Source organism: Bacillus bingmayongensis (assembly GCF_000299035.1).
GTDB lineage: Bacteria > Bacillota > Bacilli > Bacillales > Bacillaceae_G > Bacillus_A > Bacillus_A bingmayongensis.
In genome coordinates this window covers 513,478-571,148 of sequence record NZ_JH921518.1, presented here as the reverse complement: position 1 = coordinate 571,148, position 57,671 = coordinate 513,478, and the positions used below count along the sequence as shown (strand labels likewise).

At 35.9% G+C, this 57,671-nt stretch carries 59 protein-coding genes, 2 pseudogenes and 1 riboswitch (2 of these 62 only partly in view); of the genes and pseudogenes, 54 read left to right on the top strand and 7 right to left on the bottom strand.

The genetic code is table 11. The features are described from left to right. Together Y7E_RS0117485 and deoD are read right to left on the bottom strand one after the other, a co-directional pair. On the bottom strand, nucleotides 1-329 hold the beginning of the coding sequence (locus Y7E_RS0117485; RefSeq protein ID WP_017152563.1) for a sensor histidine kinase. 1,486 nt of this gene lie to the left of the window's left edge; the window shows 329 of its 1,815 coding nt (coding positions 1-329); it begins with the start codon at nucleotides 327-329; the stop codon falls past the left edge of the window. Between the two features lie 188 nt (nucleotides 330-517). Then, the gene (gene deoD / locus Y7E_RS0117480; RefSeq protein ID WP_017152562.1) at nucleotides 518-1,225 is read right to left on the bottom strand and encodes a purine-nucleoside phosphorylase; all 708 of its coding nucleotides are present in this window, start codon (nucleotides 1,223-1,225) and stop codon (nucleotides 518-520) included. 328 nt (nucleotides 1,226-1,553) lie between these two features. Here deoD and Y7E_RS0117475 point away from each other — a divergent pair, with 328 nt between their 5' ends. Further along, nucleotides 1,554-2,321: a hypothetical protein gene (locus Y7E_RS0117475; RefSeq protein ID WP_017152561.1), complete on the top strand. Its 768-nt coding sequence runs from the start codon at nucleotides 1,554-1,556 to the stop codon at nucleotides 2,319-2,321. Between the two features lie 5 nt (nucleotides 2,322-2,326). On the opposite strand, the gene mprF is transcribed toward Y7E_RS0117475, so the two are convergent. Beyond that, nucleotides 2,327-4,903, bottom strand: coding sequence for a bifunctional lysylphosphatidylglycerol flippase/synthetase MprF (gene mprF / locus Y7E_RS0117470; protein ID WP_017152560.1), 2,577 nt, complete (start codon nucleotides 4,901-4,903; stop codon nucleotides 2,327-2,329). 214 nt (nucleotides 4,904-5,117) lie between these two features. Between mprF and Y7E_RS30045 the strand changes: the two are divergent. The 14 genes and pseudogenes from Y7E_RS30045 (at nucleotide 5,118) to Y7E_RS0117400 (ending at nucleotide 18,836) form a co-directional block, all read left to right on the top strand. After that, nucleotides 5,118-5,506: pseudogene (locus tag Y7E_RS30045) on the top strand (hypothetical protein). A gap of 23 nt (nucleotides 5,507-5,529) precedes the next feature. After that, on the top strand, nucleotides 5,530-6,021 hold the full coding sequence (locus Y7E_RS0117460; protein ID WP_017152559.1) for a DUF3907 family protein: 492 nt from the start codon (nucleotides 5,530-5,532) through the stop codon (nucleotides 6,019-6,021). Between the two features lie 364 nt (nucleotides 6,022-6,385). Next, nucleotides 6,386-7,300, top strand: coding sequence for a superoxide dismutase (locus Y7E_RS0117455; protein WP_017152558.1), 915 nt, complete (start codon nucleotides 6,386-6,388; stop codon nucleotides 7,298-7,300). 109 nt (nucleotides 7,301-7,409) lie between these two features. Beyond that, nucleotides 7,410-8,531 carry a D-alanyl-D-alanine carboxypeptidase family protein gene (locus Y7E_RS0117450; protein WP_017152557.1) on the top strand — a complete coding sequence of 374 codons (1,122 nt, stop codon included), beginning with the start codon at nucleotides 7,410-7,412 and terminating at the stop codon, nucleotides 8,529-8,531. Beyond that, a complete protein-coding gene (spmA, locus tag Y7E_RS0117445; RefSeq protein WP_000247813.1) occupies nucleotides 8,524-9,120 on the top strand; it encodes a spore maturation protein SpmA in 597 nt (198 codons plus the stop codon). The genes Y7E_RS0117450 and spmA overlap by 8 nt, the downstream gene beginning before the upstream one ends. Further along, on the top strand, nucleotides 9,117-9,647 hold the full coding sequence (gene spmB / locus Y7E_RS0117440; protein WP_017152556.1) for a spore maturation protein SpmB: 531 nt from the start codon (nucleotides 9,117-9,119) through the stop codon (nucleotides 9,645-9,647). Before spmA ends, spmB begins: the two co-directional genes overlap by 4 nt. Before the next feature lie 288 nt (nucleotides 9,648-9,935). Then, a complete protein-coding gene (gene rluB / locus Y7E_RS0117435; RefSeq protein ID WP_017152555.1) occupies nucleotides 9,936-10,664 on the top strand; it encodes a 23S rRNA pseudouridine(2605) synthase RluB in 729 nt (242 codons plus the stop codon). Nucleotides 10,665-10,849: 185 nt separating this feature from the next. Beyond that, on the top strand, nucleotides 10,850-11,371 hold the full coding sequence (gene resA, locus Y7E_RS0117430) for a thiol-disulfide oxidoreductase ResA (RefSeq protein ID WP_017152554.1): 522 nt from the start codon (nucleotides 10,850-10,852) through the stop codon (nucleotides 11,369-11,371). A gap of 150 nt (nucleotides 11,372-11,521) precedes the next feature. Further along, on the top strand, nucleotides 11,522-13,147 hold the full coding sequence (locus Y7E_RS0117425) for a cytochrome c biogenesis ResB family protein (protein ID WP_026049255.1): 1,626 nt from the start codon (nucleotides 11,522-11,524) through the stop codon (nucleotides 13,145-13,147). A 14-nt stretch (nucleotides 13,148-13,161) separates the two neighbouring features. Further along, the gene (ccsB, locus tag Y7E_RS0117420) at nucleotides 13,162-14,319 is read left to right on the top strand and encodes a c-type cytochrome biogenesis protein CcsB (RefSeq protein WP_017152552.1); all 1,158 of its coding nucleotides are present in this window, start codon (nucleotides 13,162-13,164) and stop codon (nucleotides 14,317-14,319) included. A 354-nt stretch (nucleotides 14,320-14,673) separates the two neighbouring features. Continuing rightward, nucleotides 14,674-15,390: a DNA-binding response regulator ResD gene (gene resD / locus Y7E_RS0117415; protein ID WP_026049254.1), complete on the top strand. Its 717-nt coding sequence runs from the start codon at nucleotides 14,674-14,676 to the stop codon at nucleotides 15,388-15,390. Next, nucleotides 15,390-17,165 (top strand): ATP-binding protein, encoded by a 1,776-nt coding sequence (locus tag Y7E_RS0117410; RefSeq protein WP_017152550.1) that lies wholly within the window; start codon nucleotides 15,390-15,392, stop codon nucleotides 17,163-17,165. The genes resD and Y7E_RS0117410 overlap by 1 nt, the downstream gene beginning before the upstream one ends. A gap of 391 nt (nucleotides 17,166-17,556) precedes the next feature. Continuing rightward, entirely contained in the window at nucleotides 17,557-18,138 is a 582-nt protein-coding gene (locus Y7E_RS0117405; protein ID WP_017152549.1) for a cob(I)yrinic acid a,c-diamide adenosyltransferase, read from the top strand. A gap of 83 nt (nucleotides 18,139-18,221) precedes the next feature. Continuing rightward, nucleotides 18,222-18,836 carry a peptidoglycan DD-metalloendopeptidase family protein gene (locus Y7E_RS0117400; RefSeq protein WP_017152548.1) on the top strand — a complete coding sequence of 205 codons (615 nt, stop codon included), beginning with the start codon at nucleotides 18,222-18,224 and terminating at the stop codon, nucleotides 18,834-18,836. Between the two features lie 28 nt (nucleotides 18,837-18,864). Here Y7E_RS0117400 and Y7E_RS0117395 read toward each other — a convergent pair whose 3' ends face one another. After that, nucleotides 18,865-19,551, bottom strand: coding sequence for a hypothetical protein (locus tag Y7E_RS0117395; RefSeq protein WP_017152547.1), 687 nt, complete (start codon nucleotides 19,549-19,551; stop codon nucleotides 18,865-18,867). A gap of 357 nt (nucleotides 19,552-19,908) precedes the next feature. After that, a riboswitch (FMN riboswitch) is annotated at nucleotides 19,909-20,046 on the top strand. 164 nt (nucleotides 20,047-20,210) lie between these two features. On the opposite strand from Y7E_RS0117395, the gene Y7E_RS0117385 reads away from it, so the two are divergent. Continuing rightward, on the top strand, nucleotides 20,211-20,789 hold the full coding sequence (locus Y7E_RS0117385; RefSeq protein WP_017152545.1) for an ECF transporter S component: 579 nt from the start codon (nucleotides 20,211-20,213) through the stop codon (nucleotides 20,787-20,789). Between the two features lie 118 nt (nucleotides 20,790-20,907). Here the strand turns inward: Y7E_RS0117385 and Y7E_RS0117380 are convergent, their stop codons facing one another. Beyond that, the gene (locus Y7E_RS0117380) at nucleotides 20,908-21,156 is read right to left on the bottom strand and encodes a ferredoxin (RefSeq protein ID WP_017152544.1); all 249 of its coding nucleotides are present in this window, start codon (nucleotides 21,154-21,156) and stop codon (nucleotides 20,908-20,910) included. Nucleotides 21,157-21,384: 228 nt separating this feature from the next. On the opposite strand from Y7E_RS0117380, the gene Y7E_RS0117375 reads away from it, so the two are divergent. The 11 genes from Y7E_RS0117375 to Y7E_RS0117325 all read left to right on the top strand — a co-directional run bounded on the left by Y7E_RS0117375 (nucleotide 21,385) and on the right by Y7E_RS0117325 (nucleotide 31,477). Further along, entirely contained in the window at nucleotides 21,385-22,446 is a 1,062-nt protein-coding gene (locus tag Y7E_RS0117375) for a YpbB family protein (protein WP_017152543.1), read from the top strand. Then, the gene (locus tag Y7E_RS0117370) at nucleotides 22,436-23,983 is read left to right on the top strand and encodes a RecQ family ATP-dependent DNA helicase (RefSeq protein WP_017152542.1); all 1,548 of its coding nucleotides are present in this window, start codon (nucleotides 22,436-22,438) and stop codon (nucleotides 23,981-23,983) included. Before Y7E_RS0117375 ends, Y7E_RS0117370 begins: the two co-directional genes overlap by 11 nt. Further along, a complete protein-coding gene (locus Y7E_RS0117365) occupies nucleotides 23,964-24,527 on the top strand; it encodes a CPBP family intramembrane glutamic endopeptidase (protein WP_026049253.1) in 564 nt (187 codons plus the stop codon). The genes Y7E_RS0117370 and Y7E_RS0117365 overlap by 20 nt, the downstream gene beginning before the upstream one ends. Before the next feature lie 22 nt (nucleotides 24,528-24,549). Continuing rightward, on the top strand, nucleotides 24,550-25,044 hold the full coding sequence (locus tag Y7E_RS0117360; RefSeq protein WP_017152540.1) for a LysM peptidoglycan-binding domain-containing protein: 495 nt from the start codon (nucleotides 24,550-24,552) through the stop codon (nucleotides 25,042-25,044). A gap of 139 nt (nucleotides 25,045-25,183) precedes the next feature. Beyond that, on the top strand, nucleotides 25,184-25,960 hold the full coding sequence (locus Y7E_RS0117355) for a metallophosphoesterase (protein WP_017152539.1): 777 nt from the start codon (nucleotides 25,184-25,186) through the stop codon (nucleotides 25,958-25,960). 29 nt (nucleotides 25,961-25,989) lie between these two features. After that, the gene (locus Y7E_RS0117350; protein ID WP_017152538.1) at nucleotides 25,990-26,889 is read left to right on the top strand and encodes a MerR family transcriptional regulator; all 900 of its coding nucleotides are present in this window, start codon (nucleotides 25,990-25,992) and stop codon (nucleotides 26,887-26,889) included. A gap of 77 nt (nucleotides 26,890-26,966) precedes the next feature. Beyond that, nucleotides 26,967-27,569 (top strand): genetic competence negative regulator, encoded by a 603-nt coding sequence (locus Y7E_RS0117345; RefSeq protein WP_017152537.1) that lies wholly within the window; start codon nucleotides 26,967-26,969, stop codon nucleotides 27,567-27,569. 258 nt (nucleotides 27,570-27,827) lie between these two features. After that, nucleotides 27,828-29,111 (top strand): NAD-specific glutamate dehydrogenase, encoded by a 1,284-nt coding sequence (gudB, locus tag Y7E_RS0117340; RefSeq protein ID WP_017152536.1) that lies wholly within the window; start codon nucleotides 27,828-27,830, stop codon nucleotides 29,109-29,111. A 425-nt stretch (nucleotides 29,112-29,536) separates the two neighbouring features. Further along, nucleotides 29,537-29,773, top strand: coding sequence for a DUF3961 domain-containing protein (locus tag Y7E_RS0117335; protein ID WP_026049252.1), 237 nt, complete (start codon nucleotides 29,537-29,539; stop codon nucleotides 29,771-29,773). Nucleotides 29,774-29,850: 77 nt separating this feature from the next. Beyond that, complete coding sequence (locus Y7E_RS0117330; RefSeq protein ID WP_017152534.1) at nucleotides 29,851-30,381, top strand: peptidoglycan recognition protein family protein; 531 nt, start codon at nucleotides 29,851-29,853, stop codon at nucleotides 30,379-30,381. A gap of 112 nt (nucleotides 30,382-30,493) precedes the next feature. Continuing rightward, a complete protein-coding gene (locus Y7E_RS0117325; protein WP_017152533.1) occupies nucleotides 30,494-31,477 on the top strand; it encodes a YpdA family putative bacillithiol disulfide reductase in 984 nt (327 codons plus the stop codon). Nucleotides 31,478-31,503: 26 nt separating this feature from the next. Here the strand turns inward: Y7E_RS0117325 and Y7E_RS0117320 are convergent, their stop codons facing one another. Next, nucleotides 31,504-32,478: an asparaginase gene (locus Y7E_RS0117320; protein ID WP_017152532.1), complete on the bottom strand. Its 975-nt coding sequence runs from the start codon at nucleotides 32,476-32,478 to the stop codon at nucleotides 31,504-31,506. A gap of 209 nt (nucleotides 32,479-32,687) precedes the next feature. On the opposite strand from Y7E_RS0117320, the gene Y7E_RS33440 reads away from it, so the two are divergent. The 4 genes from Y7E_RS33440 to fni all read left to right on the top strand — a co-directional run bounded on the left by Y7E_RS33440 (nucleotide 32,688) and on the right by fni (nucleotide 36,237). After that, complete coding sequence (locus Y7E_RS33440; protein WP_017152531.1) at nucleotides 32,688-32,861, top strand: DUF5359 family protein; 174 nt, start codon at nucleotides 32,688-32,690, stop codon at nucleotides 32,859-32,861. 133 nt (nucleotides 32,862-32,994) lie between these two features. Further along, entirely contained in the window at nucleotides 32,995-33,672 is a 678-nt protein-coding gene (cmk, locus tag Y7E_RS0117310) for a (d)CMP kinase (protein ID WP_017152530.1), read from the top strand. Between the two features lie 354 nt (nucleotides 33,673-34,026). Next, nucleotides 34,027-35,175: a 30S ribosomal protein S1 gene (gene rpsA, locus Y7E_RS0117305; RefSeq protein ID WP_017152529.1), complete on the top strand. Its 1,149-nt coding sequence runs from the start codon at nucleotides 34,027-34,029 to the stop codon at nucleotides 35,173-35,175. A 12-nt stretch (nucleotides 35,176-35,187) separates the two neighbouring features. Further along, the gene (gene fni, locus Y7E_RS0117300) at nucleotides 35,188-36,237 is read left to right on the top strand and encodes a type 2 isopentenyl-diphosphate Delta-isomerase (RefSeq protein WP_017152528.1); all 1,050 of its coding nucleotides are present in this window, start codon (nucleotides 35,188-35,190) and stop codon (nucleotides 36,235-36,237) included. Between the two features lie 499 nt (nucleotides 36,238-36,736). On the opposite strand, the gene Y7E_RS31005 is transcribed toward fni, so the two are convergent. Beyond that, nucleotides 36,737-36,871, bottom strand: a complete 135-nt coding sequence (locus tag Y7E_RS31005) for a YpzI family protein (protein ID WP_017152527.1) — start codon at nucleotides 36,869-36,871, stop codon at nucleotides 36,737-36,739. 119 nt (nucleotides 36,872-36,990) lie between these two features. Between Y7E_RS31005 and Y7E_RS0117290 the strand changes: the two are divergent. From Y7E_RS0117290 to Y7E_RS0117180, 23 genes and pseudogenes are all read left to right on the top strand, one after another. Continuing rightward, nucleotides 36,991-37,601 (top strand): annotated as a pseudogene (locus Y7E_RS0117290) (YphA family membrane protein). Next, nucleotides 37,594-38,487, top strand: a complete 894-nt coding sequence (locus Y7E_RS0117285; RefSeq protein ID WP_017152526.1) for a YIEGIA family protein — start codon at nucleotides 37,594-37,596, stop codon at nucleotides 38,485-38,487. The pseudogene Y7E_RS0117290 and the gene Y7E_RS0117285 overlap by 8 nt, the downstream one beginning before the upstream one ends. Further along, nucleotides 38,484-38,669 (top strand): capping complex subunit for YIEGIA, encoded by a 186-nt coding sequence (locus Y7E_RS0117280; RefSeq protein ID WP_017152525.1) that lies wholly within the window; start codon nucleotides 38,484-38,486, stop codon nucleotides 38,667-38,669. Before Y7E_RS0117285 ends, Y7E_RS0117280 begins: the two co-directional genes overlap by 4 nt. Nucleotides 38,670-38,793: 124 nt before the next feature. After that, nucleotides 38,794-40,104: a ribosome biogenesis GTPase Der gene (gene der, locus Y7E_RS0117275; RefSeq protein WP_017152524.1), complete on the top strand. Its 1,311-nt coding sequence runs from the start codon at nucleotides 38,794-38,796 to the stop codon at nucleotides 40,102-40,104. Nucleotides 40,105-40,122: 18 nt separating this feature from the next. Next, the gene (locus Y7E_RS0117270) at nucleotides 40,123-41,145 is read left to right on the top strand and encodes an NAD(P)H-dependent glycerol-3-phosphate dehydrogenase (protein WP_017152523.1); all 1,023 of its coding nucleotides are present in this window, start codon (nucleotides 40,123-40,125) and stop codon (nucleotides 41,143-41,145) included. A gap of 119 nt (nucleotides 41,146-41,264) precedes the next feature. Then, entirely contained in the window at nucleotides 41,265-41,516 is a 252-nt protein-coding gene (locus tag Y7E_RS0117265) for a stage VI sporulation protein F (protein ID WP_000369751.1), read from the top strand. A 483-nt stretch (nucleotides 41,517-41,999) separates the two neighbouring features. Further along, nucleotides 42,000-42,203, top strand: a complete 204-nt coding sequence (locus Y7E_RS0117260) for a DUF2768 domain-containing protein (RefSeq protein WP_017152522.1) — start codon at nucleotides 42,000-42,002, stop codon at nucleotides 42,201-42,203. Nucleotides 42,204-42,312: 109 nt separating this feature from the next. Next, on the top strand, nucleotides 42,313-43,023 hold the full coding sequence (locus Y7E_RS0117255) for a hypothetical protein (protein ID WP_026049249.1): 711 nt from the start codon (nucleotides 42,313-42,315) through the stop codon (nucleotides 43,021-43,023). A gap of 237 nt (nucleotides 43,024-43,260) precedes the next feature. Further along, the gene (gene spoIVA / locus Y7E_RS0117250; RefSeq protein ID WP_017152520.1) at nucleotides 43,261-44,739 is read left to right on the top strand and encodes a stage IV sporulation protein A; all 1,479 of its coding nucleotides are present in this window, start codon (nucleotides 43,261-43,263) and stop codon (nucleotides 44,737-44,739) included. A 413-nt stretch (nucleotides 44,740-45,152) separates the two neighbouring features. Continuing rightward, entirely contained in the window at nucleotides 45,153-45,425 is a 273-nt protein-coding gene (locus Y7E_RS0117245) for an HU family DNA-binding protein (RefSeq protein ID WP_001043860.1), read from the top strand. 121 nt (nucleotides 45,426-45,546) lie between these two features. Continuing rightward, nucleotides 45,547-46,116, top strand: a complete 570-nt coding sequence (gene folE, locus Y7E_RS0117240; RefSeq protein ID WP_017152519.1) for a GTP cyclohydrolase I FolE — start codon at nucleotides 45,547-45,549, stop codon at nucleotides 46,114-46,116. A 549-nt stretch (nucleotides 46,117-46,665) separates the two neighbouring features. Continuing rightward, complete coding sequence (locus tag Y7E_RS0117235) at nucleotides 46,666-47,421, top strand: heptaprenyl diphosphate synthase component 1 (protein ID WP_017152518.1); 756 nt, start codon at nucleotides 46,666-46,668, stop codon at nucleotides 47,419-47,421. Nucleotides 47,422-47,451: 30 nt separating this feature from the next. After that, on the top strand, nucleotides 47,452-48,165 hold the full coding sequence (locus tag Y7E_RS0117230) for a demethylmenaquinone methyltransferase (protein WP_017152517.1): 714 nt from the start codon (nucleotides 47,452-47,454) through the stop codon (nucleotides 48,163-48,165). A gap of 31 nt (nucleotides 48,166-48,196) precedes the next feature. After that, nucleotides 48,197-49,159, top strand: a complete 963-nt coding sequence (gene hepT, locus Y7E_RS0117225) for a heptaprenyl diphosphate synthase component II (RefSeq protein ID WP_017152516.1) — start codon at nucleotides 48,197-48,199, stop codon at nucleotides 49,157-49,159. A 125-nt stretch (nucleotides 49,160-49,284) separates the two neighbouring features. After that, on the top strand, nucleotides 49,285-49,731 hold the full coding sequence (ndk, locus tag Y7E_RS0117220) for a nucleoside-diphosphate kinase (RefSeq protein WP_017152515.1): 447 nt from the start codon (nucleotides 49,285-49,287) through the stop codon (nucleotides 49,729-49,731). 295 nt (nucleotides 49,732-50,026) lie between these two features. Further along, entirely contained in the window at nucleotides 50,027-51,199 is a 1,173-nt protein-coding gene (aroC, locus tag Y7E_RS0117215; protein WP_017152514.1) for a chorismate synthase, read from the top strand. Beyond that, nucleotides 51,199-52,290, top strand: a complete 1,092-nt coding sequence (aroB, locus tag Y7E_RS0117210) for a 3-dehydroquinate synthase (protein ID WP_017152513.1) — start codon at nucleotides 51,199-51,201, stop codon at nucleotides 52,288-52,290. The genes aroC and aroB overlap by 1 nt, the downstream gene beginning before the upstream one ends. Next, nucleotides 52,287-52,457 (top strand): chorismate mutase, encoded by a 171-nt coding sequence (locus Y7E_RS30040; RefSeq protein ID WP_017152512.1) that lies wholly within the window; start codon nucleotides 52,287-52,289, stop codon nucleotides 52,455-52,457. Before aroB ends, Y7E_RS30040 begins: the two co-directional genes overlap by 4 nt. Before the next feature lie 104 nt (nucleotides 52,458-52,561). Continuing rightward, nucleotides 52,562-53,674: a histidinol-phosphate transaminase gene (hisC, locus tag Y7E_RS0117200; protein ID WP_017152511.1), complete on the top strand. Its 1,113-nt coding sequence runs from the start codon at nucleotides 52,562-52,564 to the stop codon at nucleotides 53,672-53,674. 383 nt (nucleotides 53,675-54,057) lie between these two features. Then, on the top strand, nucleotides 54,058-55,335 hold the full coding sequence (gene aroA / locus Y7E_RS0117195) for a 3-phosphoshikimate 1-carboxyvinyltransferase (protein WP_034278680.1): 1,278 nt from the start codon (nucleotides 54,058-54,060) through the stop codon (nucleotides 55,333-55,335). Nucleotides 55,336-55,457: 122 nt separating this feature from the next. Beyond that, nucleotides 55,458-56,720, top strand: a complete 1,263-nt coding sequence (locus Y7E_RS0117190; protein ID WP_017152509.1) for a tetratricopeptide repeat protein — start codon at nucleotides 55,458-55,460, stop codon at nucleotides 56,718-56,720. A 73-nt stretch (nucleotides 56,721-56,793) separates the two neighbouring features. After that, nucleotides 56,794-57,330 carry a ReoY family proteolytic degradation factor gene (locus Y7E_RS0117185; RefSeq protein ID WP_017152508.1) on the top strand — a complete coding sequence of 179 codons (537 nt, stop codon included), beginning with the start codon at nucleotides 56,794-56,796 and terminating at the stop codon, nucleotides 57,328-57,330. 161 nt (nucleotides 57,331-57,491) lie between these two features. After that, a protein-coding gene (locus Y7E_RS0117180; RefSeq protein WP_017152507.1) for a YpiF family protein crosses the window boundary here: on the top strand, nucleotides 57,492-57,671 show its 5' portion. 285 nt of this gene lie beyond the right edge of the window; the window shows 180 of its 465 coding nt (coding positions 1-180); it begins with the start codon at nucleotides 57,492-57,494; the stop codon falls past the right edge of the window.

Genomic DNA, 57,671 nt, shown 5'->3' with positions numbered 1-57,671 from the left:
ATGGAATACGATTTATTGGATTCATCTACAATTTCAATATAGTAATTATTTTCATCTTTTATAATTCCATTTGGATCTAATAAAACGACCTCAGCATTTGTTTTTTCGTGAAATTCTTGTTTGAGTTTTCTTATTTCCTCAAATGTCCCGTTACTCTTTTCATAACTTGATATAAACTTTTCAAAAGCAGTTTGGACGGTTTGAACTTTTTTATTGATATAAAATTTTTCTAAAAACAATGATTGTCCAAGGAAAAAAAGGAGGAAGGTAACAGTAAATAATGTTGATGTTAATAAAAATAGTTTAAAGACAATACTTCTTTTTTTCACTTCTTCACCTCACAAAAGAATACTAGCATAAATATTTTCTTTATTATAACAAACGATAAAAGAAAGTAGAGACTGAAAATCTGTCTCTATCTGGAGGAGTTTTTTATAAAAAGTCATATAAGGTAATTATTTAATTTAGAAAACAATAGAAAAGAACTCGCCAGACGTATGACAAGTCCTTTTATGTATTATTGTTGAATTGCCGCGTCTAAAGCGATTTCAATCATTTCGTTAAATGTAGTTTGACGTTCTTCAGATGTTGTCTCTTCTCCAGTGAAGATGTGATCACTTACTGTTAATACAGATAATGCATTTACACCGTATTTCGCTGCTAATGTGTAAAGAGCAGTTGTTTCCATTTCTACAGCTAAAACACCGTATTCGCCAAGTTTTTTCACCATGTCCATGCTTTCACGATAGAATACATCTGCCGTTAAAACATTACCAACACGAACGTGTAGTCCTTTTGCTGTTCCTGCATCATATGCTTTCTTTAAAAGATCAAAGTTTGCAGCTGGTGCAAAATCAAATCCAGGGAATGTTAAACGGTTCATGTTAGAGTCTGTACAAGCCGTCATTGCAATAATTACGTCACGTACTTTTACATCTTTTTGAATTGCGCCACATGTACCTACGCGAATTAAATTTTTCACTCCATAGCTTTGGATTAATTCGTTGACATAAATAGAAATAGAAGGAACACCCATGCCTGTCCCTTGAACAGAGACGCGTTTTCCTTTATAAGTTCCAGTGAACCCTAACATACCCCGTACATTGTTATAGCAAGTTACATCCTCTAAAAATGTTTCTGCAATATATTTTGCGCGTAGTGGATCGCCAGGTAGTAAGATAGATTCAGCAATTTCACCTTGTTTTGCTTCAATATGAACGCTCATAAAAATCCTCCTTGTTATGTATAGATATAAATCAACATCATTTGCATTATACACTAGGAATCCTACCAAGTGAACTACTCACCACCTAAGTTAATCCAAAGTTAGTTAAAATCTTTTTCTTGTTTGTAGTATATACAGGATATACTGTTTTCAATAGTTTGTTATTTAATTCACTATTTATGGTGAATTTTTCTTTTGGTGAACGTTTTCCTTTATTTTATAGAGGATTCTTATACAAAACATAGAATGGATTCATAACAATATTCCGTTTACAGGGATAGGTGTAATAATTGTCTCATGATTTATAAAAAGTACGGCAGGTGATTGTTTGAAAAATCTTGTCATTGGGCTAATTGCTTTACTACTTATTGTAGCTGGTGGTTTTTACATGCAAAAGTATAAAGGAACGACAGAAACAGCAGGGAACATTCAAGAAGTAAAATGGGATATAAAAAATAGAAAGGGAAATGAAAAAACAGATATTACATTTCAACTGTTTAATAAGAATAACAACGAAATTCGTGGAGTTAATGATCGTATTAGAGCTATTATTGTGGACGAGCAGTTAAAGGGAATTCAGCAAATCACCCCTGCATTTGCTGGAAAGGGTTCTTATAAGCTGTCTTCAAGCGGAACGAAAGATAAAGCTTATACAGTTTTCTTATATGAGGATCATGGTAAAACAGAACGGTCTTTTTCTAAGAAGAATTTTGGGGGAGAGGAAAAAGAGAAGAAGCAAAAGAATTTAATAGAAGACACAGTGCTTACAAAAAAAATTGGCGATTACCAAATGTCGTTATTATTTGGAGCGTTACATCCAAATGAAGCAGCTACACTGACATTTCACCTGCAAATGAAGAAAGGAGAAAGTGTGAAATTTAGCTCGGGCACTGGAGAACAGGGGTCACTTTATATAGTCGATGAAAAACGAGAACATTTTTTATATGCAGTCCCTGTAAATGAAGAAGAGGAACTGCAATATCGTATTACATTCCCAGAAGAAGGGACGTATAAAATATGGGGCACATTTTATATAAACGGAAAAAAGTATGGAAAAGAGTTTATACTCCAAGTTCAGAAACGAAAAAGCAGCTAGTGATGCTAACTGCTTTTTCGTTTTCCTATTAATTTTGTTACGGCAAGCATTGTAATTGGCAAGGAATGATTTTTTCGGAATGCTAAATATTTCCCGCTCCAAGTTGGTTTATATTTTTCTTTAAAATGCCGTAAACCGCTAAAACTATACGTATAACGAACATTATTGAAAATTGCTGCAGCGACGCGCTCAGACCAGAAGGATTGTGTGGATAAACCAACATTAGAGAGCGGAGCCATACCGATATTGAAAGAATGATAATCGTTTTCTTTTGCCCATTGGAATAAATGGATGAAAATCGCATCCATAATCCCACCGGGTGCACCCGGGTAATAGCGCATTAAATCAACAGAAAGTTCACCAGTTTGGTAAACGGGCATAAATGTGGTAAATGCGATGATTTTTCCTTCAGCATCAGATAAAGTTGCAATAGGGGCACGATTTATATAGTTACAATCAAAGTATCCAAGAGAAAAGCTTTTTTCTTTTTTTCCTCCAAGCCAAGCATCTGAAACTTTTTTTAATTCCTCATATAACTCGTCTGAAAATGGTGGTTGATGAATGGAAAATGTATAACCTTCACGCTCAAAACGGTTAAAAGTTGCACGTAATCCAGCACGTTTTTTACCTGATATAGTAAACGTATTTAAATCAACAACAGCCTCTTCACCCAGTTTAAAGAAGTTATAGCCAAAATCATGATATAAGCTCATCCATTTGCTTTCAATTTGATAGAAAACGCAAATATATCCGAATCGATCTGCTTCAGCTAAAAATTCTTGTAGTACTATGCGGAAAGAAGACGGATCTCCAATTGGATCGCCAAGTACCACAAGTCGTTTTCCTGTTGTTGAAAATAAAAGAAGTGCTTTTCCATCACTACTGAAGAAGAATTGTTTATCTCCTAAAAAACCTAAATGACTTAGTACATTTCCACCATATTCATCTAAGAAGTTTTGCAAACGTTTATCGTTTGCTGGTTGCCCAGGAAATACGCTACGGTAGCGATTCGCAATAAGGGAACCGATAAGTAAAAAGGTTGGGACAAAGAAAGCAGCTGCAAGTGCACTGCGTTTTACTTGTGTAATGTTACGAACAACAAAGTCCGGTTTAAAAGCTTCTTTTGCTCCTGCGAATAGGATGCCTAAGTTTTTGTACAAGTATAATGTTAATAGTAAAAATATAAATACTTTGACTACATCAGAGAGTGACACTTCCATTTTCTCACGCACAAATCTTTTGCGAAGCATATATAATACTGCAAGTACAATTAATAAAATAAAAGTCTCTTCAATATCAATTCCTTTTAATGTGTTAAAGATTGCTGCTCCACTTAAAGAAATAATTGTCATATAGTAGGAGCGTTTCGTTCCGTAGTAAATCCCTCTTGATAGAATAAGAAGAAGGATACCAAATGTTAAAGATAAACTAAAAGAAAATTGAATGAGATGTTTTGGAGCTAAAATATGTAACGCGTGAGCACGGTTTATACTTGTCGGTAAAATGGTGGATAAGATAACCATTAAGCCGGCAAAAACAGTTAATGCAGCGGATGCCCATGATCCTAGTTTTCCTAAAAAATCACGTTGCAATGTCCAAATGACACCTGTTGTTTCTAAAGCAGGTGCGATAAATGGCTTATCTTCAATCTTTTTAAGAGCGGCTCCTGTCATTTCAAAAGCTGCAAAAATTAAACCGAGGCAAAATGGTAAAATATAGTATACAAGGCGGTATAGTAACATAGCGGGTAGTAATACGCCTGTATCAATACCGTATTGTCCTAAACCAGTCAAAAAGACAAGATCAAATGAACCAAGGCCACCTGGTACAAGACTAACAACGCCAGCTAAAGCCGCAATGACATAAACCCCTAAAAACTTCCGGAAATCAATCTCAATTCCAAATAACATTAAAATAACATACATGACGATACCGGCAGATAGCCATTCCACTAAAGAAACAATGGAGTATAAAACGGTTGGGTTTTTCTCTTCCTCTTGTCCTTCTACGGTTTTTTGTTTTCGATTTTTCAGTTTAGAAAACCCGATATATATCGGTACAAAAAGAGCGAAGAAGACGAGTACAGGCCATAGCCAAGGCTTTTCATGCAGAATAAAACGTGTATCTAGTATTCCGATAAGACCGAGGAATGAGAGAAGAGCTAATCCATTAATAAAGGCGGTTGTCATCCAAGCGATACTTTTGATAAGTTTACCATTCTCTTTTACGTGGGGCCGATATAACATTGTTCGTACACCCGCTCCAACAAGGCCACCAAAGCCAAGAAATCCATTTAAAGTGTTGGCAGTCCATGAAACACGAAAAATCTTTTGAACAGGTACATCTGCTTTTAAATAGCGGAGCATAACAAAGTCATAAAAGAACATTGTTGAAACAGCAAATGCACCGAGCGTAATAGATAAAAAGACTCCTCCAGTCGGAATGTTTTTAATTGTTTCAATTGCTTCTCGAAATGAAATACCTGACAATTCTTTCCGAGCTTGAAAGAATACAATTGTCAAGACAACAAATGGGAAAATAATTTTTCCAACTTGTAAGAAACGTTTCCACGAAAACGACATAAATACAACTCTCCTTGCATAAGAAAACTGAGACAATATTCTTATTATGACAAACTTCATGAAAAATAAAAAGGTAAATCGCAGGATATAAAAACTATTTTTTATATAAATATGGAAATATCATATTTTGTTAAGAATTAATGAAGGATTAAAGTTTTGTTTATTCAGAAAAATGCGTTAAAATAAAACAAAATAAGGAAGAGAGGGAAAGTGGATGGTTATAATAGGTTACGCAGGCTATGAGCTAGAAAAAGCACAACCTAATACATCAGAAGATTTCTTTAATCGATCTGAAGTAACTTATATTTTGGGTGAACAAAAAAAACATTTTCTGTATTATATGTCCGTTATTTTGAAGAAATTTTACAAGAAATTACTCTGTTTGAAGGAAATCCAGTTTTTAAAATAGAAGAACAAGACATATATTTACGTGATATCGTTGCATTAGCTTGTTTTGTTAAAAATAAAGAACTTCGTGGACAAAAACGTGTATATATTAATGTAATAGAGGATTTTCAAAAATATTTTGATGATAAAACAGTGGTAAAAGTACAAAACATAATGGCTGAGTTACATAAAAATAAAAAAGTAGAAATAGCGTAAAATGGCAAAGGAGAGAAAAGGATATGTCTAATTCAATGGTTGAAAATCAAACCCATCAAGTTTCTGAATTTTTAGAAGGAGTTATTGCTTTAATGACTGATTTTGTAAATTATCATACATTACCTTCTTTATTAGAAGAGTCACCAGGAGGTAATAAATATTATTATGAAGGTTTATTATCATCTTTAAGACGATTACTTGTATTTTGCGAAGAAGGATTGGATGCGTGCCTTGTTTTATTGAGTAGTCAACCATTTCGAAAAACGGCTGCCGAAAAAACATTATATAAAATCTATCATCAAGTAATTGCTGAATTTTTCTCACCAAAAAGTGATCAGTGGTATGAAAATAGTCGCTCGGCATATACAGGGAAAAATTCCATTGCTTTTCAACAAGTACCACCTCGCTCAATTGAAAAAGTAATGCAAGAATTAGAAGGTAAGTTTCAAACAATGCGTGAGGAGCTGGAGTATTACGAAACGGACTATCAAACAAAGATGTTACACAAATATTAATATAAGATTGGAAGAAAACTATTTTTTAGGAGGGAGAGAGGATCCGGTCGTGGATAGAAGCGGTCAGATCTTTTTTGAGCCCCATGCCAAGTGAAACCAAAAGGAGAAAATGAGTGGGGGTCTTCTTTTGATTTCATAGCAGTGACTTGTATGTTGAAAAATCAGAAAGGATATATAATAAGATGAGGATACTACTGTCCTTGCATGTAAGGATGAATAGTTCCAGTATATGTTTTATATAAGTGTTAGAGAATACTCAAAGAAGCTAGAGAAAGACTAGCTTCTTTTGCTTTTTTGTACGGTATATACGATGCGAGTGCTGAATATAGTTAAAGTGGATAGCATCAAGGAGGTGTCGCGTTGTATGAACCAGCAAAGCGTATTTACAGATTACTTTCATGAAGTAGAAAGTTGGTGTGAAAGTGTTCTTCAAGTATTAGATAGTCGTGCAACTGAAGTTTATGACGTCCATATGCTTGCTTATAAAATTCAAATGCTACTAGACCGTATGAAAGAAAATGAGTATGAAACAGATGCTGAATTACTGTATGAGATAAGTGATGATGTGGAACACATTCAGAACCACTTACAAGAAGTATTTATGCAAGAAAATGAACAATATGAATTGTATGAAAGAGCGTATACTGAGCGATCTGTTCCAATTGGGGGCCACACGCTTCCTCCGTTACCCTATCCATACAATGCGCTGGAACCATATATTTCTCGAGAAATTATGATGCTACATCATGATAAACATCATCATAGTTATGTGGAAGGGCTGAATAAAGCAGAAAAAATGATGGAAGAAGCAAGGAAAACAAACAAATTTGATTTAATAAAGCATTGGGAAAGAGAAGCGGCTTTTCATGGTTCAGGCCATTATTTACACACGATATTTTGGAATAACATGAAAAAGGATGGGGGCGGAAGTCCAAGAGGTGCATTATCTCGAGAAATCGAGAAAGATTTTGGAAGTTTTTTACGTTTTCAAAAACATTTCACAGAAGCTGCATCGAAGGTAGAAGGATCTGGCTGGGCGATTCTTGTGTGGGTACCTCGTTCGGGAAGGTTAGAAATTTTACAAAGTACCCTTCATCAATTATTTACACAGTGGGATACGATACCGTTACTTGTGCTTGATGTATGGGAACACGCATATTACTTGCAGTACCAAAATCGAAAAGATGAGTACATTAAAAATTGGTGGAATGTTGTGAATTGGCCCGATGTGGAAAAGCGATTTGAAAGAGCGAAACAACTTGAGTGGACACCGTATTAGACGCATATTTGTGCGTCTTTTTTGCTGGTATAGAAAAGAATATTTCGTTCATATTTTAAGGGGCCAAGCATACACTTGTACAAAAAGTGCCAAAAGGACGTGGGGGAATATGAGACGAAATTGGATTGTAATTGCACTTATTGTAATGTGTGCAAGTATTATACCGACTCATACATATGCACAAATGAATGATGTAAGCGCCCATAATGCCATAATGATGGAAGAACATTCAGGACGTGTGTTATATGGAAAGTTAGAACACGAATCACAAAAGATTGCTAGCATCACAAAAATTATGACCGCCTTACTCGCTGCTGAATCAGGGAGAATGAAAGAAGCTGTACCTATTAGTGATAAGGCTGTTCGAGTAGAGGGTTCGGCAATTTATTTAAAACCTGGAAAAAAAGTACCGCTAGAGGATTTAGTTTATGGTTTAATGCTTCGTTCAGGTAATGATGCAGCACAAGCAATTGCTGAAAATATTGGGGGAAGCATAGAGGGATTTGTTTATTTGATGAACGAAAAGGCAAAACAAATCGGAATGAAAGATACACATTTTTCAAATCCACATGGTTTAGATGGGGACGGTACGCATTATTCGTCTGCATATGATATGGCACTTTTAACACGCTATGCAATGGGAAATGAAACGTTTCGGAAAATTTTCGGAACAAAAACATATCAATCGACAGCATGGGATTATCCATGGAAAAACAAGCATAAACTTGTAACCTCTTATTATGAATTTGCAACAGGAGGAAAGACGGGATTTACAAAAAAAGCTGGGCGTACACTTGTTACAACAGCCTCGAAAGATGGCTTAGATTTAATTGTAGTGACACTGAATGCATCTAATGATTGGGACGACCATATGTATTTATTTGACCAAGGATTTAAACAATATAAGTTAACGAAGATTCTAGGGCAAGGAGCACTCTCTGGACTGCAGGAAAAAAAATATGCAAATCATGTTTATACAAAAAACGACTTCTCTATACCGCTAACGAAAGATGAGAAAAAGCAAGTTATGTTAAAGATTGAACTTGATAGGAGTGCAAAATTAGTAGATGGAGAAAAAGTGGGGAAGACAATTGTTTATATTAATGAAGAAAAAGTAGGGGAACGTAATTTGTTTTATAGCAAGCGAAAGTTAGTTGCTACAACTGGAGTATATTGGAATGATGTGAGAGAAATCTTTTCTCATATGTTAGGTGTTGGAACAAATGGTTAACCTCGTATGGGTGGCGATGGCGGTCATTGGAATTGTATATGCGATGGTGAACGGAACGATGGAGGAAGTGAATAAAGCAGTCTTTGAAGGGTCAAAAGATGCAGTAACAATTTGTATTGGGCTGATTAGTGTTTTAGTCTTTTGGCTCGGTTTAATGAAAATTGCTGAAGAAGCAGGCTTATTAAAGAAATTAGTCTCATTTTTTATGCCAGTTGTAAAAAGGTTGTTTCCAGAAGTACCAAAAGACCATCCTTCGATGGGATTTATTTTATCGAATATGATGGCAAACTTTTTTGGATTAGGAAATGCAGCGACGCCACTTGGGATTAAAGCTATGGAACAGCTTAAGGAACTGAATGGGGGAAAGGATTCGGCAAGTCGTTCTATGGTGACATTTTTGGCTTTGAATACATCTGCAATTACATTGATACCGACTACTGTAATTTCAATTCGGATGACGTATGAATCAGCGAATCCGACTGAAATTGTTGGTGTTACGTTTATTGCACAAGTATTATCGATGATTGGAGCTATTTGGATTGACCGCTATTTTTACCGGAGACGGAGTAGAAAGGGGCGGAAAAAGTGAGTATTGTTAATATGATTTCATTATGGGTAATTCCGTGTGTCATTGGCTTTATATTATTATATGGAACGATAAAAAAGGTGCCAACGTACGAATCATTTGTAGAAGGTGGGAAAGAAGGGATCCAAATTGCTATTTCTATTTTGCCATTTATGGTAGGGATGCTTGTATCCATTTCTATTTTTAGGGCATCGGGTGCGCTAGATGCTATGATTTCTGTCATGAAGCCAGTACTAGATATGATTCATGTTCCAGCAGAGATTGTGCCACTTGCGCTCATACGTCCCATTTCTGGTTCGGCAGGATTAAGTATTACTACAGATTTAATTGCTACATATGGACCGGATTCATTTATCGGTAGGCTTGCTTCCACGATGCAAGGAAGTACAGATACAACGTTTTATATTTTAACAGTGTACTTCGGAGCTGTTGGTATTCGTAAAATGGGAGATGCCTTAAAGGTAGGGTTATTTGCTGATTTGATTGGGATTATTTGTTCTATTGTGTTTGTTTCTTTATTGTTTCAGTAATCGGTATTCATTTTTTGAGTCAATTCGCTTATAATACGTATACGACCGCTATTAAGGGTAGGCTTAATAGTGGTTTTTTTGTGGAGTATTTTTGACAAAATAATGAACTTTTGTTGTGAACAACTATATGAGGGTAAACAATAATAAAGAATTGAAACCAAATTTGGCCTTTATAAGTTTAGAAACATAGCTATGTTGTTTACGATATGTTAGGCTGGCTGCCATATGCTCTGGCGGTTGCCAACTCCTTCTAATGAAGGTAAGATAAATTTGAGGTGAATAAAGGAAATGGAACGATTACAAAAAGTGATTGCACAAGCTGGAATTGCATCAAGAAGAAAAGCTGAAGAACTTATTCAGCAAGGTAAAGTGAAAGTTAACGGTAAAGTAGTGACTGAGTTAGGGACGAAGGTAACTCCTCAAGATAAAGTAGAAGTAAATAATATCCCTCTTGAAAAAGAAGAACCTGTTTATTTCTTGCTATATAAACCAACTGGCGTCATTTCCAGTGTGTCAGATGACAAAGGAAGAAAAGTTGTTACAGACTTTTTCCCTGAAATCACACAGCGTCTATTCCCAATTGGACGTTTAGACTATGATACGTCTGGTGTATTACTTATGACAAACGATGGTGATTTTGCAAATATATTAATGCATCCAAAATATAAAGTTGAGAAAACGTATGTTGCAAAAGTAAAAGGACCATTAACAGGGGAGAAAATTCGCATGTTAGAAAAAGGTGTTGTATTAGAAGATGGAAAGACAGCGCCAGCACGTGTGAAAATTATTTCTTGGGATAAACGCAAAGAGATGGCAATTGTACAATTAACGATTCATGAAGGACGTAACCGTCAAGTTCGTCGCATGTTTGAAGCACTTGGCTGTAAAGTAATGAAATTAAAACGTGAACGTTATGCGTTCTTAGAAGCAGGAAGCTTACGCCCTGGTGATGCGAGAGAGTTATCGCCTCATGAAGTAAAACAACTACGTGCGCTTGCTTCTACAAAACCGCGATAAGTGGTAAAGTGAAACTTCCATCCGTGGGGAGTGTTATCTCCGCACGGATGGTTAGTTAAACCAACCTTTTTGCGAGTAGTTAGGGAGACATATATACGAAAAGGAACGAATGCTTGAAGTAAGGGACAAGTTAGTAGTTGCAGAAATTGTTTACATATAAATTCATCAAAGAGAGGGGAGCAAGTATGAAGAAGAATCGCTTACTATTTCGCATTCTTATTTTGCTTATTTTAAGCGTGGCAGTAGGGTTTACACTTTATCAAGGTTTTTTTGTTGATAAGGAAAAAATGCAAATCGGGAAAAAAGCACCTAACTTTGTTGTTACAGATTTAGAAGGAAAGAAAATCGAGTTAAAGGATCTGAAAGGAAAAGGTGTATTTTTAAACTTTTGGGGAACGTGGTGCAAACCGTGTGAAAAAGAGATGCCTTACATGAATGAATTATATCCTAAATATAAAGAAAAAGGTGTTGAAATCATCGCGTTAGATGCAGATGAAACGAATATTGCGGTGAAAAATTTTGTGAATCAATACGGATTAAAGTTCCCAGTTGCAATTGATAAAGGGCAAGAAATAATCGGTACATATGGCGTTGGACCACTGCCAACAACATTTTTGATTGATAAAGAAGGAAATGTAATCGAGAAAATTACGGGTACACAAACGAAGGAGCAAATGGAGGAATATTTAAAGAAAATTACTCCTTAATAAAGAAAGCCTTTACATAACGTAATAGTAAAAGTGTTTGTTAGATGGAGGTGCTTTGCTTCGTCTTAGTACCTCTCTTGAAAATTCTGAGTATTGCGGTAACTTGTGCTTGGAAGATACAATGATATATAGAAACAAGAGGCGGTGAGAATATTGGAACAGATAAAGTGTGAATGTGGACATGTAAATCCAATAGGCACAATTTTTTGTGAAGCTTGCGGGAAACCTTTTGAAAATAAGGAAGGTACGAGATTATTAGATATGCGATATGAGGGGAGTGCCCGGCGCTCTCTAACTCATACGAAAACAATCGTAGATAAGGTTTGGAGTTTTTTTTCTTCTGTAAAGGTAGGGGTATGGCTCATTGTCATTACTCTATTAGCATCAGCAGTTGGAACCATATTTCCGCAAGAAATGTACATACCTCCAGGTGTTACACCAAGTGAATATTATGAACAGGAATATGGTTTTCTTGGACAACTATATTACCAATTAGGTTTTAATAATTTATATAGCTCATGGTGGTATATGATTTTAATTGCGTCGATTGGTGTATCGCTTGTGATATGTAGTTTAGATCGTGTAATACCACTTTATAAAGCTTTAAAAAAGCAGGGGGTAAAAAGACACCCAAGTTTTTTAAAGAGACAACGGTTGTATGGGACAGGCTCTCCGAAAGAGGGGGATCTAGAGCAGATTCAAGCCAATTTAAAGAAAAAAAATTACAATGTAAGAGTAGAGGGCGAAAATATTTTAGCAGAAAAAGGTAGATTCTCTCGCTGGGGTCCATATGTGAATCATATTGGTCTTATTATTTTTCTATTTGGAGCAATGCTACGGTTTCTTCCAAGCATGTATGTGGATGAAACACTATGGATACGTGATGGAGAAGTGAAAGAAATACCAGGAACAGATGGAAAATATTATTTGAAGAATGAAAAGTTTATAAAAGAAGTTTATGACAAAAGTAAAGATGATAAAGTATTTAATGATGCAATTGATCGTGTGGGCGATAAAATGATTGCCAAAAACTATCAAACGAACGCCGTATTATACAAAACTATAGGAGAAAATGTTGCGGGACAAAAACCAAAGTTAGAGAAGGTAAAGGAAAGTGAAATTAGAGTAAATGAACCGCTTAAATTTGATCAGTTTGCTCTATATCAACTAGATTTTAAAGAAAATGAATTTAAGAGTATGTCTTTTTCTTTACAGAAAAAAGACAATCAGCAAAAATGGAAACCTATTAAAGTCAACTTAGAAAATCCAAAAGAAACATATGATTTAGGAGACGGATACTCTATAAAATTATTAAGTTATTTTCCTGATTTTTATTTTGATGAGAATAGCCAGCCGAATACAAAAACAAAACTTCCAAACAACCCAGCTTTTGTTTTTAAAATGTTTACACCAGAGGCGCCAGAAGGGGAAGTGAGTTTTGTAGGTATACAACAAAACATAGAACCAGAAGGAAACAATCAATATAAAATGACCTTTGCAGGAGTAGAAATGCGCAATGCAACAGGGCTTGTCGTAAGAAAAGATTTGACACTGTGGATTCTTGGAATTGGAGGATTTATCTTCATGGTTGGTGTGATTCAAGGGATGTATTGGAATCATCGCCGTATCTGGATACAACGTGTTAAAGATGAATGGTGGATTGCTGGCCATACAAATAAAAACTGGTTTGGCTTGCGGAAAGATATTGAAAAAGTACTTGAAGGAACAACAATTCCACAACCATATGACAAAGTAAATGATCAAAAAATTAGTTAAGGTGGGGAGAATATATGGTGCAAATAAGCAGTAATTTCCTATTTGCCGCTTTCATCTTGTATTTAATTGCAACACTGTTCTTCGGAGGAGCAATTAAAGAAAAAGGACGGAAGTGGGCGAATATAGGTATAACCATAACAATTTTAGGATTTGTCGCTCAAACTGTATACTTTGTAACAAGGTGGATAGCTTCAGGCCATGCGCCAGTAAGTAACTTCTTTGAGTTTGGTACATTCTTCGGCATGATGCTTGTTGGGGCTTTTATTGTCATGTATTTCATGTATCGTGTAAGTATAGTCGGATTATTCGCTTTACCAGTAGCCCTATTATTAATTGCATATGCAAGTATGTTTCCAAGAGAGATTTCCCCGCTTATTCCATCGCTGAAAAGTAATTGGCTACATATTCATGTAACAACGGCAGCAGCTGGACAAGCTATTTTAGCAATTAGTTTTATTACAGGTGTTATGTATCTGCTTAAAAATGTAGATCAGTCAAAACGGACAAAACGGACATTTTCGCTGGAAACAGTTGTTTTTACACTTGTTTGTGCGGTTGGATTCATAGCGGTAACAACAGTTTATTCGGCAACGAAATATGAAGCGAAGTTTCAATGGGTAGATAAAAACGAACAAAAAGTCGAGATGAAATATAATCTTCCCGCGCTAGTTGGGCCGCATGAAGGGAAGTTGCTAACAACTGGAAAACTTGAACCTATTGCAGAAATGCCTGCTATCATAAATGCAAAGAAATTAAACACAGTGATTTGGTCATTGTTTATTGGAATAGGACTTTATATTGTATTAAGATTAATTTTACGAAAAAGAGTATCAGCGGCCCTTCAGCCAGTAGTGAAAAACGTTAACAGTGATTTACTTGATGAAATTGGATACCGCTCTATTGCGATTGGATTCCCAGTCTTTACGTTAGGAGCGTTAATTTTTGCGATGATTTGGGCGCAAATTGCATGGACGCGTTTTTGGGGGTGGGATCCAAAAGAGGTGTGGGCACTCATTACCTGGCTCTTTTATGCTGCAGTTTTACATTTACGTCTATCTAAAGGATGGCACGGTGAGAAGTCGGCATGGCTTGCGGTAATTGGATTTGCCATTATCATGTTTAACTTTATAGCCGTGAACTTAATTATTGCTGGTTTACACTCATACGCGTAAGGTTTTATCTCTTTTTTAGAGGGAGCATACTGTTCAGCTAAGCATGATAAAATAGGAAAGTGGTTGACACTTTCCTATTTTATTTTTGTCAATTTCTTTTCTTTTTTGAGAAAAACATGGCAAAGTAAAGGTTGATTTTGTAAAATGATGTCGAGGCCTAAATGCCCTGTTCAAAAAAAATACATATTTTTGGAAAAGAAATGAACAAACTTTATTATTCTTGTGAAGCATAATGTCTAAGGTGTAAGCCTAATACTTTAGAATTGTCAATTATGAGATAAGAGTAAAAACAGTATTACATTGTAGAAAGGTAGGTGTGAACCGTTGTCATGTTTTTACGGGCAGCGGGAAGCAATGGAAAATGAACCAAGAATTTTAATTGTGGATGATGAAGATCGTATTCGTCGTTTATTAAAAATGTATTTAGAAAGAGAACAATATACAATCGATGAGGCTGATAATGGTGATGTCGCTCTAGAAAAAGCATTGCAAACTGACTATGATTTAATCTTATTAGATATCATGATGCCTGGAAAAGATGGAATTGAAGTGTGTAAAGGGATTCGTGAGAAAAAAGCAACACCAATTATTATGCTGACAGCTAAAGGTGAAGAAGTAAACAGAGTGCAAGGATTTGAAGTTGGTTCGGATGATTATATTGTAAAGCCGTTTAGTCCACGTGAAGTAGTTCTTCGTGTAAAAGCGGTACTACGACGTTCTGTGACAACAACATTCTTTACACAAGATACAACAACAAAAGATGTTATTGTATTCCCGCATTTAACAATTGATAATGATGCGCATCGCGTTACAGCTGATGGTGATGAAGTCAATTTAACACCAAAGGAATATGAATTGTTACTATTTTTAGCAAAGGCTCCTGATAAAGTATTTGATCGTGAGCAATTATTAAAAGAGGTATGGCAATATGAATTCTTTGGAGACTTACGTACAGTAGATACGCACGTAAAGCGTTTACGTGAAAAATTAAGTAAAAAATCATCTGATGCAGCGAAGATGATTGTAACTGTATGGGGTGTTGGTTATAAGTTTGAGGTTGTGAGCGACTGATGCTTTGGAGAAGTGTAGTAGGAAAGCTATGGATGACAATATTGCTTCTTGTTTCATTTGTTCTTGGCTTTGTTGCCATTTTGCTTTCACAGTTTTTTGACAATTACTATATTGAAATGAGTGAAACAAGGCTTACAAAAGTAGCGACAAGCGTTTCGGAATTAATTGAAGAAGGTGCAGACGAAAAGACGATTGAGAATATCGCCTATAAGTTTGCTGATCCACTCTCACGAATTATTATTGTGAAAGGGGATCATGAGGTTTCTTCTTCACCGAAACAAGAAGGGCTGGTAGATCTTACAATAGAAGATCTGAAAAAGGATAAAGATTTAGCAGCTGTTTTTATAGATAAAAAAGAAAATAAAGAAAAAATAAAAAAAGTGTCTAACGACAAAAAGAACAAAAATTCCGAAAATGATATTATGATTGTTGGTAAGCCACTGCAATCATCAAACCATAGTGCGGTGTTTGTGTATCAATCATTGCAAGTTCCGAAACAAGGTATGGAAAAAGCGACAGATTTTATTTTTCTATCAGCGGGAATTGCAATTATTTTAACAACGTTCTTTGCATTTTTCTTATCGACACGAATTACAGCTCCACTTCGTAAAATGCGTGAAGTGGCCTTTGAAGTAGCACGCGGGAAATTTGATACGAAAGCACCTATGGTTTCGCAAGATGAAATAGGAGAGCTAGCAACGGCGTTAAATCAAATGGGAAAACAATTAAAGTTTAATATTAATGCGCTGCAACAAGAAAAAGAACAACTTTCTAGTATTTTAAGCAGTATGGCAGATGGGGTTGTAACGCTGGATCAAGAGGGTGAAGTTGTTGTTATCAATCCGCCAGCGGAGCGCTTTTTACAAGTTTGGCAAGAAGAAAAAGAGTTAGAGTTAAGTAGGAATTTACCACCTGAGCTTGTTGAGTTGTTCCATCTTGTAGTAGAGAGTGAGCAACAGCAAGTTATTGAAATTAATTTACAAAAGGGTAACTACGTTGTCCTTATGACTCCACTATATAATCAAACGAAAATTCGTGGTGCTGTCGCAGTTCTTCGAGATATGACAGAAGAACGCCGTCTTGAAAAAATGCGTAAAGATTTTATTGCAAATGTGTCCCATGAATTGCGTACTCCGATGGTTATGCTTCAAGGGTATAGTGAGGCGATCTTAGATGATGTTGTTCAAACGAAAGAAGAAATAAACGAGTTTGTACAAATTATTTATGATGAATCTGTTCGTTTAGGACGCCTTGTAAATGAACTTTTAGATTTAGCTCGGATGGAAAGTGGTCATGTAGAATTGCATATATCTGAAGTGGATATTCATCCGTTTGTTGAGAAAATTGGCCGTAAATTCCAAGGAATTGCGCAGGATAAAGAAGTGCAGCTAACCGTTGATTTCCGTAACCAGGTTGAGCAACATCCGTTTGATCCGGATCGTATGGAACAAGTATTAACGAACTTAATTGATAATGCAATTAGGCATACAAATGCAGGTGGTCATGTTAAGCTTGTTATTGATACGAAAAATAATGGAGTAGTCTTTGAAGTACAAGATTCAGGTGCAGGTATCCCTGAAGAAGATATTCCGTTCTTATTTGATCGTTTCTATAAAGCTGATAAAGCAAGAACACGTGGGAAAACAGGTGGGACTGGTTTAGGGCTTGCGATTGCTAAAAACATTGTGCAAGGTCATGATGGGAAAATCTCTATATCAAGTGTTGTTGGAGAAGGGACAACATTCTCTGTATATTTACCAGATCAGTCAATATAAGTGATATTATTGTAAGTGAATACGGTGTTATTCATTAACAAAGGATACAAAAGTTCTAGTATTTTTATTCTGTTTTGAGTTTATAATATTTTCTCAATGGAATAAAGAATATTAGAGCTTTTTGTTTTATCCCGCTATTTGTGGGCAGTAAGACCTTTACCCCAAGGTTCAAAGAGAAACGAGAAAGGTAGGTGGGGGACAACGGCCCGTAAAAGCCTGATTGGTGAGGGCTAATAATCAGTGGGGGATGGAGAAAACCCAACTGATTAAAGTTTCACTTTATCTCTCCATGCATGGGTGAAAGCAGATACTCCTTGTTACTTACAATTTCATATCATACTTGTGATAGTTAGTGTAATGAGTAAACATTAAAAAGAGAGGTGTAGAATATTTGAAACTATATACGAAAACAGGAGATAAAGGACAAACGAGTATTGTTGGTGGGCGAGTTGATAAAAATCATATTCGTGTAGAAGCGTATGGAACAATTGATGAGGCGAATTCTCATATTGGATATGCGATGACTATGATTCAAGAAGAACGCTTTCAAGACATATATGATGAGCTTGAAAAGATTCAGCATGAGTTGTTTGATTGCGGTGGAGATTTAGCAATTGTACAGCAAAAGTTACCGTATACAGTAACGGAAGAGATGGTTATATATTTAGAAGAACGAATTGATCGCTACATAGAAGAAGCTCCGCCGCTAGAGCGTTTTATTTTGCCTGGTGGGAGCTCAGCGTCTGCTATGATTCATGTTGCACGTACGGTAACGAGGAGAGCTGAGCGCCATATTGTATCGTTAGGAAAGCAAGAAGAAATAAATGAAGTTGTATTACAATATGTCAATCGATTATCTGATTATTTATTTGCAATTGCTAGAGTGATAAACGCTCGTCTTAATGTGAACGACGTCGAATATAAACGAAGTGCAATTGTTTTTCGTAATAAAGAAGAGAAGGAAGTGGAATAATTCACTTTCTTTTTTGTATACTTTTTTCCGTAATATCCCACAATAGAGAAAGTGTGACGGTTATTAAAAAACGGAGGATGTATATGAAAGGCTTAAAAATCGGGATACTTGTCTTTGGATTGATTTTTAGTTCTCAAGTATACGCTTATGCTGAGGACGGGCGATGGACATGGCCTGTAGATGGAAGAATTAGTGACTATTTTGGAACAAGAAATGGAAAACACTATGGTATTGATATAGCTGCCTCAATCGGAACGCCGGTTGCAGCGATTCGAGGTGGAACGGTAACGAAATCCTATTTTTCAAATAGTTATGGACATGTAGTGTTTATTAAACATGGAGAATATGAGGCTGTTTACGCTCATCTAAATAAGAGATATGTACTTCAAGGGGAGCGCATCGCAAGAGGTGAGGTAATTGGTGAAGTGGGCAACACAGGTGAATCAAGAGGAGCGCATCTGCACTTAGAAGTTCATAAAGGTGCTTGGACGTTTGGGAAAAGAAATGCAATGAATCCATTGCTTGTTTTAAATGAAGAAAGAAACCAAGTGGCTTCATCATCGATATATATTGTGCAAAAAGGGGACACGCTCGTTAGTATTGCTCGTAAGTTTGGTATGACTGTTTATGAGATAAAAGTGAAAAACGCGTTGCGGCAAGATCAAATTTACCCAAATCAAAAATTATATATAAATTAAAAAAAGAGCTAGCAGAACTAGCTCTTTTTTACCAAAAAATAAAGACACATATAAACCCAGAAATAGCTAAATAGCTATAATAATAAAAGACCTTTGCCCTCGTTTTTTCCTGCGTTCGAAATAATACAATGGTTGGTTCGATTAGTCCAATTGTCAAGCAAAGTAAACCAAGGAGCATACAACCGATAGAAAAAGAATACAAGGCAACTTGTATTTGTTGGAATGGAATAATCCATTTTAATAAAAATGCAATAAGTGCAGTATAACAGATGCTGCCAATGTATTTGTTTAAAATTGTATTAGAACGAAAACCAGGAAGTTTTTTCAAAAAGGATCGAGAAACAACTTCTGTTTGTAAAGAAGTATGTTCTTCTATTATTTTTTGCGCTTCTTTTCCTTTATGAAAGAGAGAGAGAATCCAATTACGCTTTCCTTGGAAAATAAATTGCGATGTTGTTAAATAGTGATCAATTTTTACTTTATCCCAACTGTTCCATGGATGACGCTCACATAGCTTTAGTTTACTTTCTGTTGTTTTATCATACTGATAAACACTAATTCCTTCTTCATCAAAAGTAGCGTAGTATGTTTCTCTTGAAAATGCACCTAAATCAATTGGACAGTAGAAAAGTAATTCCTTTTTTAAATAAAAGTATTCTTTTCTTAAGTTTTTTTTCATTGTTTCTTGAATAGAGTGTCTTTTTTCTTTTCTCATGACATTTCCTCCGTATTAAGAAAATGCTCTTATCTTAACAATTCAATATCTTATCACTTTTCTGTATGGATGACTAGGGAATTATGAAGGAAAAAGTCGAATTGTCAAAAATATGGATTGTGTTGTCAAGTAATCCAATAGCTGTTTTAATCCCGTATTAAGGGGTAGTAAGATCCCCATATCAAAATTCAGCGAAAGCAAAGAAGATAGGTGGGGGATGAAGAACCCCCCCACTGATTAAAGTTTCATTTTATGTGGTATTCATATAAAAACATAACTTACTATTCGTAAGTTATAAACATTTTTATTCACAACTGTATGATGATGTTGTATAATGGTGGAGAAAATAGAATATCGGTCTATCTTCGGGGCAGGGTGAAAATCCCGACCGGCGGTGATGAACAGTTACTTTTCGTTCTAAGCCCGCGAGCCGCTAAGGCAGGATTTGGTGAGATTCCAAAGCCGACAGTACAGTCTGGATGGGAGAAGATGGAGGTTCAAGCGTTCAAAAAAGATAAGTATTTGAACGTCTGTTTGATGTGCCTAAAAATTCTCCCTTTGTGTAAAACACAAAGGTTTTTTTTCATGATAGAAAAAAGTAGGTATAGCAGAACCTTTCCACTTTCCATGAGATGATCGATGGAAAAGGAGAGAGAAGGATGAAACAAAAAAACAGTGTAGTACAAATGGTGAGCGTAGCGATGCTTAGTAGCATTGCGTACTTGCTTATGATGTTGGATTTCCCATTTCCAGGACTTCCACCGTTTTTAGAAATTGACTTTAGTGATGTGCCAGCTTTAATTGCAGCGATTATTTTTAGTCCGATTGCAGGTGTAGTTGTAGAAGCGATAAAAAATATTCTTCACTACGGAATTCAAGGGAGTTTAACGGGGGTTCCGGTTGGAGAAATAGCAAACTTTATTGCAGGGTGTCTATTTATTGGGCCAGCAGCTTTCCTATTCCGGAAGTATCGCACAGTAAAAAGTTTAACAACAGGGTTAATGTTAGGGACGGTTACTATGGCGGTAATTATGAGTGTGTTAAATTATTTCATCATTTTACCAGCTTACACTTGGTTTTTAAATCAGCCTGCTATGTCTAGCGCTAGTATGAGGCAAATGATTGTAGCGGCAATTCTACCATTTAATTTAATTAAAGGGATTGTTGTAACAGTTGTGTTTGTAGCGCTGTTTTCACGTTTGAAAGTATGGGTATTTGCAAAAATGAAAAATGCATAGAAATTTTGGCCATCAGAGGTAAATATACTGCTGATGGCTTTTAAAATTGTAAGTGAGAGAAATAACAAAAAATCCCCCTCATAAAAATGAGGGGGATTTTTTGAAGTTAATAAAAAGACTATTCGAATTTTAAAGCGTCGCCATCAAATGCTTCGTCAGCAACTTTAATTGAGTCAGTTGGACAACCTTCAAATGCATCCATCATGTCATCAATTAACACGTCTGGAATTTCAACGATACCTTGGTTGTCATCTAATGTTACAAATGCAATACCTTCATCATCGTAGTCGTAAATGTCTGGTGCAGCAGCCCCGCAAGCTCCACATGCGATGCAAGTGTCTTTGTCAACAATTGTATATTTTGCCATGTTTTTTTCCCTCCTGATAATATGTATGTAAAAATATTCGCTATAAAAATTATAACCTTATTGTAAAACGGTTTTTCAAACTTTTCAACATAAAATTATAATGATAATGCTTATCAATTAGAGTGTCAACTTATTTTTGATTTATTTCACAAGATTTTCAAAATGCCTAAATGCTGTACAGTTTGATACAATAGAAAATATAAATGTAATTGAAAGGTGGAAGCAGTGATGCAGTTACAATATACTTTACTATATTGTATAAAACAATTAAATGGTGAACGAACTGTTTCTTCCATTTATCACCTTTTAAAAGGGAAACGTTCTTCACAAACATTACAAGACGGAAATATATTTCACATTTCTTTTCTATTTGGAATATACAAATCATTACAACGTTCTGATTATGATCAGGAAATTGAACGTGTATTACATAAAGAATGGATTCAGAGTGTGCATGAAAATACGTACATTTTAACTGATACTGGAATGGATCAACTGGAAACTTGGGAAAAAACACGTTCTTTTCCGCAGTATTTACACGGTTTGCACTATGGTGATCTTGGTGAAATCTTTTGGAAACGACTTTCATTAATTATTCAAACTGTGTCAAATTTACAACAGCAAAATGCCAAGTTTATTCCAATTCAACAAGATACAGAGGTAATGATGTGGGTTAAGCAGTTTCTCATCGGGATACCGTATGCAAGGAGTGAACTTGCGAAAAGTTTATGGAAAGAGATGCATATGCTGCTACAAGATACTTTGCCGATTGAAGCAACAATTTTTACATATCGGCTAACTGGGTATAAACGGATTGGATATACATTAAAGCAACTTGCAGAAATTACAAACCAAGATGTATTTCGTGTATATCTTTTATTTTGGGGTACTATTCATTTCTTTATTCAATCTGTTCGGGATAATAAAAACGACTTTCCATTATTAACAAAGATTATTTCTTATCCGAATGAAAGATCAGATTTGTTTAGTGTATCAACACAGAAAACATATCAACTTTGGAGACAAGGGCGTTCTTTAGATGAAATTGCAACAATTAGAAATTTAAAGGTTGCAACAATAGAAGATCATTTTGTTGAAATTGCATTACGAGAAAGAGATTTTTCTATTGAAATGTTTATGGAAAAAAATAAAATCAAGCATGTGCAGCGCGTTATTGAAACATTAGAAACACGTAAGTTACGCGTGTTAAAGCAAGCGGTAGGGGAAGCGGTTTCTTATTTTGAAATTCGTCTTGTGTTAGCACAGATGGGGGTTGTAAATGAGGCTTGAGGATTATTTGTATAAGTGGTTTGGTTATACCGAATTTCGTCAAGGACAGAAAGGGGTTATTGCAGATTTATTACAAGGAAAAGATGTTGTAGCAATGCTTCCAACTGGAAGAGGAAAATCAATGTGTTATCAGCTTCCAGGCCTTATGCAAGATGGAACAGTACTAATTGTTTCTCCATTACTATCCTTAATGGAAGATCAGGTAGCACAGCTCAAATATGTAGTGAAGGACCGTGTGATCGCGTTTAATAGTTTTCGTACATTAATTGAAAAAAAGAAAGCGATAAAAAGATTATCTTCTTATAAATTTGTTTTTGTCTCGCCTGAAATGTTGCAATCTGAAGTAATAGTAAGAGAACTAAAAAAGATTCATATTTCGCTATTTGTTGTAGACGAAGCACATTGTATTTCGCAATGGGGCTACGATTTTCGAACGGACTATAAAAAATTAGATCAAGTTATAGCGGCTATTGGGCACCCTCCTGTATTGGCATTAACAGCTACTGCAACAGAAGAAGTATTACGAGATATTATAAACAGTTTAAAACTTACAAATGTAGCCGAGCATTTGTATTCGATTGACCGCCCGAATATTGCAATGGAGGTACAATTTGTCCAAACGATAGAAGAAAAAAAGGAAGCACTTCTCACGCATGTTACTTATTTACAAGGGCCAGGAATCATTTATTGTTCTAGCAGAGCTTGGACGGAGCGCTTGACAGAATATTTAAGGAGTAAAGGTATAGTAGGTGTTGCATTTTATCATGGTGGAATGGAACATGAAGAGCGGATGCTAATTCAGCAGCAATTTATGAATGATCAACTGCAGCTTGTTATATGTACAAGCGCATTTGGTATGGGTGTAAACAAGCCGAATACAAGGTATATTATTCATTTTCATTATCCAGCAAATATTGCTTCTTATTTACAAGAGATTGGTAGGGCTGGGAGAGATGGAGAGGAAAGCATTGCAATTCTACTTTGTAGTCCTTTGGATCATGATCTACCAGTTTCTATCATTGAGGATGAATTGCCAAATAAACAACAAATTCAATTTTTATTTTCTTTACTACAAGAAAAGATGTTTCAAACGAAAGTATTGCCAATAGAAGATGTGGAAGAAATTTGTTATAATGCTGCAAGGTTTAGTGAGCAACATTGGCGTTTTATACGTTATCATTTAGAAAAGATGAAAATCATACAACAGAAGAAGCTCATTATGGAATCCTTGTCAGATGAGACAATGGAAAAATTAATGTTAGAAGTAGATGGGCGTCTTCGGAATAAATATAGTCAATTAGAAAATATGAAATCGTGGCTACAGTATAAAGGATGTAGGCGGGAACAGATGCTACATCATTTTGGATATAAGAAGGAAGCCTGGATAAAAAACTGCTGTGATTACTGTGGTATTTCAAAAGAAGATTACAAAAAAAGACGAGCAAGACAATCAAATTTCGACTATAATTGGGAAGCGGAGCTACAATTGCTCTTTGGTATGGGAGAACGGAGGAATGATGAGCATTCAAAGGCGTAGTATTGAAGACATAGGTCCGAAAGAAATACGGCTTAATCTCTATATAACACAATTAATAATTATTGGTGTTGGTTGCGTGTTAGCCTATATATTATTTCCAAATAGGAATGAATTTTATGATTTGTGGAAATGGGAGCCCATTTCCATTCTTGTAATAGGCAGCGTGGTTGCGGGCAGTGTTATTTTATTTGATTATATTGCAATGCAAGTGTTGCCAGAATCGTGGTTTGATGATGGTGGAATTAATGATCGAATGTTCCGAGGAACTTCTGTAATACAATTATTAGTTATTACGTTTGTTATTGGATTTGCTGAAGAGTTTTTATTTCGAGGTGTATTACAGACGCATTTTGGACTTGTAATTGCAAGCCTTATTTTTGCTGTTCTGCATATTCGATATGTGAGGAAGCCATTTCTATTTTGCTTTGTATGTATGATTAGTTTTCTGTTTGGATATGTATTTCAATGGACAGGAAATTTGTTTATAACAATATTTGCACACTTTCTTGTTGATTTTATAATGGGACTTCAATTAAGAAAATAAGTGGAAGGTGGTGGTGAACAGCATGAGAAAACAAATTCCCGATTTTGAAGAAGAGCTGGAAGAAGAGTTGGAAGAAGAGCAAACAGAAGAAGGTTTACCGCCGCGAAGTGAGATTCATAGAAATAATGAGAAGAAAAAATCTAAATTTAAGATTAATCACTTTTTCGTTCGGGTTTTAACATTTTTATTTATTTTGTTACCGCTTAGTATTTTATGGTATACGGATAAGTATATCGAAGTAAAAAGTGCAAACAAGGATGAGGTCTCTGGAAAAAATGCGTTTGAAGTGATTTTTTTCGATTCAAATAAACATGGTGAAGGAGAAAAGAAACAGTCAGAGAAATTTGAAACACACATTGTAAAAGAGGGAGAGACATTCGAAAGTATTGGAAAACAGTATTATCCGAATGAAGATGGGGCTACAATTATAAAAAACTATAACAATTTACAAGATGGTCAGTTAGAGGTAGGAAAAGAATTGAAAATTCCTGTTAAAGAAAAAGCGGAGAAGGAATAGCAGCAGTAAAATGATTATTGTATGAGTGAATTGAAAAAGGTGAATGAAGCCTTTAATATCAGATAAGGTTTTATTTACCTTTATGACAATATAGTTTGATGGGATTATATTTTGTTGAGAGGGAAGTTGAGAAAAGTATATGTTATGGATTGGATTAGGTGGCACATTCATATGTATTGGCTTCATTTGTCTTTTTATGATGTATAAAGAAGCATTGCGTAATACATTGTTAGAGCATACTTTATCATTTGTAAATTTCCCGGAAAGCTTTGGAAAAGTCAGGATATTTTTCATTTCAGATATTCATAGGAGAGTTATTTCACCTTCTTTAATTGAAAATGTAAAAGGAAATGCTGATTTTGTTATTATTGGTGGTGATTTAGCTGAGAAAGGTGTATCGTTATCACAAATTGCTGCTAATGTTCAAACATTAAGTGAAATTGGTCCTATATATTTTGTATGGGGAAATAACGATTATGAAATTGACTATCATGAATTAGATGCGTTGTTACTAGAACATGGTGTGAAAATTTTAGATAATACACGAGTGCTGTTTGAATCAGAGTGTGGCGACAAGCTTTGCTTATTAGGGGTGGATGATGTTGGATTAGAACGAGATCGTTTAGACTTGGCGCTGGCAGATTGTCAAGAAAATGGTTTTCGTATTCTTATTAGCCACAATCCTGCTATTGTAAACAAAATGTCTGGACAAGAACAAATTTCCCTCGTATTAAGTGGGCATACTCATGGAGGGCAAATTCGTTTATTTCATTCTAAACGTTATTTAAAAGGTGGCGTATATGAGTATCCCAATACAACTTTACTTGTGAGTAACGGGTATGGAACTACATTTATACCGTTACGTTTTCGAGCTCCAGCTCAAACGCACTTAATTACGTTGCAAGGAAAAAATTAAGAGATATTCGGTTTAAAGGTGGGGAAAATATGCCAACTTTAAAAGGAAAGTATAATATAAAAGCAGTTTCGAATATGCTTGGAATTCAGCCAAGTACACTGCGGGCTTGGGAGAGACGATATCATATTATTGCTCCAAAGCGCAATGATGCTGGGTATCGCCTATATACAGAAGAGCATGTTAGAATCTTAAAATGGTTAATGAATAAAGTAAATGAAGGGTTTACAATTGGTCAAGCAGTCCAGTTATTAGAGAGCAATCGATTGCAAAATCACAATTCAGCTGAGATGACGTACAGTAAAGAAGTATTTTTAGTGGACGATATCCTTCGTTATTTGTTAAAATTTGATGAAATACATGCCCGTGAATTATTAAACGAGGCATTTGTTATTTATACAATGGAAAAAGTAATCACTCATATATTTGTTCTGATTGTTGATAAATTAGAAACAATGCGGAGAAATGATGAGATAACAGCTGTACAAGAGCGGTATGTAGAGTCATTTTTATGCTCACGCATTGGAATGATTTATCATAATACGCATACTAATTTTATTTTGCCAAAAGCTTTGGCTATATGTGTACCAGGAGAATTGAGTGCATTACATCTTTTTGTTTTTACGATATATTTACGTTTGAAAGGCTATCAAGCAACGTATTTGGGGACAGGCCTAGAGGAAGATGAGATTCATATAGCCATCAAGCGATTTGCACCTAAATATGTGTTTATATCATGTTCAAAAGAGCGATATTTGAAAGACGCGCTGAATTTGATTAAGCAGTTGCAAAGTCACAATCCAAAGATCCGCACTGGACTTGTTGGGTTTGCAAGCCAGTTTGTTTCAGATGATGACAAGGCTGAACTTCAAAATATATTCATTGGCGATACAAAAAAAGAATGGGATGAATGGTTAAAAGTGTCGGAATAGTTGTTCGAAAAGAACCATCTATTTTCTATTTCATATAATAAAAATTAGATACAACGGTTACGTAGGGAGGTTACAAGATGAGGTTGGAACGTTTGAATTATAATAAAATTAAAATTTTCCTAACGTTTGACGATTTATCTGAGCGAGGATTGACGAAGGAGGATTTATGGAAAAATGCTCCGAAAGTGCAACAGTTATTTCGCGATATGATGCAAGAAGCAAATAAGGAACTTGGATTTGAAGCAGATGGTCCAATTGCAGTTGAAGTTTTTTCTTTACAGGCACAAGGAATGGTTGTGATTGTTACAAAAGAAAATCATGAAACCGATACAGAAGATGAGTTTCGTGATGAGTTTATTGAAATGCAAGTAACTCTAGATGAGAGTGAACATATATTGTATGAATTTGCAACGTTTGAAGATGTGATTACTTTGGCAAATCGTTTGTATAATCTCGGTGTAACCGGAGGGAAACTTTATACATGGGATGGACGTTTTTATCTTTGGATGGAAGAAGAAACAGCATTATTAAAGGCAGATATTATTGCGATTTTAGCGGAATACGGTAATTCTTCTACAGTGACAATTTATCGTATTATGGAATATGGAAAAGAATTAATGGATTCTCAAGCAATTCAGCAAATATACAAGTATTTTATCTTAAAACAAAACCTCAGCTAATATAAATAGCTGAGGTTTTGTTGGTGTTTTGCGATATTAAAGAGATTAAAATACATTGTAGTATAAAAAACATTTAAATATTTAAGTATTTTACTTTTCTAAAAGTGATAAAAGGACTATAATGATAGTGAAAACGCTTGCAATAAAAAATCATTTGTATATATTTGTTAGCGTTTTCTATTGCATTCCAAATTTAACGGTGTATACTAGGCAATGAAGGTTTACTAAACAAGTGAAATTACAGGGGGTTTACTTACTATGGTAGCCGAAAAGGGAGCTCAAACACAAACACAACAAAGGGAACAACACTTTGAATTGTTAAATTCAACACAAATTGTTATTAGTGAAGCACTAGAAAAATTGGGTTATCCAAACGAGGTATATGAATTACTTAAAGAACCAATTCGTATGATGACAGTGAAAATTCCAGTTCGTATGGATGACGGGACTGTTAAAATATTTACAGGGTATCGCGCACAGCACAATGATGCTGTTGGTCCAACGAAAGGTGGAATTCGCTTCCATCCAAACGTAACAGAAAACGAAGTGAAAGCACTTTCTATTTGGATGAGTTTAAAATGTGGTATTGTTGATTTACCATATGGTGGAGGTAAAGGTGGGATCATTTGTGATCCACGAGAAATGTCTTTCCGTGAATTAGAAAGATTAAGCCGTGGATATGTACGAGCAATTAGTCAGATTGTTGGTCCAACAAAAGATATTCCTGCTCCAGATGTATTTACAAACTCACAAATTATGGCATGGATGATGGATGAATATAGCCGCATCGATGAATTCAATTCACCTGGATTTATTACAGGAAAACCGCTTGTATTAGGTGGATCTCATGGTCGTGAAACAGCGACTGCAAAAGGTGTAACAATCTGTATTCGAGAAGCTGCGAAAAAACGCGGTATCGACATTAAAGGTGCTCGCGTTGTTGTCCAAGGGTTTGGGAACGCTGGTAGCTTCTTAGCTAAATTTATGCACGATGCTGGTGCAAAAGTAATTGCGATTTCTGATGCTTACGGTGCACTACATGATCCAAATGGATTGGATATCGACTACTTACTTGATCGTCGTGACAGCTTCGGAACAGTAACGAAATTGTTTAACAATACAATTTCAAACAAAGAGCTATTAGAACTTGATTGTGATATTTTAGTTCCAGCTGCAATCGAGAACCAAATTACAGAAGAGAATGCTGCGGATATTAAAGCGAAAATTGTTGTAGAAGCAGCAAACGGTCCAACTACATTAGAAGCAACTAGAATTTTAACAGAACGCGGTATTTTACTTGTTCCTGACGTATTAGCAAGTGCTGGTGGTGTTACTGTATCTTACTTCGAATGGGTACAAAATAATCAAGGTTACTATTGGTCAGAAGAAGAAGTAGAACAACGCTTAGAAAAAGTAATGGTAAGATCATTCGATTCCATTTATGAAACATCACAAGTTCGTAAAGTGAACATGCGTTTAGCAGCTTATATGGTTGGTGTACGTAAAATGGCAGAAGCTAGCCGCTTTAGAGGTTGGGTATAATAGAACAAAAAGTTTAGAGAGAACGTGGTTTCCTTCAGGGAAACCACGTTTTTTATTGAAATAATAAGGATTATAGAAAAGGTAGGTACACTGGAAATATTTGAGTTGTTCGTTGTTGGGGCATCGATAGCTATCGCATGGAGAATTATAATGTTATTTTTAAAATGGATCGGATAAAGTTTCATCAATCGGGTTTTTACAGGCAGTTAATCCATCACCTAACTTCTTTGTTTTCGCTGGATTTTGAGATGAGGTCTTTCTTACTGTCCGCAAATAGCGGGATAAATAGTTACTGTTAATGGGATGGAATATGTTGAAAATGGATGTTCGATTATAAAAAAATAAAAAGAACGCTTGTTCTGTACGAACGTTTGTGCTATACTTTCCTTAGATAAACAAAACGGAAACAAAATAAGGAGAGATTAATAATGAAAATGACAGCAGACCAAAGATTTATGATGCCAACAGATGTTATGGAACGGGTAGAAGTTTTACGGAAAAAACATGTGAAACGTTCATCTTTGTTACAATCCGTGAATAAATTTTTCGGTTTAGATACAAAAGAAGACTGTGTTTGGTTTTATGGGTTTTATGGAACGGCTGTAAGTATTTTATTATTTATGGTCTTTACTTCAAATATTTTTGAGTTTCTCTTTGCGTAAGAAATGTGCTATATAGATATCGAGATTGAATACATATATAAGGAAGAAGGTAATTTTCTAGAGCGGAGTTGATAAACATGGTGATGTTCCCTATAGAGCGAAATTATATTGGATACGGAAGCTCACGACCAGGAATCCGCCTTTCAAAGGTGAGATTTATTGTAAGTCATGATACGGGGAATCCTGGTAGCAATGCGATAGGAAATCGTGATTACTTTAACGAAGTGCAACCAAAAGCATCGGCGCATACTTTTGTAGATGATACAACCATTTTAGAAATTATCCCAATTGATGAGGTAGCATATCACGTAAGGTATAGTGTACCATCAGATAACGATTTGTTTGGTTATGATGCAAATAAAGCAGCAATTGGTGTTGAAATGTGTTATGGAGGAGCTGTTAATTTTTGGGACTCTTACACGCGGTTTACATGGTACCATGCTTATTTATGTCATACATTCAATTTAAATCCTAAAACGGATATTGTATCTCATAAAACACTTGATCCTACGAGAAAGATTGATCCAGAAAATGTATTTGGACAACAAGGAATAAGATTTAGACAGTTTTTAGCGGACGTCTATCGAATGTACGTATCGTTTAGATGACAAATATATGAAAAATGAATACAATAAAGATAGGTGCCTACTGCTGAAAGTAGGTTTTTTCTTGTTTTGTAATAAATAGAGAGTGAAGCAGAAGACTAGGAGTGAACCGAGTATGCAAAAAGAAACAGTTATTATAATCGGGGGCGGACCATGTGGATTAGCAGCAGCGATTTCACTACAGCAAGAGGGAATCGATCCACTAGTAATTGAAAAAGGGAATATTGTGAATGCGATTTATCATTATCCAACTCATCAAACGTTTTTTTCATCTAGTGAAAAATTAGAGATTGGTGATGTTGCTTTTATTACAGAAAATCGTAAGCCAGTTCGTAATCAAGCGCTTGCGTATTATCGTGAAGTGGTAAAGCGTAAAGGAGTGCGTGTAAATGCATTTGAACGCGTAGAACAAGTGCAAAAAGACGGGAACTTCTTTAGAGTAAATACAACGAAGCGTGATGGTAATAAGGAGACATATACTGCGAAATATATTGTAGTGGCAACGGGATATTATGATAATCCAAACTATATGAACGTTCCTGGAGAAAATTTAGAAAAAGTATCCCATTACTTTAAAGAGGCACATCCATATTTTGACCGTGATGTAGTTGTAATAGGAGGAAAAAATTCAAGTGTAGATGCAGCGCTAGAACTTGTAAAAGCTGGAGCACGTGTAACGGTGTTGTATCGCGGGGAAGCATATTCACAGAGTATTAAGCCGTGGATTTTACCTGAATTTGAAGCATTAGTGCGTAATGGTACAATTCAAATGCGGTTCCATGCTCACGTGAAAGAAATTACCGAACATACACTGACGTATACAAGTAATGGAGAATCATTTACGATTCAAAATGATTTTGTGTTTGCAATGACGGGATATCATCCAGATCATGGCTTCTTAACAAAAATGGGAGTAGAAATTGATAAAGAAACAGGGCGTCCGGTGTATACGGAAGAAACAATGGAAACGAATGTTGAGAATATCTTTATTGCGGGTGTTATTGCAGCTGGAAATAATGCGAATGAAATTTTTATTGAGAATGGAAGATTTCATGGCGGAGCAATTACACAAACAGTTGTATCAAGAGAACAAAAATAAGCTGTCGAATTTCGACAGCTTATTTTTTAATCGTGCATAAACATTTGTTGAATTTTTTCTTGAGATTGAGCACATTCTAAAGCCACAAGTAGTTTAATACGAGCTTTTTGGGCATTTAAACCGTAGGTGAAGACAATCCCAATATCTTTTAATTGTTTTCCTCCACCCTCATAGGAATATACGTCTTGGACAATTCCGTTAAAGCAGCGGGAAACAAGAACAATTGGAATTCCTTTATTCATTAAGCGCTGTAAACTAGGGAGCGTTCGTGGTGGTAAATTACCTTGACCGAGTGCTTCGATTACAATCCCATCTACCGGAAGGGTTTCAATTGCTGCTAATAATGTATCATCCATACCGGCGTATGCTTTTAACACGACCACATTTTTAGAAATTTGTCCGACCATATATGTTTCGTGATGTACGAGAGCGTGATGGAAGACAACACCACGTTTTGTCACCATACCGATTGGTCCGTATTGAGGACTTTGGAATGTTGCAACATTACTTGTATGTGTTTTTGTTACATTTGTTGCACAGTGAATTTCGTCGTTTAATACGACAAGAATACCTTTTCCAAGTGCTTCGTTACTACTTGCAACCTTTACAGCAGATAAAAAGTTATATAAACCGTCAGCGCCTAATTCGTTGCTAGAGCGCATTGCCCCTGTTACAACGATTGGAATGTTCGCTTGTACAGTTAAATCTAAAAAATAGGCAGTCTCTTCTAATGTATCTGTACCATGTGTAATGACAACACCATGAATGTCTTCATGTTTAACTCTTTCATCAATGATGACTTGTAATTGTAACATCTCGCTAGGAGTCATATGAGGAGATGGAAGATGAAAGACATCTTCAACAATTAAATCAATATCATCCTCTAAATCAGGAATGAATTTTAAAAGAGGATTTTGTTCCCCTGGTTGTACAACCCCAGTTTCTTTATCTTCCTCCATTGCGATTGTTCCACCTGTGTGTAAAACTAGGATTTTTTTCAATGCTTATACCCCTTTCCAATCAAAAAATACATTTAGAACATACCATGTTTTTGCTAGATTCGACAATGGAAATGTATAAAAGTTTGTACCAGAAATGAAAATAAAGTTAGCTACTGTATATTGGAAATAATTAAAGTAAGCGGATTTTTTAATTTTTTCTATCGTAAATTGTTGGAATGAGTGAGAAAAAATGAAAAGAGGATATTTTTTTGAAAAAAATTGAGGGAGTCTTAATTCGTATATTATTGATTCAATTTATTTGTCTGTGCATTATTCAATTACTCTTTATGCAAGAGTCCACAGTAAAATATTTATCAAAAATCGTTTATTATGAAGGAGTTACAAGTAAAAACACAACGGATATTTTACAAGTGAATAAGTAGTTTTCATTTTCTTATAGTAAGGATTGTGCTACAATAATTGAGGATTTAATCGACATGAAACAAACACGAAGAAGCAGGGAATTTGTACCTGCTTTTCATTTTGTTATATAAGTGAAAAAAATGAGGTGTTACAATGGAAAAACGAATTTCAATTGCGATAGATGGTCCAGCAGCTGCTGGGAAAAGCACGGTCGCAAAGATTGTTGCGAAAGAACTTTCTTATGTATATATTGACACAGGTGCAATGTATCGTACGCTTACATATGCTGCTCTTAAGCAAAATGTGGATATTGAAAATGAAGAAAGTCTAATGGAAGTTTTAAAAAATGTAAATATTGAGTTTCAGCAAGGTGAAAATACACAACTAGTTTTCTTAAATGGCGAGGATGTATCTGAAGCGATTCGTACACCGGATGTAACAAATCGCGTATCAATTGTTGCCAAGCATCGTCTTGTTCGGGAAGAGATGGTACGTCGCCAACAAGCTCTAGCAGAACAGGGCGGAGTAGTAATGGACGGTCGTGATATTGGTACGCATGTGTTACCTAATGCGGAAGTGAAAATTTTTATGCTTGCTTCTGTTCAAGAGAGAGCGGAGCGTAGACATCTTGAAAACACGAAGAAAGGTTTTGCTTCTAGTTTAGAGCAATTGAAAAAAGAGATTGCTGAGCGTGATAAGCTAGATTCAGAGCGCGAAGTTTCTCCGCTAAAAAAAGCGGATGATGCATTGGAATTAGATACAACTTCTTTATCAATTGAAGAGGTTGTCAAAAAAATTATGGATATTGTTTCTGGAGCATTTGCAAAATAAAGAAAGGGGGAAGCCCCTTTCTTTTTTATTTTAAAAAATATTAGCATAGTGGAGAATGGTGAGACGCTTTCCTTGACAAATAAGTCAATTTGTAAGAAGTTAGTAAAAGAAGAGAAACTGTCAGAATATATTCGCTATTATATTTTAAAACATACTTTATTCAAGGAGATTTTGCTGTATACTATTTATATAGGTTTCTATATCTTCTATGAAGTGTATGGAAAAAAGTAGGTTGCTCTATGTATTGAAAGTGAGTATATGCTAAAAATTTCTTATAACATGCAAATGAAAGCATTTGTTTTCATTTCGTATATACATAAAAAAGCTTTGTCAATTCTGTAGGGAGGTATTTCCATGGTAGAGAAAATGAATGAAGAAGTTGTGGATTCAAAAGCATTACAAGTGGGTGACGTTGTTACAGGTTCTGTAACGAAAGTTGAAGAAAAACAAGTTCTTGTAAATGTTGGATACAAAACAGATGGCGTTATTCCGATTAGTGAATTAGCTAACGTTCATATTGAAAAAGCGAGCGATGTTGTAGAATTAGACCAAACTCTTGAATTAAAAGTTATTAAATTAGAAGATGATGATCTTGTATTATCGAAACGTGCTGTTGATGCAGAAAAAGCATGGGTAGAGCTGCAAGGAAAATTCACTTCAGGTGAAGTGTTTGATGTTACTGTAAAAGATATTGTCAATGGTGGTTTAGTTGTGGATCTTGGTGTCCGCGGATTTATTCCAGCTTCACTTGTAGAAATGCACTATGTAGAAGATTTTACTGATTATAAAGGAAAAACATTAGCGGTGAAAATCGTTGAATTAGATCGTGAAAAGAATCGTGTTATTCTTTCACATAAAGCAGTTGTAGAACAAGAATTAGAATCGAAGAAAAAGGAAGCGATCTCTTCTTTAAAAGAAGGAGATGTTGTGGAAGGTACAGTTCAACGATTAACTGACTTCGGTGCTTTTGTGAATGTTGGTGGCGTAGATGGTTTAGTACACATTTCACAAATTTCTCATGATCGCGTTGAACAGCCTTCTGATGTGTTAACACAAGGACAAAGTGTTAAAGTCAAAGTGTTATCAGTTGATGCAGATACGCAGCGCATTTCTTTATCGATTAAAGCCGCTCAGCCAGGACCTTGGGAAAATGTTGCTGCTGAAGTTAAAGCGGGTGATGTTCGAGAAGGTATAGTAAAGCGTATTGTTACATTCGGTGCTTTCGTTGAAATTTTACCCGGCGTAGAAGGACTTGTGCACGTATCACAAATTGCAAATCGCCACGTGAAAAATCCAAATGAAGTATTAGAAATGGGACAAGAAGTGAAAGTGAAAGTACTTGAAGTACATGCAGCAGAAAAACGCATTTCTTTAAGTATAAAAGAAGCTGTTGAAGAAAATAATGAAACAGAAGATTACAGCCAATATGAGCCAACTTCTGAATCTGCAACTTTCCAATTTAGTGATATTATTGGTGAACAACTGAAAAAATTAAAGAAATAAAGAGGGGTACAAGTGGTAAGGGCAAAACGAAAATTAGAACATATTGAATACGCTCTTTCCACCGGACAGTCTCGTATACATGGCTTTCATGACATTGCTTTTGTCCATCAAAGCTTGCCAAATTCATGTTATGAAAGTATTACATTTGAAACGGAAATCGGCGAACTTTCATTAAGTTCGCCGATTTTTATCAATGCGATGACTGGTGGTGGTGGAGATCACACATTACATATTAATGAACAGTTAGCACATGTGGCCAAGCATCATAATCTTGCGATGGCTGTCGGTTCTCAAATGGCTGCGTTAAAAGATGAAAGAGAAGCATCCTCTTATCGAATTGTTCGAAAGGTAAACCCAAATGGCATCATTTTTGCAAATTTAGGTAGTGAAGCGAGTGTTGAACAGGCAAAGCGAGCGGTTGATATGGTTGAAGCAAATGCTTTGCAAATTCATTTGAATGTCATTCAAGAACTAACGATGCCAGAAGGGGATCGGGATTTTACAGGCGTATTAGAGCGGATTGAGCAAATTGTTATAAGTTCGCAGGTTCCGGTTATAGTGAAAGAAGTAGGGTTTGGTATGAGTAAAGAAGCAGTACAGCAACTAGCTAATGTTGGCGTTACAGCTGTAGATATTGGTGGTTATGGTGGCACAAACTTTGCTGCAGTTGAAAATGAACGAAGGCAGCGAATGCTTTCTTATTTTAACGATTGGGGCATTCAGACGGCAGCCTCTATAATAGAAGCATCCTCAATAAATAAAAACCTCTCTCTTATTGCATCTGGTGGCATACAAACAGCGCTTGATGTAGCAAAAGCGATCGCACTTGGTGCTCGGGCGACGGCTTTTGCTGGCTATTTTTTACGTATATTAATGAATGATGGTGTAGACAAATTAATCGAAGAAATAGAACTTTTACATACGGACTTACAATTTATTATGACGGCTCTTGGATCGAGCACACTTTCTGAGCTTCAGCGAGTGCCGCTTATTGTAAAAGGTGATACGTATCATTGGTTGTCGCAGCGAGGGATTGATACGAAGAATTACAGTATGAGATAGGGTTAATAGGAGATGAAAAAATCAACCATTCGGTTGGTTTTTTCTTTTGTGTATATGCAAGATATAATATGTAGTTCATTGGTACAGGTAGAGATTTTATTGTGACTTGTTTGGAAAAAATGTAAAGATCATATACTTTTGTTACAGGAAAAAGCCTTTTAATTGACACTTACCAAAGTGATAGGATTTATAATGCAGAAACGAAAAAACTGTATTTTGAATAGATGTTTGTTATTGGAACTACTTACCACCTATGCTAGCGCTTAGAGGTGGGAGTTTTCTTACCTAAAGTTAGTTAAAATCAAGCAGTTTAGCGAAAATGCACTACATCTAAAAATTAAATGAAAAGTTTTTTGTATTTAAGTGTTTAAAAGATGGTTTCGGTGCTGTACCGAAACCATCTTTTTTCGTGTCCATCAGGAGTTAAATTGAATTTAATGTCATGCTAAATTTTAGGTCTTGTCTTTTGAATCTTTGCAAAGTAGTGATGTTTTTAAGTTTAATGCTGATTTTGTTGACGAGCTTGCTCTGGTGTATCCAGACTAGTTGCACCAGGATATTGCAATGATTGATCACGATCCGATTCAACGCGGCGTGATTGTTTTAATTTCTTTTCTTGACGGTCTTTTCCCATCGTTATCTACACCCCCTCAATAGAAAGTGTTGCTGTTATAAGAAAAAACTATGCAAAAAGAAGAAAAGGATTAGTTTTCATAAAAAGTTCCCATAATGGAAATGATAGGAGGGGAAAATATGGATGGAAGTTATTTTTATTTTTTAGCGTGGATGGGCTGGATTGTTACAACATTTTTTTTGAAAAAAGATGAAGTTCGCTGGAAAATTAGTGCGATTATACTAATATTTATTATTTGTTCACAAATAACCGTATCTATTGCTTCTTTCATTGTATCAATAAATGCACTTATACTCGGCAGTATTTCATTTTTTGGGATTGCTCTATATTCTATATGGAAAAAAATGTACGCCTTATTGTCAGCGCTTATTATTGCTATGCTATATACAAGCTTTCATTTATTAGAGGTGTATGATCCGATTTGGATTATTATTGATCGAACCTTTATGTTAAGTGGTGCTCTTGTATACGCGTCAATTTTATTACATCGAGATCGTTTATTACGTCTATGTTCTTTATATGCTGGAGCGCTACAAGGAGAAATATTGGTAACGTTTATTTTTCGCAGGCTGCATTTTCCATATGAAATTGGTAGTTTGACATTTTTTGATATCATTGCTGTTTCTACACTACTTGTTATGATGATGTCTTACATCGTAAAAGTATCGGCGTATAGAGGACAATTTAGAAAAAAACATGTAAAAGAAAGGCAAGGATAATACATGACTGAATATACACCAGCCATTTTATGTGGCGTCATTGCTGGAACAGTAACGCGAATTTTGATGCTTCGCACAGATACGAGGCAGTATCCGACACGTTTACATGGAAAAATCATTCACATTGCTATGGGATTAATTGCAGCAGCTTTAGGAGCGATTGCTATTCCGTCTATTTTGAAGAAGGATTTTTCAGCGATTACTTTCTTGACGTTGGCTGCGTCTCAATTCCGAGATGTTCGAAATATGGAAAGAAATACACTGCAGCAATTAGATGGGTATGAACTTGTACCACGTGGAAACACATATATTGAGGGGATAGCTCTTGTGTTTGAAAGTCGCAACTATTTAGCGATGCTAACAGCATTTGTGACAACATTTATATATATAGGTTTTCATTCGTGGATTGCTGGTGTAGTTGCTGGTATATCGGGATTCGTTATTTCAAGAATATTGATGTCTGGTAAAAGGTTACGTGATCTTGTAGACATTGAGCATGCTCCTCTCCGGTTTGAAGGAGCAGGACTATATATTGATAATATTTATATTATGAATATTGGATTGCCAGCAAGGCAAGAAGAAATTATGAAGTATGGAATGGGTTTTATTTTAAAGCCTAAGTCTATTGACGCAAGGGTAACGATTTCTAATCTTGGACAACGACAAGCAATTTTGCATGATGTTTCAGTTGCATTAGGCATATTTAGAGATTCTGGAACCCCGGCGTTAGTCCCATTAGCTAAGCGTGATTTGGAAGATGGAAGAGTAGGAGTATTTGTACTCCCGCAAGATCAAGATGTAAAAAAAGCGATTGCGGTAATAGGAAATGTACCAACATTAGAAAGTGCGGTTCATATGTCATCAGAGGCCCCAAAAGGAAGGGGAGATCTGCGATGATATTAGAAAGCTATATTCTTGCTGTAATTACAACGACGCCAGAAAAGTTTGCTGGGGGAGCACCTTTGTTTATTTGTGGCTCAAAAGAAGAAATGGAATTTGTAGCAAATAATTTAGAAGCGATTTTAGACGGTATTGCTCATCGTTTGCAAGAGAATGTATATATTATTGTGAAACATTAGTAACATATGATATAATATGAGATGTTTTGATATGATGAGAAATATTCTGGAATGCAAATCCCTTCTTGCACAAAGAAGGGTTTTTTACATAATAAACAGAAGCAAGTTGAAAGGATGAAAGTATATGCCGAAACCAGTAGTGGCAATAGTAGGACGCCCGAACGTAGGGAAATCTACTATTTTCAATAGAATTGTTGGAGAGAGAGTTTCAATTGTAGAAGATATCCCAGGTGTAACACGAGATCGTATTTATAGTGCGGGAGAATGGTTAAATCACGAATTTAACATTATTGATACAGGTGGAATTGATATTGGAGACGAGCCATTTTTGACACAAATTCGTCAACAAGCAGAAGTAGCGATTGATGAAGCTGATGTTATCATTTTTATGACGAATGGTCGTGACGGTGTAACTGCAGCAGACGAAGAAGTTGCAAAAATTTTATATCGTTCTAAAAAGCCAGTTGTACTTGCTGTAAATAAAGTTGATAATCCAGAGATGCGTAATGAAATTTATGATTTTTATGCATTAGGATTTGGAGAGCCATTCCCAATTTCAGGCACACATGGTTTGGGATTAGGGGACTTACTTGATGAAGCTGCGAAGCATTTTCCAAAGATTGAAGAAGAAGCATACGATGACGAAACGATCCGTTTCTCATTAATTGGACGTCCGAACGTAGGGAAATCTTCACTAGTAAATGCATTGCTTGGTCAAGAACGTGTAATCGTAAGTAACGTAGCAGGAACAACACGTGATGCTGTCGATACACCATATAGTAAAGATGGTCAAGATTACGTTATCATTGATACAGCAGGAATGCGTAAAAAAGGGAAAGTATACGAGAGTACCGAAAAGTATAGTGTACTACGTGCACTGAGAGCGATTGAACGTTCTGACGTTGTCTTAGTTGTATTAGATGGTGAAGAAGGAATTATTGAACAAGATAAGAAAATTGCTGGTTACGCACATGACTCAGGGCGAGCAGTAATTATTGTTGTGAACAAATGGGATGCAGTAAAAAAAGACGAAAAGACAATGAAAGCATTTGAAGAAAATATTCGTGCTCACTTCCAGTTCTTAGATTATGCGCCAATTGTATTCTTATCTGCGAAAACAAAAAAACGTACACAGACATTATTACCGGTTATTAATGAAGTGAATGAAAGTCATAGCATTCGCGTACAAACGAATGTATTAAATGATGTAATTATGGATGCGGTGGCAATGAATCCAACGCCAACGCATAATGGTAGTCGTCTGAAAATTTTCTATGCGACACAAGTTGCAGTGAAACCACCTACATTTGTTGTCTTTGTAAATGACCCAGAATTAATGCACTTTTCATATGAGCGCTTCTTAAAGAATCGTTTACGTGAGTCATTTGGCTTCGTAGGAACGCCAATTCGAATTATTTCTAGAGCAAGAGACTAATGGAGAGGATGTGATTTTATGAAAAAAATCACAGTAGTAGGAGCAGGTAGCTGGGGAACAGCGTTAGCGATGGTATTAGCTGACAATGGCCATGATGTACGCATTTGGGGAAATCGTCCGGAGCTCATGGATGAAATCAATATGAAACATGAGAATAGTCGATACCTTCCAGGGATTACATTGCCAAGCACAATCGTAGCCTACTCTTCTTTAGAAGAAGCATTAGTAGATGTAGATACAGTACTTTTGGTCGTGCCGACGAAAGCGTATCGAGAAGTATTGCGAAATATGAAAGATATAGTTTCACAGCCGATTACTTGGATTCATGCAAGTAAAGGAATTGAACCGGGTACTTCAAAACGTATTTCGGAAATGATTGAAGAAGAAATTCCAGCACATCTTATTCGTGATGTTGTTGTCTTATCAGGACCGAGCCATGCGGAAGAGGTAGGGCTTCGTCAAGCTACAACTGTCACTGCCGCTGCAAAGCGAATGGAAGCGGCTGAAGAAGTGCAAGATTTGTTTATGAACAGTTATTTCCGAGTATATACGAATCCCGATATCGTCGGGGTAGAGCTTGGCGGGGCATTAAAAAATATTATTGCGCTAGCCGCTGGAATCACAGATGGGCTTGGATTAGGAGATAATGCTAAGGCCGCTTTAATGACGCGAGGGTTAACAGAAATTGCTCGTCTAGGAAGAAAGATGGGCGGTAATCCGCTAACGTTTGCTGGTTTAACAGGAATGGGTGACTTAATTGTAACTTGTACAAGCGTTCATAGCCGAAATTGGCGTGCTGGAAATATGCTTGGAAAAGGACATTCTTTAGAAGAAGTACTAGACAGTATGGGAATGGTCGTTGAAGGTGTAAGAACAACAAAGGCTGCTTACGAATTAGCAGAGAAAATGGAAGTTGAAATGCCGATTACGGCAGCTTTATATGATGTACTATTCAATGGGAATAATGTGAAAGATGCAGTAGGGTCATTGATGGGTCGTGTTCGTAAACATGAAGTTGAAGCAATACCTGATTTATTATAAGTAAAAGCTGTATGCGTGCAACAAAAAGCACGTATACAGCTTTTTGTTTTTCTAGGTCTTTTCACCATTTATTTCTTTTTGCATACGATGGAGTGTAACTTGAAGAGAGGGTGAAGGAAATGGATAATAACATTTTCAATAATATTGAGAAAGAAGCGAAAGTAAATAAAGACGATATTTTTAAATTAGCGTCATCTGTACAAAATGCAAATTTACGGGATGAGAAAGTACTACGTCAATTAATCCATCAGGTCGCAGTAATGGCAGGGCGAGAGGTACCAAAAGAGCAAGAAGATCAAATTGTAAAAGCGATTATTAATAATAATATGCCAACTGATTTTAGCTCGTTAAGTAAAATGTTTAAAAAATAAAGTATGAGAAACAATGGATTCGAGGATTGCATACGATAGCTATGAAAAATGGAAATGGAGCTGTTTGTGGGCATATTTGGTCAACCGAAGCGAAGATGATACATTCGCTTCGGTTTTATTTTTGTCTCAAAGTTTAGCAGAAAGTAAAGGAGTGAGGGGAAAGGGGGTTTTCATCAATTAAAGCTTATTTTTGTTGATTTTATTTATATATAAATCCATTTTGTATTTTCAACATATAAGTTGCTGCTACGAAGACACTCATTTACTCTCGTTGTTTTCACTCGGTATGGGGCAGGTAGAGGGTCTGACCGCTTCTTTGCACGGCCGGATGCTCTCTCCTGCCTAAAAAGGTTTTATATCGTATTTTCAACTTGTATGTATATAGAAGAGTGGTTTTATAATAAAATAGTGGATTCTATTTATTTAAAATTTTTAATTTGTTAAAATAGTATAAAAACAATTTAATGATTAAGGGGTGTGTATATGTCTGAAGGGCTTATAAAAATGTGGTTTTCTTTAGGGGCTATGGGGTTTATGTTTATTGCCGTGGTGTTTATTTTATTAAGTAGACATAAAATGAAGAATAAAATTTTGAAAGGGATTACAGCGATAGTTGCTTATACACTTATGGTTGTATCTGGGATTGTTATTTTCCTTGTAGTGTTTAGTGGACCGGTTGAACAATAAGAACGAATAACCACCACTCTTTGTTTTCAAGTAGATGGTGAGGAGGTAGGTGGAGATGTGTAAACAAGCTTTAATGGATGTGAGTGAGAAAATAAAGGATGGATTGTCTGTGAAAAAAAACTATGTTATTTTAATATTTTGTTGTGTAAGCCTTTTATCAGGATGTATGTATCCTAGAGAAAATATGAAACAAAATGCTGTCCCTTATGAAGATCAGTTACAAGCTGTTCAAAAGGCAGTCAATACATATAAGGAACAAAATAGTGGTTTATTACCAATTAAAACGCGTGACATGAATACACCGATTTATCAAAAATACCCCATTGATTTTCAAAAAATTGCACCACGTTATATACAAGAAGCACCTGGAAATGCGTATGAAAGTGGTGGTGTGTATCAATACGTATTAGTAGATGTAGAAACAAATCCAACGGTAAAGTTACTTGATGTCAGAATGGCAGAACAAATACGAGATGTCAAGCTGAAATTGCAAATGTATCGCGATGACCATCAATACCCTCCTTTTAAAAAGGTTATTGCAGATGGTGTTTATGAGCTTGATTTCAAAAAAATGGGATATAAAGATGTACCTCAAGTGACAAGTCCGTATTCCGGAAAAGGGTTACCGCTTGTAATCGATGAAAAAGGAGAGATTTTTGTTGATTATCGAATGGATTTATATGAAATATTACAAAAAAATGGAGAAAAATTGAAAGAGGGAGAAGATATTCGGAATATGCTTTTAAAAGATACACCATTTGTGCCCGCATACTCTTTACCGTATACAGTAAGAAACGGAGAACCAATTTTTTTTAAATGATAAGTCATGAACCTTTCTTTTAGCGAATAAGTTCTAGAAGAAAGGTTTTTTCATGTAATACAACTTATGATGAACACAAAAAGTTCTTTTTAAATAGTCATATGAATTTAGGACAAAATCATATGATATATTGTCCGCACTTCTAGAATATTTTATATGATAGAAAACATCAATGAAGGTTATTGTATGTGAATACAAACTTGTATTATTCCCAAAAATTTTGAGGGAGGGAATCACTTGGAAAAGGTCGATATTTTTAAAGATATTGCTGAACGCACAGGCGGTGATATTTATTTAGGGGTTGTAGGAGCTGTTCGAACAGGAAAATCAACATTTATTAAAAAATTTATGGAGCTTGTTGTTATTCCGAACATCGAAAATGATTCAGATCGTCAGAGAGCACAAGATGAATTACCTCAAAGTGCCGCTGGACGTACGATTATGACGACAGAACCGAAATTTGTTCCAAACCAAGCGGTTTCCATCCATGTTGATGACGGTCTTGAAGTAAATATTCGATTAGTAGATTGTGTAGGTTATACGGTTCCTGGAGCGAAAGGGTATGAAGATGAGAATGGTCCACGCATGATTAATACACCTTGGTATGAAGAGCCTATCCCGTTTCATGAGGCTGCTGAAATTGGAACGCGTAAAGTAATTCAAGAACATTCTACTATTGGGGTTGTCATTACAACTGATGGAACGATTGGAGAAATTCCAAGACGGGATTATATAGAAGCAGAAGAACGTGTTATCAATGAGTTAAAAGAAGTAGGTAAACCATTTATCATGATTATTAATACTGTACAGCCGTATCATCCAGATACAGAACAGTTACGTCAAAGTTTATCAGAAGAGCATGATATTCCTGTATTAGCAATGAGTGTGGAGAGTTTAAGAGAAACAGATGTTTACAATGTACTTCGCGAAGCTTTATTTGAATTCCCTGTTTTGGAAGTGAATGTGAATCTACCAAGCTGGGTCATGGTGTTAAATGAAGGACATTGGTTACGTCAAAGTTATCAAGAAGCTGTTCAAGAGACGGTTAAAGATATAAAACGGCTTCGTGATGTAGATCGCGTTGTTTGGCAGTTTAGTCAATATGAGTTTATTGATCGGGCGAGTTTAGCTGGGATTGATATGGGGCAAGGGGTTGCCGAGATTGACTTATATGCACCAGATGAGTTGTACGATCAAATATTAAAAGAAGTTGTAGGTGTAGAAATTAGAGGGAAAGATCATTTGTTAAAGTTGATGCTTGATTTTTCTCATGCAAAAACGGAATATGATCAAGTTTCAGATGCTTTAAGAATGGTTAAACAAACAGGGTATGGTGTGGCTGCACCTGCCTTAGCTGATATGAGTCTAGATGAGCCAGAAATTATTCGCCATGGATCGCGATTTGGTGTGAAATTAAAGGCCGTTGCACCGTCTATTCATATGATTAAAGTCGATGTTGAGTCTACATTTGAGCCGATTATTGGTACTGAAAAGCAAAGTGAAGAGCTTGTCCGTTATTTAATGCAAGATTTTGAGGATGATCCGCTTTCTATATGGAATTCTGATATCTTTGGACGCTCGCTTAGTTCAATTGTTCGAGAAGGGATTCAAGCGAAATTGTCTTTAATGCCTGAAAATGCACGTTATAAATTAAAAGAAACGCTCGAAAGAATTATTAACGAAGGCTCTGGCGGATTAATTGCCATTATTTTATAAGCAAAAGCTCCCTGCTCGAAGGGGGGCTTTTGCTTTTTTATCCAGCTATTCGCGAGCAGTAAGACTCCTACCGCAAGATTTAAAGAAAAGCGAGGAGGATAGGTGGAGAGATAAAGGTCCGTAAACGTCCGGTTCGTGATGGAAGTTTCGCTTTATAGGGGAGCAGGTAGCAAATAAACAGACATTATCTAACACTTTGTAGCATATTGTCAAGTTTCATCGTTTTTTCACATTTTCGCAGTAACAATTTCTTTAAAAATATTGAATTATACAGGAGAATCGTATAATATAGGCGTTGATAATGATTTATCTACATCTTTGTAGTATAGAATTTGTAAAAATTGCCTACAAATGAAAGTAAGACTCATTTTATGATCATTATACAGTCTTATCTTTGGGAGGAGGTGAATGGCATGAACAAGACAGATTTAATCAATGCTGTTGCAGAAGCAAGTTCCCTTTCTAAAAAGGACGCAACAAAAGCAGTTGACGCTGTTTTTGATTCTATCTTAGAAGCTTTAAAACAAGGTGATAAAGTACAATTGATCGGATTCGGTAACTTCGAAGTTCGTGAGCGTGCGGCTCGTAAAGGACGTAACCCACAAACTGGTGAGGAAATTGAAATCGCTGCAAGTAAAGTACCTGCATTCAAACCTGGTAAAGCGTTAAAAGATGCGGTTAAATAATCTTTACATATTAACAGGGAAGAAGAGTTTCCTTTTTGGGAGCTCTTCTTTTTGCTTTTAAAATCATAAATATGCTAGAATGTTTTCGTATCACTTTTAGGTTTTTCGGGAGGGCTTGCGGATGGCAAAAGTTAACTTAGAACAAATTGAACAGGCGGTGCGCCTCATTTTAGAAGCGATTGGGGATGATCCTAATCGTGAGGGAGTACTAGATACACCAAAACGTGTTGCAAAGATGTATGCAGAAGTATTTTCAGGTATGCACGAAGATCCGAAGGAACATTTGCATAAAGTGTTTGGAGAAGATCACGAAGAACTTGTATTAGTGAAAGATATCCCGTTTTATTCGATGTGTGAGCATCACCTTGTTCCTTTTTATGGAGTTGCTCATGTTGCGTATATTCCACGTGGTGGAAAAGTAACGGGTTTAAGTAAATTAGCTCGTACTGTAGATACAATTGCACGTCGTCCACAACTTCAAGAACGTATTACTTCAACAGTAGCTGATTCTATTATGGAAGTACTAGAACCACATGGTGTGATGGTAGTTGTTGAAGCAGAGCATATGTGTATGACGATGCGCGGTGTGAAAAAGCCTGGTGCAAAAACGGTAACTACAGCAGTGCGCGGTGTACTAGAAAATGATGCAGCGGCACGTAGCGAAATCTTGTCTTTTATTAAGGCAAAGTAAAGGAAAGCGGGAAACTGCTTTTCTTTTTTATTTATATCATTTTAATAAGAGTTTCTTTGTGATTCTGGCTATTTATCCCGCATTAACGGGGAGTAAGACCCCTACCTCAAGATTCAGAGAGAAACGAGAAAGATAGGTGGGGGATAACTACCCGTAAAAGCCCGATTGGTGCGGGCTAACCATCAGTGGGGATGAAGAAAAACCCACTGATGGAAGTTTCACTTTATAGGTAGTAATACCTATACTCAAAAAAGAAATTGGGCGGGAGATTATTGTCTGCAAAATCTAAATTCTTATAAAGAGTAGGTAGAAAGGGACGCTTCATTTTAATGTGTGTTTATGAAGGGATAGATATAGTCTTTAAAAAGTTACATATATTTTTCTGGCTGTTCATAAACTTATAGGTGAGTGAATTTTTGTTTTTTATGCGTATTGCATGAATAGAAATCTAAATTGTAGTTTGTTTTGATTCCCCAAGTTTTGGTTATAGAAAATAGAGTGTATGTGTTATAATAGATTTTATGAATTAGAAAACAAGGGTGATTTTTTGTGTGTGACATCTACAGAGGGTATGCGGATATAAAGGAGCAGTTGCTAGCAAAACTGCGCCATCCTTATTTTATAAACTATATTGAAGAACCATTTATTGATGAAGAAAAAGTAGTACTTTTATATGCTGCTTTAAAAAGTGCAAATTTACATAAAGAACAAATTGATCACTATGTGGTAACGATTATGCTTGTGCAAATTGCTCTTGATACACATGAAAAGGTGTCAAACAAAGCAGATAAAGAAACGAGCGGATTTCATAAGCGCCGTCAGCTTACAGTCCTTGCAGGTGACTATTATAGTGGTTTGTATTATTATTTACTTTCAATGAATAGTGATATTGTACTGATTCGTGCACTGGCTGAAGGTATTAAAGAAATTAATGAACATAAAATTATGTTGTATCAGAAGGCGTATACAAAAGTTGATGAAGTAATAGAAAGCGTTATGACAATTGAATCGGCACTTCTGCAAAAAACATGTGATCATTTTCAATTATCACATTGGAAGCCGTTTATAGCGTATGCATTAGGGAGTAATCGTCTTCAAAAAGAGTATCAATTGCATGCTGAAGGACAAAATGCACCTGTTTTTCAAGCGGTTCAAGCAACTCTATCAAATGATGATGACAGAAACGTGGAAACCGTCTTTAAAGAGTGGTTGGAAGAAATGAACAAACAAGAACAAACATTTCTACAAAGTCATAAAGAAGTGGGCGATGTAGTTTCTACTTTAAAAGGTAAATTGAAAACATAAGCAATTTTATATTGGAAGAAGGGTAAGAGCATGCAGCAATCAAAAGAAGAAAGAGTACATGATGTATTTGAGAAAATTTCTGATAAATACGATGTAATGAATTCGGTTATAAGTTTTCAAAGGCATAAAGCATGGCGGAAAGAAACGATGCGAATTATGGATGTACAGCCTGGAAGTAAGGCGTTAGATGTGTGTTGTGGAACTGCTGATTGGACAATTGCACTTGCTGATGCTGTTGGAACAACTGGAAAAGTATATGGATTAGACTTTAGTGAAAATATGCTATCTGTTGGGAAAGAAAAAGTAAAAGCTTTAGGGTTAAATCATGTAGAACTTATGCATGGGAATGCGATGGAACTTTCATTTGAAGATAATACATTCGATTATGTAACAATCGGTTTTGGGTTGCGTAATGTCCCAGATTATATGCACGTGTTAAAAGAAATGGCGCGTGTAGTCAAACCAGGTGGAAAAGTGATTTGTTTAGAAACATCTCAACCAACGATGATTGGTTTTCGCCAGATGTATATTTTATATTTTAAATACATCATGCCGTTATTTGGAAAAATGTTTGCGAAAAGTTATAAGGAATATTCATGGCTTCAAGAGTCTGCTAGCACATTCCCTGGGATGAAAGAATTAGCAAAAATGTTTGAATCGGCAGGGCTTGAGCATGTGCAAGTGAAACCATTTACCTTTGGTGTAGCAGCTATGCACTTAGGATTTAAACCAAAATCAAAATAGAAAAAGACGTTTTTAGGTTAAGGTGAACAATATGAAGTTACAACTTATGTACTCTTTTTTACGATCGGATATTAATGTAATAGAAAAGGAATTAAAAAAGACTGTTGCTTCTGAGCAACGACTAATAGAAGATGCGGCACTACAGCTTATTGAAGCTGGTGGTAAACGAATTCGTCCTGTTTTTGTGCTCCTTGCGGGGAAGTTTGGAGACTACAAGTTAGATGCAATTAAACATGTTGCCGTTGCGTTAGAGCTCATTCATATGGCTTCTCTTGTGCATGATGATGTAATTGATGCAGCACTCCTGCGACGTAGTAGTGCAACTGTAAATGCAAAATGGGGAGATCGTATCGCAATGTATACGGGAGATTATTTGTTTGCAAAGTCTCTTGAGTGCATTACGAATTTAGAAGTTCCTGAAGCTCACCAGGCATTGTCGTATACAATTTTGGAAGTATGTAAAGGTGAAATCGAACAAATTAAGGATAAGTATGACTATAATCAAAATTTAAGAACGTATTTACGACGAATTAAAAGAAAAACAGCATTGTTGATTGCGGCTAGTTGTCAGTTAGGAGCCATTGCTTCTGGTGCAAGCCGTGATACTGTAAATCGTTTGTTTTGGTATGGTTATTTTGTTGGCATGTCTTATCAAATTATTGATGATATTTTAGATTTCGTTTCAACAGAAGAAAAATTAGGAAAACCTGCTGGTGGAGATTTATTGCAAGGAAACGTCACACTACCAGCTTTGTATGCAATGAAAGATCCAAAGCTTCGTGAAAAAATTGTATCTGTTCATGAAAATACAACTGCAAGTGAGATGAAAGAAATTATTCACGACATTAAGACAAGTCCAGCAATCGATCAGGCATTTGCATTTAGTGAACGTTATTTACATAAAGCATTAGAGGTAATAAAACCTTTACCACGTGGACAGGCAAAATATGCGTTGCAAAATGTTGCAAAGTATATTGGAAAACGAAAATTTTAATGATTTTCTTTTACAAATAAAATAATCTCTCTATTTCAAAACTATTGCACAATTGTGATAAGGGTGTTAATATGTGTGTGGGGATATACAATTACATACATAATTCAGAAGTGGAGAGATTTTTTATGGAAAAAACATTTCTAATGGTAAAACCAGACGGCGTACAACGTGCCTTCATTGGGGAAATTGTAGCTCGTTTTGAGAAAAAGGGCTTTCAATTAGTTGGTGCGAAATTAATGCAAGTTACTCCAGAAATTGCAGGAAAACATTACGCTGAGCACACAGAAAAACCTTTCTTTGGTGAATTAGTAGATTTCATTACATCTGGTCCTGTTTTTGCAATGGTATGGCAAGGTGAAGGTGTAGTAAATACTGCTCGTAATATGATGGGTAACACAAGACCTCATGAAGCGGCACCAGGTACAATTCGTGGCGATTTTGGTGTAACAGTTGCGAAAAATATTATCCATGGTTCTGATTCTCTAGAAAGTGCAGAACGTGAGATTGGTATTTTCTTTAAAGAAGAAGAATTAGTAGACTACTCAAAATTAATGAATCAATGGATTTACTAATTATTTTAAAATGATTTGTAAACGCTTTAATAACTGTGGTAATAGTGAAAAGTGCAAGGAGAGTGTGAATACTCTTCTTGCACTTTTTTAGTTTCAAATAGTTACGAAGTAAGGCTCGGTATGATATATTGATACATAAAGTGAAACTTCTATACAAGTATATAAATTGAAAAAAATGATATAAAACCTTTCTTTTTAGGAGGGGGATCGAATCCGTTCATGCATAGAAGCGGTCAGATCCTCTTCTCTCCCATTAATGCGAGATAAAATAATTATAAGAAAAGGGGAATAACCGATGCGATATATTACAGCTGGTGAATCTCATGGTCCGCAGCTTACGACAATTTTGGAAGGTATTCCAGCAGGGTTATCTTTAGTAGCAGATGATGTAAATGAAGAATTAGCAAGAAGACAGAAAGGTTACGGGCGTGGCAGACGCATGCAAATTGAAAAAGATCAAGCGCAAATTGTCAGTGGTGTCAGACATGGACGTACGCTTGGTTCTCCAATTGCGCTCGTTGTTGAAAATAAAGATTTTGCCCATTGGACAAAGGTTATGGGAGTAGATCCGCTAACTGAACAAGAAGCAAAAGAGATGAAAAGACAAATTACAAGACCGAGACCTGGTCATGCTGATTTAAATGGTGCAATTAAATACGGACACCGTGACATGAGAAATGTACTTGAGCGTTCTTCAGCACGTGAGACAACGGTTCGAGTTGCAGCAGGCGCTGTTGCGAAAAAACTTTTAGCAGAGTTAGGTGTAAAGGTTGCAGGGCATGTAATTGAAATTGGTGGTGTGAAGGCAGAAAAGCTTACATATGATTCAATAGAACGACTACAAGAAATTACAGAAGCATCTCCTGTTCGTTGTTTAGATGAAGAGGCAGGTAAAAAAATGATGCAGGCAATTGATGATGCAAAAACAAGTGGGGATTCTATTGGTGGCATTGTAGAAGTAATTGTAGAAGGAATGCCAGTTGGGGTAGGAAGTTATGTTCATTATGATCGAAAACTTGACGCGAAATTAGCAGCCGCAGTAATGAGCATTAATGCTTTTAAAGGTGTGGAAATTGGTATTGGATTTGAAGCAGCGCATAAGCCAGGGAGTCAAGTGCATGATGAAATTCTTTGGGATAAAGAAGATGGATATACAAGAAGAACAAATCATGCGGGTGGATTAGAAGGTGGTATGACAACAGGTATGCCGGTTGTCGTTCGAGGTGTCATGAAACCCATTCCAACGCTGTATAAACCCCTTCAAAGCGTTGATATTGATACGAAAGAAGCTTTTTCAGCGAGCATTGAACGTTCTGATAGTTGTGCTGTACCGGCAGCTAGCGTTGTGGCAGAAGCAGTTGTTGCATGGGAATTGGCAGTAGCTCTAGTAGAACAATTTGGAGCGGATCGTATGGATTGTATTCGTGAAAATATTAAGAAACATAATGAATATGCGAGGGAGTTTTAATGGAGAAAATACATATTCAGACGCAGTCTAAAGAGTATGATGTATATGTAGGGAAAGATGCGTTGTCACATTTGACAATGCTTGTTCGAAATATGAAACCAGCTGTTTCTAATGTAATGATCATTTCTGATGAATCTGTCGCATCATTTCATTTAAAAGAAGTTATGGATGCGTTGCAAGTAGAAAAACATGTTTTTTCATTTGTTGTTCCAAGTGGAGAGAAAGAAAAATCATTTGAAAATTTTTATGCGGCTCATACATCAGCGCTTGAAAACGGGATGGATCGACATTCTTTAGTTGTTGCACTTGGAGGAGGAATGATTGGTGATTTAGCTGGTTTTGTTGCGGCGACATTTATGCGTGGTATTCGCTTTATTCAAGTTCCAACAACGTTACTGGCACATGATAGCGCAGTTGGTGGGAAAGTTGCCATTAATCATCCATTAGGAAAAAATATGATTGGAGCGTTTCATCAGCCAGAAGCGGTGCTGTATCATACACCATTTTTAAATTCGTTACCGGAAAAAGAATGGCGTTCAGGATTTGCTGAAGCAATTAAACATGCTCTGATTGGTAATGTGGAATTATATCATTGGTTAAAGCGTGAAGTGAAGACATTAGAAGATATAAGAGATGAAAAGTTAATCTATATTCTAAAGAGAGCGATTCCTGTAAAAGCGAATATTGTAGCGCAAGATGAAACGGAAAAAGGTGTACGTGCTCACTTGAACTTTGGACATACATTAGGACATGCTCTTGAAAAAGAGATGGGGTATGGAAAAGTTACACATGGTGACGGAGTAGCGATTGGTATGTTATTCGCTATATTTTTAAGTGAACAAATTTATAAGATAGATCTCGGGTTTAAAGAAATTAAGCGCTGGTTTTCTCAGTATGGTTATCCGCATATGCCAAAGAATCTAAATATAGAACGCCTTGTACAAGTGATGAAGCAAGATAAAAAGGCGAACGCAGGAATAATTCGTATGGTACTTATGCAGGAATATGGGGTAGTAAATGTCGTATCTATTTCAGATAAGACTGTTCATACTGCATTAGAAGCATTTCAAAGAGAGGGAGAATCCATTTGATTCGCGCAATTCGCGGCGCGATTACAGTCGAACATAATGAAGTTGAGGAGATATTTGCTGCGACAGAGCGTTTAGTGAAAAGAATAGCAAATGATAATGGAATTTATCCCACTGATATTGTATCAGTGTTAACTTCTACGACAGCTGACATAAATGTATTCGTGTAATGATGACAGTCATGGAAAAAAATACATCATGAAGTAGAGCATGTATATTTAGAAAAGGCGATTGTACTGCGGCCTGATCTAGTAAAATGACAGGGGGAATCAAAATGAGAGTAAAAGAGCAATTGTTAACTTTGAAAGCATATGTACCTGGCAAAAACATTGAAGAAGTAAAAAGAGAATATGGATTATCTAAAATTGTAAAATTAGCATCTAATGAAAACCCGTTTGGCTGTTCAAAACGTGTAAAGGAAGCTTTAGCTTCCTTAAGTACGCAATATGCTTTATATCCAGATGGAGCAGCTTTTGAACTTCGTGAAAAAGTAGCTGCGCACCTTCATGTGAAACCAGAACAACTTTTATTTGGTAGTGGTTTAGATGAAGTAATTCAAATGATTAGTCGCGCCTTATTACAAAAAGGTACAAATGTTGTGATGGCAAATCCAACATTTTCACAATACCATCACCATGCTGTGATTGAAGGAGCAGAGGTTCGTGAAGTGCCGCTTAAGGATGGTATTCATGACTTGGATGCAATGCTTGAGAAAATTGATGAGAAAACGCAAATCGTATGGATTTGTAATCCGAATAATCCAACAGGAACATATGTAGAAAAGCAAAAATTACTTTCATTTTTAGAGGCGGTTCCAAAGTCAACACTCGTAATTATGGATGAAGCATATTATGAATATGCGGGGGCAAAAGATTATCCACAAACATTGCCACTTCTTGAAGAGTATGAAAATCTCATGGTGTTACGTACATTTTCAAAATCATATGGTTTAGCCGCTTTTCGTATTGGTTATGCTGTAGGGAATGAAAAACTCATACAGCAATTAGAAGTAGCGAGACTACCATTTAATACGTCGACTGTTGCACAAGTTGTAGCGTCAGTTGCAATAGAAGATCAAGAGTTTTTACATGAGTGTGTGAAGAAAAATGCCGAAGGGTTAAATCAATATTATACGTTCTGTGAGGAGTACGATGTTTTTTATTATCCATCACAAACAAATTTCATCTTCTTAAAGCTTGGGATTCCTGGTAATGAAGCATTTGAAAGATTAATGCGAAAAGGGTATATTGTTCGTTCAGGTGCTGCGTTTGGCTTGCCGGATGGTATTCGTATTACGGTTGGTTTAAAAGAAGAGAATGATGAGATTATTGAATTGCTTACGGAACTTGTGAAAGAGCAGAACAAGAAAGAAGAAACGTATTCTTGAGAAAAGCAGCGGCTCCTATTATAGGAGTCGTTTTCTTTTAGATTATAAAAGTTTCGAACGAGAAAACCCATCGCCTTTAGCCGTGGGAGAAGTCAAACATATTTGCACGATGAAGAAAGAAAGCAGTACAATAAAAGATATATACATACAAATTGAAAAAACGACATAAAACCTAAACTTTAGGTGGGAGAAATCATCGGCCAAGTAGAGAAGCGGTCAGCTCCTCTACTTGCCCCATGTTAAGTGAAAATAAAGAGAGAAATCGAGCGTAGATCATCTTTTGTTCTTCAGAGCAGCGACTTATATGTTAGAAAATCAAAATGGATATATAGATGATATAGGGATACGAAAGTATACATTATTTTTAATAGAGGTGATAAAAAATGAGGAGACTCATAAGGCGGAAAAATGGTTTGAATGGAAGAATTGCTGTGCCTGGAGATAAATCTATTTCACACCGTGCCGTGATGTTTGGAGCGATAGCAGAAGGAACAACAAAAATATCAAATTTTTTATTAGGAGAAGACTGTTTAAGTACGATTGCTTGCTTTCAAAAATTAGGAGTGATGATTGAACAAGATGGTACCGATGTCATTGTATATGGAAAAGGGTTAGCTGGATTAAAGGAACCGAAAGAGGTACTAGATGTAGGAAATTCAGGAACCACGATTCGTCTCATGCTCGGTATTTTAGCAAATACTCCTTTTCATTGTACTGTAATTGGCGATGCATCGATTGGAAAGCGTCCAATGAAGCGTGTCACAGTCCCTCTGCGTGAAATGAATGTGAAAATTGATGGAAGGGAAGATGGACAGTATACGCCTTTATCAATTCGTGGAGGAAATATAAAAGGTGTACACTATCATTCTCCTATAGCAAGTGCTCAAATAAAATCAGCTATTTTACTTGCAGGTTTGCAAGGAGAAGGAGTAACGGCAGTAACTGAACCGCTACAATCACGTGATCATACTGAGCGAATGCTACGTGCATTTGGTTGCGAAGTGAATAAAGAAGGGCAAACGGTTTCTTTAAAAGGTGGTCAATCGCTTGTGGGAAGGGGAATAGAGGTACCGGGAGATATTTCTTCAGCAGCCTTTTTTCTAGTAGCGGGTGTAATTGTACCAAATAGTAAACTTATATTGGAAAATGTTGGTTTAAACCCAACGAGAACAGGGATTTTAGATGTGTTATCAGAAATGGGAGCACTTATTTCAATTCGTAATGTCCGGAATGAAGAGTTTGAACCATGTGGAGATATTACAATTGAAACTTCTGAACTGAAAGGAATTGAAATTGGCGGTTCACTGATTCCAAGATTAATTGATGAAATCCCTATTATTGCTTTACTAGCAACACAGGCGATAGGAACAACAATTATTAAAGATGCAGAGGAGTTAAAAGTAAAAGAAACGAATCGTATCGATACAGTTGTTGATGAGCTTCGAAAATTGGGAGTGGAAATTGAAGCGACTCCAGATGGTATGATCATTAATGGAAATCAGAAGTTGCAAGGGAGTATTGTTAATAGTCATGGAGACCATCGCATTGGCATGATGCTTGCAATTGCGTCTTGTATAGCCGAAGGGGAAGTGCAAATTGAAAATGGTGATGCAGTCGCTGTATCCTATCCGAATTTTTTTGAGCAGTTAGAATCTCTGTGAAGCAAAAGAATCTTTTCAGTTTGGGAAGGTTCTTTTCTTCAGCCTTTTAGTTGCTTACATGACGACTGTTGTTTATGATTAATGAACAGAAGAGAATATTATAAGAGTTAAAGGAGACATTTATGCAAAAGTTTGAACAAGCTGTTTCTTACATTGAAAACGGCGAAGCAGAAAAAGGATTAGAACAATTAAAAGAATTGGTAAAACAAGGGACAGACGAAGAGAAATATGATATTGCTCGTTACTACCATACGCTTGGATTTATTGATGAAGCGCTAGAGATTACAGAAGATTTACGTTTGTTATATCCCGAAGAAAGTGAATTTACAATATTTTTAGCAGAATTATATATTGATTTAGATAAAGAAGATGAGGCAATCGAAGTACTCCATGATATTCCTGAAGATGATGAACTGTATGTTCAATCTCTATTACTTGTTGCGGATCTATTTCAAATGCAGGGCTTCGATGATGTTGCAGAACAAAAATTATTAAAAGCAAAAGAAATGATGCCAGAAGAGCCTGTTATTACTTTTGGACTAGCAGAACTTTATAGCAGTAAAGGGGAAGAGCGAAAAGCGATTGCCTATTATCAGTCACTACTTTCTGATCACAAAGTAATGGGAGGTGTTGTGATTGCCCTTCGCCTAGCTGAAACGTTAAGTGCAATTGGAAACTGGGAAGAAGCAATTACTTACTATGAAGAAGGGTTAGAAGAACAGAAAGATATTCATTCTTTATTTGGCTATGCATTTACACTTTATCAAGGTGAAGAGTATCAAAGATCAATTGGGGCTTGGCAAGAATTAAAAGAATTAGACCCAGAATATGCATCATTATATATGTATTTAGCTAAATGCTATGAAAAAGAGGGAATGCTTCAAGAAAGCTATGAAACACTTCATGAAGGAATTAAAATTGATGAGTTATCTGTGCCTCTTTATGTAGAACTTGCAAACATTGCAGCGAAGATAGGAAAATTAGCAGAGGCGGAAGAGTTGCTTCAAAAAGCATTACAGCTTGATCCAGGACATTTAGGTGCGATATTAAAATATGCATATATCTTAAAAGAACAAGAAAAATATGAAGAACTAATTGCTGTTGTAGAAAATGCAATGGATAGTGGAGAGCAAGATACACAATTGCTTTGGGATCTGGCATTTGCGAAAAAACAATTAGAAATGTATTCTGATGCATTAAAACACTATGAGAGTGCATATACTTCTTTTAAGAATCATCCAGATTTCTTGGAAGAGTACGGTTATTTTCTATTAGAAGAAGGTTTACGAAAAGAAGCGAAAGAAGTATTTACACGCTTACTACAACTGGACCCGACACAAATTCACATCGAAGAATTGCTATATAATTTAGAGGATTTTTCATAAGTTGGAAGGAAAGTGAATGCTGCTTCTTGAATTTAAATAAGAAAAGAGAAAGACAGAGGAGGGACTAAGCGCTATGAATACCCCTGTTTCTGTAAACGAGAAGAAGGATTTTGTAAAATGGTTTTTAAACAATTATCAACTGAAACAGCGTGAATGTGTATGGATTTTAAATTATTTAATGAGTCATGATCAATTAATGCACAAAGTCCACTTCGTAGAACATGCAAAATATTGCCCTCGTGGCTTAGTGATGTCAGCAAATTGTGTAAAAGATACACCGTTTCACTTCTTTAAACAAAATGTGATGACGACAGATGCAGAAAAATCGTTTCATGACATTCGTTTAAATCGGGATGAGGATATTTATATTCAACTTAATTTTAAATCATCGTTTCAAAATGCAAATTATGTAGCGGTATTAGAAGAAAATCCGTATTTACCAAAGCATATTGAAGTAAATGAAAAAGATCGTTTACTTGCAGAACGATTTTTAGAAGAGAGTGTATTTTCATTTCGAAGGGATCGACTGTTAAAGCAAATTGATGAAGCGCTGGACAATCAGGATAAGGAAGCTTTTTGTAAGTTAACAGAGGAATTGAAAAGATTGTAAGGAATATTAATTTTATTAAATTTTGACAAATTTCCGACTATTAAAAGAAAAACTACCTATATTAGGTAGTTTTTCTTTTTTTACCTGTTTTAGTATGGTTTAATAGATATAAAGTGAAAGTTCTGTCATTTAGAATGGAATACCAGGTAAAGGAGGGAATTATGGTGAAATGGGTTGTAAAAGATGCGGAGCAATTTGAACAGGCTAGAGAGTATGTGGATACTGGTATTATACCCCTTCTTTCTATTTCCGTAGCAAAAGAAATGAAGAGTATTGTAGCACAAGGGGAATTTATTGAAACTTTAAGTATGGAGTTAGAAAGAGAATATAAAGGAAGGGTG

Excerpts from the sequence above, each read along its gene's own strand:
- deoD (WP_017152562.1), bottom strand. The coding sequence starts at position 1,225 with ATGAGCGTTCATATTGAAGCAAAACAAGGTGAAATTGCTGAATCTATC.
- mprF (WP_017152560.1), bottom strand. The coding sequence starts at position 4,903 with ATGTCGTTTTCGTGGAAACGTTTCTTACAAGTTGGAAAAATTATTTTC.
- Y7E_RS0117460 (WP_017152559.1), top strand. The coding sequence starts at position 5,530 with ATGTCTAATTCAATGGTTGAAAATCAAACCCATCAAGTTTCTGAATTT.
- Y7E_RS0117455 (WP_017152558.1), top strand. The coding sequence starts at position 6,386 with ATGAACCAGCAAAGCGTATTTACAGATTACTTTCATGAAGTAGAAAGT.
- Y7E_RS0117450 (WP_017152557.1), top strand. The coding sequence starts at position 7,410 with ATGAGACGAAATTGGATTGTAATTGCACTTATTGTAATGTGTGCAAGT.
- spmA (WP_000247813.1), top strand. The coding sequence starts at position 8,524 with ATGGTTAACCTCGTATGGGTGGCGATGGCGGTCATTGGAATTGTATAT.
- rluB (WP_017152555.1), top strand. The coding sequence starts at position 9,936 with ATGGAACGATTACAAAAAGTGATTGCACAAGCTGGAATTGCATCAAGA.
- resA (WP_017152554.1), top strand. The coding sequence starts at position 10,850 with ATGAAGAAGAATCGCTTACTATTTCGCATTCTTATTTTGCTTATTTTA.
- ccsB (WP_017152552.1), top strand. The coding sequence starts at position 13,162 with ATGGTGCAAATAAGCAGTAATTTCCTATTTGCCGCTTTCATCTTGTAT.
- resD (WP_026049254.1), top strand. The coding sequence starts at position 14,674 with ATGGAAAATGAACCAAGAATTTTAATTGTGGATGATGAAGATCGTATT.
- Y7E_RS0117410 (WP_017152550.1), top strand. The coding sequence starts at position 15,390 with ATGCTTTGGAGAAGTGTAGTAGGAAAGCTATGGATGACAATATTGCTT.
- Y7E_RS0117400 (WP_017152548.1), top strand. The coding sequence starts at position 18,222 with ATGAAAGGCTTAAAAATCGGGATACTTGTCTTTGGATTGATTTTTAGT.
- Y7E_RS0117395 (WP_017152547.1), bottom strand. The coding sequence starts at position 19,551 with ATGAGAAAAGAAAAAAGACACTCTATTCAAGAAACAATGAAAAAAAAC.
- Y7E_RS0117385 (WP_017152545.1), top strand. The coding sequence starts at position 20,211 with ATGAAACAAAAAAACAGTGTAGTACAAATGGTGAGCGTAGCGATGCTT.
- Y7E_RS0117380 (WP_017152544.1), bottom strand. The coding sequence starts at position 21,156 with ATGGCAAAATATACAATTGTTGACAAAGACACTTGCATCGCATGTGGA.
- Y7E_RS0117375 (WP_017152543.1), top strand. The coding sequence starts at position 21,385 with ATGCAGTTACAATATACTTTACTATATTGTATAAAACAATTAAATGGT.
- Y7E_RS0117370 (WP_017152542.1), top strand. The coding sequence starts at position 22,436 with ATGAGGCTTGAGGATTATTTGTATAAGTGGTTTGGTTATACCGAATTT.
- Y7E_RS0117365 (WP_026049253.1), top strand. The coding sequence starts at position 23,964 with ATGAGCATTCAAAGGCGTAGTATTGAAGACATAGGTCCGAAAGAAATA.
- Y7E_RS0117360 (WP_017152540.1), top strand. The coding sequence starts at position 24,550 with ATGAGAAAACAAATTCCCGATTTTGAAGAAGAGCTGGAAGAAGAGTTG.
- Y7E_RS0117355 (WP_017152539.1), top strand. The coding sequence starts at position 25,184 with ATGTTATGGATTGGATTAGGTGGCACATTCATATGTATTGGCTTCATT.
- Y7E_RS0117350 (WP_017152538.1), top strand. The coding sequence starts at position 25,990 with ATGCCAACTTTAAAAGGAAAGTATAATATAAAAGCAGTTTCGAATATG.
- Y7E_RS0117345 (WP_017152537.1), top strand. The coding sequence starts at position 26,967 with ATGAGGTTGGAACGTTTGAATTATAATAAAATTAAAATTTTCCTAACG.
- gudB (WP_017152536.1), top strand. The coding sequence starts at position 27,828 with ATGGTAGCCGAAAAGGGAGCTCAAACACAAACACAACAAAGGGAACAA.
- Y7E_RS0117330 (WP_017152534.1), top strand. The coding sequence starts at position 29,851 with ATGGTGATGTTCCCTATAGAGCGAAATTATATTGGATACGGAAGCTCA.
- Y7E_RS0117325 (WP_017152533.1), top strand. The coding sequence starts at position 30,494 with ATGCAAAAAGAAACAGTTATTATAATCGGGGGCGGACCATGTGGATTA.
- cmk (WP_017152530.1), top strand. The coding sequence starts at position 32,995 with ATGGAAAAACGAATTTCAATTGCGATAGATGGTCCAGCAGCTGCTGGG.
- rpsA (WP_017152529.1), top strand. The coding sequence starts at position 34,027 with ATGGTAGAGAAAATGAATGAAGAAGTTGTGGATTCAAAAGCATTACAA.
- Y7E_RS31005 (WP_017152527.1), bottom strand. The coding sequence starts at position 36,871 with ATGGGAAAAGACCGTCAAGAAAAGAAATTAAAACAATCACGCCGCGTT.
- Y7E_RS0117285 (WP_017152526.1), top strand. The coding sequence starts at position 37,594 with ATGACTGAATATACACCAGCCATTTTATGTGGCGTCATTGCTGGAACA.
- Y7E_RS0117280 (WP_017152525.1), top strand. The coding sequence starts at position 38,484 with ATGATATTAGAAAGCTATATTCTTGCTGTAATTACAACGACGCCAGAA.
- der (WP_017152524.1), top strand. The coding sequence starts at position 38,794 with ATGCCGAAACCAGTAGTGGCAATAGTAGGACGCCCGAACGTAGGGAAA.
- Y7E_RS0117270 (WP_017152523.1), top strand. The coding sequence starts at position 40,123 with ATGAAAAAAATCACAGTAGTAGGAGCAGGTAGCTGGGGAACAGCGTTA.
- Y7E_RS0117265 (WP_000369751.1), top strand. The coding sequence starts at position 41,265 with ATGGATAATAACATTTTCAATAATATTGAGAAAGAAGCGAAAGTAAAT.
- Y7E_RS0117260 (WP_017152522.1), top strand. The coding sequence starts at position 42,000 with ATGTCTGAAGGGCTTATAAAAATGTGGTTTTCTTTAGGGGCTATGGGG.
- Y7E_RS0117245 (WP_001043860.1), top strand. The coding sequence starts at position 45,153 with ATGAACAAGACAGATTTAATCAATGCTGTTGCAGAAGCAAGTTCCCTT.
- folE (WP_017152519.1), top strand. The coding sequence starts at position 45,547 with ATGGCAAAAGTTAACTTAGAACAAATTGAACAGGCGGTGCGCCTCATT.
- Y7E_RS0117230 (WP_017152517.1), top strand. The coding sequence starts at position 47,452 with ATGCAGCAATCAAAAGAAGAAAGAGTACATGATGTATTTGAGAAAATT.
- hepT (WP_017152516.1), top strand. The coding sequence starts at position 48,197 with ATGAAGTTACAACTTATGTACTCTTTTTTACGATCGGATATTAATGTA.
- ndk (WP_017152515.1), top strand. The coding sequence starts at position 49,285 with ATGGAAAAAACATTTCTAATGGTAAAACCAGACGGCGTACAACGTGCC.
- aroC (WP_017152514.1), top strand. The coding sequence starts at position 50,027 with ATGCGATATATTACAGCTGGTGAATCTCATGGTCCGCAGCTTACGACA.
- aroB (WP_017152513.1), top strand. The coding sequence starts at position 51,199 with ATGGAGAAAATACATATTCAGACGCAGTCTAAAGAGTATGATGTATAT.
- hisC (WP_017152511.1), top strand. The coding sequence starts at position 52,562 with ATGAGAGTAAAAGAGCAATTGTTAACTTTGAAAGCATATGTACCTGGC.
- aroA (WP_034278680.1), top strand. The coding sequence starts at position 54,058 with ATGAGGAGACTCATAAGGCGGAAAAATGGTTTGAATGGAAGAATTGCT.
- Y7E_RS0117190 (WP_017152509.1), top strand. The coding sequence starts at position 55,458 with ATGCAAAAGTTTGAACAAGCTGTTTCTTACATTGAAAACGGCGAAGCA.
- Y7E_RS0117185 (WP_017152508.1), top strand. The coding sequence starts at position 56,794 with ATGAATACCCCTGTTTCTGTAAACGAGAAGAAGGATTTTGTAAAATGG.